Here is a 54,641-nt window from a genome sequence, read left to right as displayed (position 1 = left end):
GGGAACACCGCCGACCCGAAAGGCTCGAAGTTCTACGGCGACGTGCAGGAGAAGCTGACCAACATCTGGTCGCATCTGCTGTTCTTCACCCTGGAGCTGAACCGGCTCGACGACGCCGTGCTCGAGGCGGCGCTGGCCGATCCCGCGCTCGCCCGCTACCGGCCCTTCCTGGAAGACGTGCGAAAGGAGCGGCCGCATCAGCTCGAGGATCGCGTCGAGCAGCTGTTCCACGAAAAATCCACCACGAGTCGCGGGGCCTGGAACCGGCTGTTCGACGAGACGATGGCCGCCCTGCGATTCGAGGTCGACGGCGAGCAGCTCACCCTCGAGCCGACGCTGAACCTGCTCCAGGATTCCGACTGCGCGGTGCGCGAAAAGGCGTCGAAGGCCCTCGCCAAGACCTTCGCCGCCAATGTCCGGACCTTCACGCTGATCACCAACGTGCTCGCCAAGGACAAGGAGATCTCCGACCGCTGGCGGTCGTTCGAGGACGTCGCCGACTCCCGCCACCTCTCCAACCGCGTCGAGCGCGAGGTGGTCGACGCGCTGGTCTCGGCGGTGCGCGACGCCTATCCCCGCCTGTCGCACCGCTATTACAGGCTGAAGGCCAAGTGGTTCGGCGTCGAGCAGCTCAATTCGTGGGACCGCAACGCGCCGCTCCCCACCACGCCGTCGCGCGTCATCTCATGGGACGAGGCGCGCGAGACCGTGCTCGGCGCCTATAGCGGCTTCGCGCCGCGCATGGCGGACATCGCGAAGCGCTTCTTCGACGATCGCTGGATCGACGCGCCGAGCCGGCCGGGCAAGGCCCCCGGCGCCTTCGCCCATCCCACCGTTCCTTCCGCGCATCCTTACGTCCTGCTGAACTATCTCGGCCGTCCGCGGGACGTGATGACGCTCGCCCATGAACTCGGCCACGGCGTCCACCAGGTTCTGGCGGCGCCCCACGGCGCGCTCATGGCGCCGACGCCGCTGACGCTCGCCGAGACCGCCTCGGTGTTCGGCGAGATGCTCACCTTCCGCGCGCTGCTCAAGGCGACGACCAGCCAGGCCGAGCGCAAGGCGATGCTCGCGGCCAAGGTCGAGGACATGATCAACACGGTGGTGCGTCAGATCGCCTTTTACTCCTTCGAGCGGCGGATCCATCTGGCGCGCCGGGAGGGCGAGCTGACCTCCGACCAGATCAACGCGATCTGGATGGAGATCCAGGCCGAGAGCCTCGGGCCGGCGATCAAGCTCGCCGAAGGCTACGAGACGTTCTGGACCTACATCCCGCACTTCATCCACTCGCCGTTCTACGTCTACGCCTACGCCTTCGGCGACTGCCTCGTGAACTCGCTCTACGCCGTCTACGAGAACGCGGCGGACGGCTTCGCCGAGCGCTACTTCACGCTGCTGTCGGCCGGCGGGACCAAGCATCATTCCGAGGTCCTCGCGCCCTTCGGGCTCGACGCGCGGGATCCGGCGTTCTGGCAGACCGGCCTGTCGCTGATCGAGCGGATGATCGCCGAACTGGAGGCGATGGAGGACTGAACGGCCGCGGGTCCCGCGACGACGCGCCGGACGCGGCGGGGTTTTCGACTCTTGACTGAGTCTTTTTCTCCGCACTTCCGCCTGATTCGTTGCTAAACAGTTAGCAACGAGGGGAGTGTCGTCATTCTGAGGACTGAGGCGCCATGATTCAGTTTTCGCGCATGGCCGTCGCGGCCGGCGTCGCGACCACGATCGTGGGAGCCGCGGGCGCTTTTGCGGCGGAGCGCGTCGCCTCGGCCGACGCCAGCAGCCAGGTCGACCAGGCGGTGGCGCTGGTTTCGGCCGGCGTCGCCCCGAAAGCGGCTCGCGACCCCTCCTGCCCGACCGCCGTGGTCGACAGCCAGGCCGAGCAGTTCCCGCGCAGCGACGACGCCTTCGCCGCGCGAGTCGAAGGGCTCGCGCGCGACTGCGCCAATCTCGGCGCCGAGACGATCGTCAAGATCGCCGTGATCGGCGAGGGCGAGCGCGATCTTAAGAGAAAAGCGCCGGGCCAGTTCGACGCGCCGCTGCAATTGACGGTGAAGGACGCCCAAGGGGGCTCCGTCGAGACGCGCCGGATCGCGCTCAAGGTCGACATGCCCGACGGGATCCAGAAGGTCGCGTTCCGCCACCTCGAGGAGAATGTGTCGCTGCCGCCGGCCGAGGGCGGATACGCCGGCTGGACGATCGTGGTCGGCTTCGAGCAGGGCGGGCCCGTCGAACTCGCCAAATTCGAGGAGAAGGACGCGGAGCCCGTCGCTGCGCCGTCCCCCAAGACCAAGCGCTCCTCGACGTCCCGGAAGGCCTCGCGCGCTGGGCGCCGCGCGGTCGCGCGACGTCAGGCCCCGCCGCCGGCGGCGCCGATCGTGCAGTCCGTCCAGGTCGTGCAGCCGAAGGTTCCGGAAGCGTCGCCTTCGCCTTGGCAAAAGGTGGCCGACTCGTTCGACAAGCGCCGCGCCAACCGCCAGCGCGCTCAGCCCGCGCAGGGGCAGCGTCCCGCCGCCGCTCAGCCGCCGGCGACCCCGCAGCCGGCGCCGCGTCCTCAGGCCGCCGCCGCGCCGGCCGTCCCGCCGCTCCGCACCGCCGGCCGCTGACGCGTTCCGCGTCTGGAACGGCGAGGGGGCGATCTGCGTCCGCGCGGAGCGTCCTGACCGGGCAAGGGGCGATGAGCCGGCGCTGAAGGGCGGCGTCGTCCGGGGCGGTGCAGACTGCAACGCGGAAGGAGGCGTTTTGCGCGCTCCGACCGCCCACCGTCACGACGCGAGTCCGCGGACGCCTACGACGAAAAAAGGCCGCCGGGACGGCGGCCTCGATTCGAATCCGCAGAGGCGTCCGGCTCAGTTCAGCTTCGAACGGACCTCGGAAAGCCCCTTGTCGAACAGCTGCTCGCCGAGGCCGCTCTTGGTCTGGCCGACCAGCACCGTTTCGGCGGCGGCCACGGCGGCGTCGGCTGCGGCGGCGCGCACCTCGGCGATCGCCTGGGTCTCGGCGAGCGCGATCTTCTGCTCGGCCGCCCTGGTGCGGCGGGCCACGAACTCCTCGGCCTTCGCCTTGGCGTCGGCGGCGAAGCCTTCGGCGTCCGTCTTGGCGTTGGCGACGATCGCCTTCGCTTCCTCTTCGGCCTCTTCACGCTTGCGCCGGTAGTCGTCCAGCACGCGCGCCGCTTCCTCGCGGAGCGACCGCGCTTCGTCGAGTTCGGCTTTGATCTTCGCCGACCGGGCGTCGAGGGTCCGGGCGATCGCGGCCGGCACGCCGAAATAGACGAGCACGCCGAGGAAGATGACGAAGGCTACGGCGACCCAGAGCTCTGCGCTGCCCATGATTCGGTCCCTTCCGTCAGCGTGCGAGCGAGGCGTCGACCGCCTGCTCGATGGCGGCGCCGGCCGGCGGCTTGCCGGTCAGCCGCTCGACGATCGCGGTCCCGGCGTCGATCGCGATGCCGCGGACGTTCGAGAGCGCCGCGGCCTTCGATTCGGCGATCTGCCGATCCGAAGCTTCGAGCTTCGCGTTGAGCTCGGCCTCCACCTGATGACGCTTGGCTTCGGCGTCCTTGCTGACGCGCTCGTGCATCTCGGCCGCGATGCGGTGGCCCTCGGCGCGGGCCTCGGCGAGCGACGTCTCGTAGGCCGCGATCGCCGCGTCCGCCTCGCCCTTGAGGCGGTTCGCCTCGGCGAGGTCGGTCGCGATCTTCTCGGCGCGGCCGTCCAGGATGTTCTGGACGCGCGGCAGCGCGACCTTCGACATCAGCCAGTAGAGCAGGCCGAAGAAGATCGCGAGCCACAGCAGCTGGCCCGGGAAGGTCGAGGAGTCGAACGGCGGGAAGGCCGCATGGCCGCCGCCGTGCGCGCCGCCCGGCGCTTCCGTGCCGGCGTGCGTCTCCGGCGCGGGGCCGTGATCCGCCTGAGCCAGAGTTATGGAGCCGGCGCGGCCGACGCTCTCGGTCATTGAGCTCTCCATGCGCCTGCGCGGGCGAGGCCGCGCAGGTACGGGATCGTCGGGATCAGACGGCGAAGAGCAGCAGAAGCGCGACGAGCAGCGAGAAGATGCCGAGCGCTTCCGTGACCGCGAAGCCGAAGATCAGGCGCGCGAACTGGCCGTCGGCGGCCGAGGGGTTGCGCAACGCGCCGGCGAGGTAGGCCGCGAAGATCGAGCCCACGCCGATGCCGGCGCCGCCCATGCCGAGCGTCGCGAGGCCCGCGCCGATGTACTTGCCCATCTCTTCCATGGCTTGCTCCTTGAGTCGTCAGATCGTCGAAAGGGGTGAAAGGGTCCGTCCGGCCGGCAGGCGCGCCGCGCTCAATGGCCGGGGTGGAGGGCGTCGTTGAGGTAGATGCAGGTCAGGATCGTGAAGACATAGGCCTGCAGGAACGCGACCAGGAATTCGAGCGAGGTGATCGCGATCGTCATGAACAGCGGAAGCACGCCGATCGCAAGCCCGAGCGCGCCGAGGCTTCCCGACAGCATGGTCACGAAGCCCGCGAACACCTTCAGCGTGATGTGTCCGGCGAGCATGTTCGCGAACAGACGAACGCTGAGGCTGATCGGCCTCGACAGGAAGGAGATGACCTCGATCAGCACCACGAGCGGCAGGATGTAGCCCGGCACGCCATGCGGCACGAACAGCTTCAGAAAGCTCACGCCGTGGCGCATGAACCCATAGACGACCACGGTGCCCATCACGAGCATCGCCAGCGCGAAGGTGACGATGATGTGGCTGGTGACGGTGAAGGTGTAGGGCACGAGGCCGATCAGGTTCGCGACCAGCACGAAGATGAACAGCGAGAACACCAGCGGGAAGAACCGCATGCCTTCCTTGCCGGCGGTCTGGCCGATCGTGTCGGCCACGAAGCTGTAGGACATCTCCGCGAGCGACTGCCACCGGCCCGGCACCAGCGTGCGGCTCGAGGTGGCGAGCAGCAGGAAGCCGACGCTGATCGCGACGGTCAGCGCCATATAGGCTGCGGAATTGGTGAAGGCGAAAGTTCCGTCGCCGATCAGCGGGACGATGTTGAACTGATGGATCGGATCGGGTCTGTCGGCCATCGTCCCTATCAGTCGCCTGTTCGGGCGCCGCGCGATGGCGCGGCGTCGCTGCACAAAGCCGGGGACGTCATGTCCCCCGGCCGTCGCCGCCCGGTCCTTTCACAAGACCGGCCGACCTCATCACATTCAACGTTCCGGCCACGAAACCGAGCAGCAGGAACACGATCAGGCCCCACGGGGTCGTCCCGAGAACCCGGTCGAACAGCCAGCCCACGATCCCGCCGGCGACCACGCCGCCCACGAATTCCGAGCTCAGCCTGACCGCGCGCGCAAGGCCGGAGGCGTCCGCCCGCGAGAACCGCGAACCGCCGCCTTCGGCCGTCGTGGAGTCCGACCGTCGCTTCAGCGCCTCGTCGAGCCGGCTGAGCCGGCCGGCGAGATCGCCGTCGCTGGACGAGGATGGCTTTTCCGGTTTGTCGTCAGCGCCGTGCGTCATAGCCGCGTCAGCCCCGCCGAAACCGGAGCCGACCGCGCCCCTGAAACCGCGCGCACCCTAGTTTTGCGCCCGGACCGTGTCAAGGTTCCGCCGCAAAGCTGTAAACCCTTGCGAGCAAACGTAAAAAATCGTGCTTCGCGGGTCTGCGACACTTGCGCGTCCGACCGGCGCGCAAGGCGCCGCGATCACGGTCGCGTTCCCCGAACGCCGGCCCGGGGCCTAGACCGCCTCGGCCAGCCGCTCGGCGGTCTCGAGGTCCACCGAGACGAGCTGGCTGACGCCGCGCTCGACCATGGTGACCCCGAGCAGCCGGTCCATCTGCGCCATGGTGATCGGGTTGTGCGTGACGACCAGGAAGCGCGTCGTGGTGGCGCGCGCCATCTCGCGCAGCAGCGCGCAGAAGCGGTCGACATTGGCGTCGTCGAGCGGGGCGTCGACCTCGTCGAGCACGCAGACCGGGGCGGGGTTGGTGAGAAAGACGGCGAAGACCAGCGACAGCGCCGTCAGCGCCTGTTCGCCGCCGGAGAGCAGCGACAGCGTCTGCGGCTTCTTGCCCGGCGGGCGCGCGATGACTTCGAGCCCGGCTTCGAGCGGATCATCCGATTCGACCAGCTCCAGCCGCGCCTCGCCGCCGTCGAACAGCTTCTCGAACAGCTTGCGGAAGTTGGCGTCCACCCGTTCGAAGGCGGCGAGCAGGCGTCCGCGGCCCTCCTGGTTGAGCGAGCGCACCGCGGCGCGCAGCCGCGCGATCGCCTCGGTGAGATCGTCGCGCTCCGCCGCGAGCTCGGCGCGGCCCTGCTCGACCTCCGCGAGATCCTGCTCGGCGCGCAGATTGACGGGGCCGAGCCGTTCGCGGGCGGCGACCGCCCGAAGATGGCGCGCGTCCGCTTCCTCGACGCTGAGGCGGGGGACGCCTGCAAGCGACGCCGCGAGTTCCCGGGCGGTCGCGCCCCGCGCCTCCATGATCCGCGCGTCGGCGGCGGCGACGCGCTCGCGCGCGGCCTCGAGCCGGGCGCCGGCGCGGGCGGTCGCCTCGCGGATCTCGGAGAGCCGATCGAGCGCGGTCCGCGCGGCGCGGTCGGCGTCGCGATGCGCGGTTTCGGCGCGGGCGAGCGCGTCGGCGGCGGAACGGGCGGCGGCCTCCGCGCCCGACAGAACGCCGCGCAACGCCGTCCGTCGTTCCGCGATCGCGTCCGGCCGATCCTCGAGCGCGGCGCGTTCGGCTGCGGCTTCCGCCCGCCTGCCCGCGAGATCGGCGAGCCGCTCGGCGGCGCCGTCGCGCCGGCGTGTCCAGGAGGCGAGATCGGTCTCGAGTTCGCCGCGCCTCGTCCGACGACGCTTCCCCTCCGCCTCATGCGCCTCGACCTCGGCGCGCCGGGCCGCCGCAGTCCGCCGCCCATCAGCGACCGCCGACTGGAGAGCGCCGAGTTCGGCCGCTTCGTCGGGGGCGGGGAGGGCCGCGAGCGCCGTCTCGGCCTCGGCGAGGGCCGCGGCCAGCTCGGCGCGCTGCGCCTCGACGCGTGCGACCGCTTCCTCGACCGCCGAGCGCCGCGCCATGACCTTGGCGCCGGCCCGCTCGGCCGCGGCGTGCGCGTCGCGCGCCTGGTCGGCGGCGGCGCGGGCGGCTTTCACAGCGTCGCGCGCCCTGCGTTCGGCGTCGGCTGCGGCCGACGTCTTGGCGCGGGCCTCGTCGACCGCGGCGCGCAGCCGGTCGGCCTCGGCGCGGGCCTCCGCGGCCTCGCGCTCGACCGCGCCGAGCCGGTTCTTCTCCGCGAGCCGCCGGGCGGCGGGAGTCGGCGCTTCGGCCGCGAGCGTCAGCCCGTCCCAGCGCCAGAGGTCGCCCTCGCGGCTGACGAGCCGCTGCCCCGGCGCGAGCCCTGCTCGAAGCGCCTCCCCGGCGCTGCGATCGACCACCCCGATCTGCGCCAGCCGCCGGCCGAGCTCGGGCGGCGCGACCACGTGGGCCGCGAGCGGCTCGGCGCCGTCCGGCAAAGACGGATCGCCGGCCGCGTCCGTCGCGGTCCAGCGCGCAGGCGCGGACGGGTCGATCGCGGCGTCGAGATCGTCGCCGAGCGCGGCCCCGAGCGCGGTCTCGTAGCCGGGATCGACGACCAGCAGGTCGACGATCGGCGGATGCTTGCGCGAGGCGTCGCCGGCGAAGAGTTTTGACAGCGTCCGCGCTTCCGTGGAGGCGCGCTCGGCGCGGGCGTTGGCCTGCGCCGCCGGGCCGCGCGCCGCGCCTTCGGCGGCGCGGGCTCGCGCATGCGCGGCCTCCGCCGCCTCCGCCGCGCGTTCGGCGTCGGCGGCGCTCGCTCGCGCGGCGTCGACGCGAGCCGAAAGCGCCGGCGCGTCGCCCTCCCGCCCGGCCTCCGCGGCGAGACGGGCGCCTTCGGCCGCGAGCTCGCGGGCCTCGCGGTCCAGGCCGTCGCCGCGGCGACGCGCGTCGTCCCGGCTGCGCTCGAGTTCGCGCCGTCGGGCGGAACGCGCAGCCGCGTCGCGCGTCGCCGCGGCGAGGGCCGCTTCGACGTCGGTCAGCGCGGCCTCCGCCTCGGCGAGACGGTCGGCGAGATCGCGCTTCGCGCCGTCGTCGCCGTCTTCCGCCTCGGGCGGCCCCAGCGCGGCGATCGCCGCAGCGAGCGACCCGATCGACGCGTCGGCGTCGGCCGCCAGCGTCTGCTCGCGGGCGAGATCGCCGTCGATCTGGGACAAGCGCCGGTCGAGCTCCGCAAGCCGGGCGCGGGCGCGGGCTTCTTCGCCTTCGAGCTCGCCGGCCTCCTGCGCGATGCGGCGGAGCGCGGCGTCGGCCTGCGCGGCCGCGGCGCGCGCCGGACCGAGCGCATGCGCCGCCACGCCCTCGGCCCGCGCGGCCTCGCCCTGAACGCGCGTCGCCTCGGCCATCTCGGCGAGCGCTTGGGTCTCGGCGCGCTCGGCCTCGGCGACGCCCGCGGCCGCCTCGTCGTGGCGGGCGATCAGCGCGAGGGCTTCGGCCGTCCGCACCTCCTCGGTCAGCGCCCTGTAGCGTTCGGCGCCGCGCGCCTGCTTTTTCAGCGCTTCGGCGCGGTCGCCGAGCTGGCCCAGCACGTCCTCGACGCGGAGAAGGTTCTGCTCGGCCGCCTCGAGCCGGCTTTCGGCCTCGCGGCGGCGCTGGTGCAGGCCGGCGATGCCCGCGGCCTCCTCGAGGATGCGCCTTCGCTGATCGGGTCGGGCGTTGATGATCTCGCCGACCCGGCCCTGCCCGACCAGCGCCGGCGAGCGCGCGCCGGACGAGGCGTCGGCGAACAGCAGATGCACGTCGCGCGCGCGCGCCTCGCGGCCGTTGATCCGGTAGGTGGAGCCCAGCCCGCGCGAGATCTTGCGGCTGACCTCGATCTCCGACAGCGCGTTGAACGGCTCGGGCGCCGTGCGCGCGGAGTTGTCGAGGGTAAGGCAGACTTCGGCGTGATTGCGCGCCGGCCGGCCGCCGGAGCCCGCGAAGATCACGTCGTCCATGCCTGAGGCGCGCAGGGATTTGAACGAGCTTTCGCCCATCACCCAGCGCAGCGCCTCGACGAGGTTGGACTTGCCGCAGCCATTGGGGCCGACGACGCCGGTGAGGCCCGGCTCGATCGGCGCGTCGGTCGGCTCGACGAAGGTCTTGAAGCCGACGAGGCGGAGCCGGGCGAAGTTCACGACGCCGCCCCGCCGTGCGAGGCGCCGCGCGTCGGCGCTCCCGCTAGATCGCGCGCGGAGACAGGGTCAGGACGGCGCTCAGGCCTTCCCCACCAGAGGGTCAAGAATCTTCTTGAGATCCTCAAAGCTCATCGCCCCGCGCTGGATCTTGCCGTTGATGAAGAACGTGGGCGTGGAGTTCACCCCGAACTTCTCCGCCCCGCGCTGGCGGACCCAGTTCACTCCGTCGAGCAGCTCCTGATTCGTCAAGCACTCCTCGAAGCTCTGCTGTGTGAAACCGATCTGCTTCACCAGCGCCTGCAGGCCTTCGACCGGCTTGTCGGCATAGGCCCACTGGCGCTGTTCCTTGAACAGCAGCTCGACGACCGAGAAATATTTGTCCTCGCCGGCGCAGCGGGCGATCATGAAGCCTGCGGCCGAGAGCGGATCGAGCGGGAACTCCCGCAGGATGAAGCGCACCTTGCCGGCGTCGATGTATTCCGCCTTGAGCTTCGGGAAGGTGTCGACGGCGAACTTCGCGCAATGGCCGCAGGTGGTCGAGGCGTATTCGATGATCGTGACCGGCGCGTCTTCCTTGCCTTCGGCCTTTTCGCCGAGCGGCCCGGCGACGGCGAGCTCCTCGGCGCTGGGCGCCTGTGCCTGAGCCTCCGACACGAAGCCGAAACGCGGCGCAAGCGACAGGCAGGCGAAGCCGGCCGCGGTCAGCGCGGCGGTCTCCAGAAGGCGGCGGCGGGTCAACGTCACGGGGGCGGATCCTCGGGTCTCTGGCGCCTTGAGGCGTCGTCGTCTTGATCAGGCGGGCGCAAGGTCGCGGCTTAAGACTCTATTCGCAAGGGGAATGTGGCGTGATCATGCCGCTCGGCCCGTCGGCGCGTCACGGCGGCGTGACAAGGCCTATTGATCGGACCGTTTGGACCGGGCCTTGGCGAGCGCCGCATGGCCGAGCCTCTGAAGCGCCGCGTTCAGTCCCTCGTCCTCGACCGCGACGGTCGCCGCGCGGACGCGGTCGGCTTCGTCCTCGGTCGCCGGCGGGGGAGGCCGGCGGCGGCGTGCGCCGGACAGGTCCGACACAGGGCCCTGCCGCAGCTTGATCGCGCCGACGCAGGCCCAGCCGAGATGGGCGTTGACGCGCTCCATGATCTCCGGCGCGCGGTGCTGGATTTCCAGGGCGAAGGCGCCTTCGACGCGCAGCGTCAGCGTGGCCGGGGCAAGCGCCTTCGGATCGGCCGACGGGCCCCGCGGCGGGGCTGCGAGCTTCACCGGCCGCGCGAAGGCCGCGAGATCCGACCCGACGATCGTCTCCCACCGCGCCAGGATCTCCGCGCCCGCGAAGCCCTGCTTCGCCGCGGCTGGCCCGAGCGCAGTCGGCAGCAGGTCGGACAGGCGCTTGGCGTAGGACGGCTTGAGCATGGCGCGCCGGGGCTCGATAAGGGGCGTTGCTCCGCCCGCATTGACCGATGAGTCTACCGCTTGGTCGCCGCCGCTCCAATCCCGCCTCCCGCCCCCGACCCTGCGATGCTGCTCGCCTGGTACGACCGGCACCGCCGGCGGCTGCCGTGGCGGGCGGAGGCGGGGGCGCGGACGGAGCCTTATCGCGTCTGGCTGTCGGAGATCATGCTGCAGCAGACGACGGTGAAGGCGGCGGGGCCTTACTTCTTGCGCTTTCTCGCGCGCTTCCCCGACGTCCGCGCGCTCGCCGCTTCCCCGCTCGACGACGTGCTGAAGCTGTGGGCCGGGCTCGGCTATTACTCCCGGGCCCGCAACCTGCACGCCTGCGCGAAGGCGGTGGTCGAGCGGCATGGCGGCCGGTTCCCCTCGACCGAAGCGGAGCTCCTCGCGCTGCCGGGCGTCGGGCCCTACACGGCGGCCGCGATCGCCGCGATCGCCTTCGACCGCGAGGCGACCGTGGTCGACGGCAATGTCGAGCGCGTGGTCGCGCGGCTGTTCGCCGTCGACCAGCCGATGCCGGGCGCGAAACCGAGGCTGCGCGCGCTGGCCGCGACGCTGCGTCCGTCGGGCCGTCACGGCGACTTCGCGCAGGCCACCATGGATCTCGGCGCCACGATCTGCACGCCGAAGAGGCCGGCCTGCGCGCTCTGCCCGTGGTCGCCGCCCTGCGCCGCGCGCGCCGGCGGAGCGCCCGAGACCTATCCCCGCCGGGCCGCGAAGGCCGTTCGCCCGACGCGCCGCGGCGTGGCCTATTGGGTCGAACGGCCGGACGGCGCCGTTCTGGTGCGGGCGCGGCCGCTCAAAGGTCTGCTCGGCGGCATGACCGAGATTCCGACCGGCCGCTGGGAGGAAGAATTCGACATCGCGACCCCGGCGGAGTCGCTTGCCGCGGACGCGCCGCTCGCCGCGGAGTGGCGCCGGCTGCCGGGGACGGTCGCCCATGTCTTCAGCCATTTCGCGCTGGAGCTCGCCGTGCTGTCGGCGAGGGTGCCGGCGCGGACGCCGGCGCCCGCCGGCGCGCGCTGGGCGGCGCGCGCCGATCTTGCCGGCGAGGCGCTGCCCTCGGTGTTCCGCAAGGTGGCGGCGCACGCGCTGGCCGGCGAAGGCCTGTCTCCCCCGGCGCGGGCCGCGGCTGGATAGGCTCAGACCGCTTCGGCGCGCACCGTGTCGCGGAATGCGTCGATGACAGTAAGGCCGTGCGGCTCGTCGACATGCCAGAAGGTCCAGCCGTTGCAGGCCTCCGCGCCCTGCGCGATCGCGCCGATGCGGTGGATGGAGCCGATCGTGTTGCCGAGCGCGATCGTGCCGTCGGCGCGCACAGTCGCCTCATAGCGCCGCCGGGCGTCGACGAGGCGGGCGCCGGGCCGCACGAGGCCGCGCTCGACGACCGTCGCGAACGCGACGCGCGCGGCCTCGCGCTTCGCCGGCGCGGCGGCGATCGCCTCGCCCGCTTCCGGGATCACGGCGTCGATGCGGGCCTGGGCGTAAGCCGCGTAGTCGCGGTCGCGCTCCACGCCGACGAAATGGCGGCCGAGCCGCTTCGCCACCGCGCCGGTGGTGCCGGAGCCGAAGAACGGGTCGAGCACGACGTCGCCGGGCTTCGAGGCCGACAACAGGACGCGAGCGAGCAGCGCCTCGGGCTTCTGCGTCGGGTGGGCCTTGCGGCCGTCGTCGCCCTTCAGCCGTTCGCCGCCCGAGCAGATCGGGATCAGCCAGTCGGAGCGCGGCTGCAGATCCTCGTTGCCGGCCTTCAGCGCCTCGTAATTGAAGGTGTAGCCCTTGGCGTCCGCGCTGCGGGCGGCCCAGATCAACGTCTCGTGCGCGTTGGTGAAGCGGCGGCCGCGGAAGTTCGGCATCGGGTTGGTCTTGCGCCACACGACGTCGTTGAGCACCCAGAAGCCGAGGTCCTGCAACGCGGAGCCGACGCGGAAGATGTTGTGGTAGCTGCCGATCACCCACAGCGTGCCGGTCGGCTTCAGGACGCGTCGCACGGCGAGCAGCCAGGCGCGGGTGAAAGCGTCATAGGCCGAGAAGCTCTCGAACCGGTCCCAGGCGTCGTCGACGGCGTCGACAAGGCTCTGGTCGGGACGCCGCAGGTCGCCCTGAAGCTGCAGATTGTAGGGCGGGTCGGCGAAGACGAGGTCGACCGAGGCCGCCGGAAGCTTCTCGAGTTCGGCGACGCAATCGCCGATGAGAATCGTGTCGAGCGGCAGCGCGGGAGCTTCGATCCGGGCGGCGGGCGCCGCGCCGATACGCCGAAGGGCCATGGGTCTCGATCCGTCTTGTTACGCGAACTGAACGGACCGGAGTCTCGGTTCGGTAACGTAAAGGCGGGGTCAAGAAGCGTGGTGAACGGAAGGTTTACGCCGCGAGGAGGGCTGCGACCGGCGCGAAGAAACGGCGGTGGCAGACGCAGGGGCCGAGCGCGGTCAGCGCGGCGAGATGCTCGGGCGTGCCATAGCCCATATGCCGCTCGAACCCGTAGCCGGGAAAACGGGTCCCGAGCCGGCTCATGATCCGATCGCGCGCCACTTTCGCAACGATCGACGCTGCGGCGATCGACAGCACGCTGGCGTCGCCGCCGATGACGGGCTCGGCGGCGCAGGCGAGGCCGGGCGGCGCGTCGCGCCCGTCGACCAGCGCAAGCTCCGCCCGCACCCCGAGGCCGGCGACCGCCCGCGACATCGCCCACAGCGTCGCCCCGCGGATGTTGAGCCGCTCGATGCGCTCGGTCGATGCGGCGACGAAGGCCACCGTCGACGTCGCGACGATGGCGGCGAAAAGCTCCTCGCGCCGGGCCGCGGTCAGCGCCTTGGAATCGGCGAGGCCTTCCGGAATCCGCCTCGGATCGAGAACGACGGCGGCCGCGACCACCGGGCCGGCCAGCGGTCCGCGGCCGGCCTCGTCGACGCCCGCGACCACGCGCAGGCCGCGCGCGAAGGCTGCGGACTCGCGGTCGAAGGTGGCCGCCGGGGCAGGCGGGGCCGCCGCGCGGGCGGAGGGCGGGCAGGGCATCAGGCGACGACGATCTCAGTTTGCGTGAGCGGTCGCCATCATCGCTGATTCGAGGGCGCGGCGCGACGGGACGGCCCGCGCCGTCCCCGACATCCACCGCGCGTCGGAGCACTTAAAACAGCGAGAGCTGTTCGCTCCGGGCGTCGCCCGACCTGCGAACCGGCGGCACGAACAGGTCTGTCCTCAGCCGCAGATGTCGGCGATCGAGACCGAGCCGCCGCGCGGCCATCTCGAAGCGGCGGCCGATGGTCCAGGCCACGACGCCTTCGCCGGTCTGCCGCGTGCCCCAGCCGCTGTCGTAGAGCTTGCCGCCGCGCGTCTCGCGCACCAGCGACAGGATCCGCCGCATCTTGGCGGGGTGGCGCTCCAGCAGCCATTCCTGGACGAGGTCTTTGATCTCGTTCGGCAGCCGCAGCAGGACGTAGCCGGCCTCATCGGCGCCGGCGGCGTGGGCCGCCTCCAGCAAGCGGTCGACCTCATGGTCGTTCAGCGCCGGAATGATCGGGGCGGTCAGCACCGTGACGGGCACGCCCGCCTCGACCAGCGCTTTGATGGTCGCAAGCCGCCGGGCCGGCGTCGGCGCGCGCGGCTCCATGCCACGCGCGACCTCCGGGTCGAGCGTGGTCAGCGAGATCGCGACCTTCGCCAGCCCCTTCGCCGCCATGCGCGCGAGGATGTCGAGATCGCGCAGCACGAGCGCGGACTTCGTGACGATCCCGACCGGGTGGTTCGTCTCCTCGAGCACTTCGAGGATCTTGCGCGTCAACCGGTACGTCTTTTCGATCGGCTGGTAGGGATCGGTGTTCGTGCCGAGTGCGATCGTGCGCGGCTTATAGGAGGCGGCGGCGAGTTCGCGGCGCAGCAGGTCGGCGACGTTCGGCTTCGCCGTCAGCTTGGCCTCGAAGTCGAGGCCCGGCGACAGGCCGAGATAGGCGTGGGTCGGCCGCGCGAAGCAATAGACGCAGCCGTGCTCGCAGCCGCGATAGGGGTTGATCGAGCGGTCGAAGGCGATGTCGGGCGACTGGTTGCGGGTGATCGCCGTCCGCGCGGTCTCCAGCGCGACCTCGGTCCGGAACGGCGGGAGCTCGGACAGGCTGTCCCAGCCGTCGTCCTCCTCGACGCGCGTGAGCGGCTCGAACCTTCCGCTGGCGTTGCTGAGCGCGCCCCGGCCGCGGCGACGTTCGCCGGACAAGGCGACGGAGGGGGCTGAGACAAAGGCGCGAGCTGGCTCGGACATGACCGAGATCTAGCGCGCCGAAAGGAACATATCAAGAACATAACTGTGTTCCCGTCGCCATGGGGCGAAGATACGTGGGCGCACGGGCGGACAACCCGTTTTTCTCATGCTAGCGTCCGCACTTATGCTGAGCGTGATCATCCCGACCCGGAACGACGAGCGGACCTTGGTGCCGACGCTGGCCTCGCTGGTTCCCGGCGTCGCCGACGGCGTGGTGCGCGACGTCGTGATCGCGGACGGCGGGTCGACGGACGGCACGCTCGAGGTCGCGGACGTCGCGGGATGCAACGTGCTGGGCGGCGGCGCCTGCCGCGGCGCCCGGCTCGACGCGGCCGCGCGCCGCTCCAAGGGCCCCTGGCTGCTGTTCCTGGAGCCTGGCGTGACGCTCGGCGAGGGCTGGCGGCAGGAGGTGCGCTCGCTGATCGATACGCTGGAGCGCTCCGGCCGCGAACATCGGTGCGCGGCGGTGTTCCGGTTCGGGCTCGACGATTTTGGCGCCGGCGCGCGCGCCGCGGAACGGCTCGCGGCCCTTCGCGACGCCCTGACAGGGCTGCCGCAGCCGGAGCAGGGGCTCTTGATCCACAAGCGCTTCTACGAGAGCGTCGGGGGCTACCGCGCGCTTCCCGCGATGGCCGAGGCCGACCTCATCCGGCGCATCGGGCGCCGTCGCATTCTGCGGCTCCGGGCGCGCGCGCTTGCGTCCGCGAACCGGGCTCCCCGCCGCGAGGGCGAACGGACGGGGCTCCGCGCGGCCTTGGGCGAGGGCCTGTTGATGCTGCGCGTCCCGCCAAGCCTCGTCGCCCGGCTCCACGACTGAACGTCGGCTCCGGCTCCGGCCGGATCAATGGAGATCGCTCGTTTCGAGCAGGCGTTCGATGCGCCGCCTCTCCCATTCCGGAAACACCACTTCGAGCTTGTGCGGCTCGTCTTCGCGCCACCAGCGCACGGCGTCCCGCAGGATGCTGAGATAATGGCGCAGGTCGGAGTCGGGCAGCCGCGGCAGAGTTTCATGCACCAGGATGATCGTGCGGTCGCTCATCCAGCTGAAGTCGCAGAGCCCGTCGAACAGCGCGTCCCATTCGAAGGTGAAGACGTCGGGAAACCACAGGGCGCGGTGGAACGCGCGGAGAAGCTCGTCCTTGCGGGCTATGCCGGACGGCAGCCGCCAGTAGAACGACGCGCCGTTGACGCGGCCCTGGAAGTCCGCGACGAAGCGGAAGCCGGTGGCGTCGCGCGCCGGGGCGGCCGCGCCCATCAGGCGGCCGGGGCGCGCAGCTTGCCGCGCTTCAGATGTTCGTCGAGCCGGGGCAGGATTTCGACGAAGTTGCAGGGTTTGTGACGGTAGTCGAGCTGGGCCGCGAGCACGCCGTCCCAGGCGTCCTTGCAGGCGCCGGTCGATCCCGGAAGCACGAACACGAAGGTCTTGCCGGCGACGCCCGCGGTCGCGCGCGACTGAAGCGTCGACGTGCCGATCACGCCGTTGGAATAGGCGTGAAACAGGTTGGAGAAGCCGTCCATGCGCTTTTCGAACATGGGCTCCAGCGCGTCGGGGCTGACGTCGCGGCCGGTGAAGCCGGTTCCGCCGGTCGTGAGCACCACGTCGGTCGCAGGGTCCGCGACGAACCCTCCGACGGCGGAGCGCAGCGCCTCGCGGTCGTCCGGCACGATCGCACGGCCGGTGACGCGGTGCCCGGCGGCCTCGACGCGGCCCGCCAGGGTGTCGCCGGACCGGTCGTCGGACAGCCCGCGGGTGTCCGAAACGGTCACGATCGCGATGCCGAGCGGCACGAAGGGTCGGGTGTCGTCGAACGTCATGGGCGACTCAAATCGCCTCCCTATGAGGCAACATCATACCCGAAACGAGGCTTCGATTCGACCCAAAGCGGCCTGTGCTCGCGATCTCTTGAGCAGGGGCCGCGCCATGGCCTCCCGGCAAGGGCGGCTTGCGCCGACGCGACCTCAACGCCATCTTGGCACAAAAGCGTACGGAGCGACGCCCGCGTGACGCCTCAGGCCTTCGCCCAGCTGCCCTTCTTCGCGGCCTTCTCGCCTGGCACGCGGAATGGGCTGCTCGCCGGATCCGCCCTGCGCGAGCACGGCGCCGGCGAAACCATTCTCGCGCGCGACCGAACCACCGAAGATTTTTACTTCCTGCTCTCCGGCCGCTGGACGATGCGCCGCTTCGTGCGCGGCGTGCCGGAGGCTCTGGTCTGGCGCGACGACGCGCCGGGCGCGTGGGTCTCCGGCGTCGCGGCGCTGGAGGCGATCGCGCCGACCGACGTGTTCGCCGACCGTCCCTGCGAGGTCATGGCGTCGCCCCGCGAGCTCGTCCACGCGCTCTGCGCCGAAGACCCCGCTCTCGCGACCCGGCTCCTGCGCGACATCCACCGCTGGGCCGAGCGGCTCGAGGTCCACGCCGCGCTGATGCGCGCCAGGGGGCCGTGAGATGGGCGCGCGCGCCGTCAAGGCGGTCGACCGGCTGGCGCTTGGCTGCCGGCTCGTCCTCGCGGGCTCGCTCGCGGCGGCCGCGATCGGATACGCTTCGGGCTGGGGTCTCGAGGCGCCGCTCGAGGTCGCGATCGCGCGAACGCTGTCCGACGTGGCGCCGGCCGAGACGCTGAACGCCCGCGCGCTGGCAGCCATCGAGGTCGAAGACGTCGATCTCGCCCGCGGCTACGCCGATCTCGCCGCCGAGCTGAAGCGCCCGCTGCCTGCGGCGACGCTCGCCCGGCTGGACGCGGCGGAGGCCCCTGGAGCTACGGCGCTCCGCGCCGCCCGCGGCGTCGCGCGCGGCTTCGCGACCGGCGCGGCGGACAGCCCGGCTGCGCTCGGCGGCGCGCTCGCGGCCGATTTCACCGTTGTGGGCGACCTCCGCGATCTTGCGGGCGAGGGCATGAAGCTCGCCCGCGGCGAGGAGGCGAACGAGCTGATTCTCGGCCTCGCAGCCGTCGGCGTGGCGGCCACGGCGGCGACCCTCGCCACCGCGAGCCTTGCCGCTCCCGCCAAGGCGGGCGTCTCGATCCTCAAGGCGGCCCGCCGCACGGGCGCGCTCACGGCGGAGTTCGCCGCCGATCTCGGCCGCCGGATGACGAGGACGGGCGGGCGCGGCCTGGACGCCGCGCGCGCCGCGCCGGGCGCGGCCGCCGCGGATGTGGGGCGCGGCGCGACCGGGATCGCCGCGGTCGCGGGCGTGGCGACCGAGCTTCGCGCCGTCTCCGCGGCGGCCGGCGGTCCGGCCGAGACCGTCCGGCTGATGCGCTTCGTGCGCTCGGTCGACGACCTGCCCGAGCTACGGCGCTTTTCCGCCCGTTTCGGCAAGCAGACGCGCGCCGTCGCGGAAGTCACCGGCAAGGCGTCGCTGCGCGCCTTCCGCGTCACGATCCGCGTCGGCGAGCTTCTGATGAAGCATCTGCTCGGCGTGCTGATGTGGGTCGGCGGCCTCCTCGCCGGCGCCGTCTCAAATCTCGGCTGGCGCGGAGCCCGACTGGTCGCCGCGCGCGCCTGAGCGTTCCAGACGACCTTTCGAGGTCGCGCCGATCACAGGCGTCCGGCGAAGGTGTTGCACTGTTTCGGATCGCCGCCCTGGAGGCCGGTGCGGAACCACTTCACGCGCTGCGCGGAGGAGCCGTGGGTGAAGCTGTCCGGCACCACGTCGCCGCCGGACCGGCGCTGGAGCGTGTCGTCGCCGATCTGGGTCGCGGCCGTCAGCGCGCCCTCGACGTCGCCCTGCTCGAGGATGTTGAACTTCTTCTGGGCCCAATAGGCCCAGACGCCGGCGAAGCAGTCCGCCTGCAGCTCGATCCGGACCGAGATCGCGTTCGCCTCCTCCTCCGAGCGCGCGCGCTCCCTGAGGCCGTTCGCCTTGTCCATGATCCCGAGCTGGTTTTGGACGTGATGGCCGACCTCGTGGGCGATCACATAGGCCCGGGCGAACTCTCCGGGCGCCTTGAACTTGCGCGCGAGCTCCTCGAAGAACTCGGTGTCGAGATAGACCCGCTGGTCGCCGGGACAGTAGAACGGCCCCATCGCCGACACGCCGCGTCCGCAGGCGGAGCGCACCTGGCCGGAGAACAGCGTCAGGCGCGGGTCCTTGTACTGCTGGCCGGACTGCTTGAAGAGGTCGCGCCAGACGTCCTCCGTCTGCGCCAGCACCGCGCGCACGAACTCGCCCTCGCGCTGATCCCCCGGACTGAGCTCGCGCTTCTGACCCTGCGGCCGCTCCTGCTGCTCATAGCCGCTCCCGCCGCCTTGGATGGTCTCGAGCCCGGCGAGGATCAGCCGCGGATCGACGCCGAGCGCCCATGATATGAGCCCGACGACGATCAGTCCGCCGATCCCGACGCCGCCTCCGCCGCCGGGAAAGCGGAAGCCGCCGCCGCCGCCTTCGCCGCGCACGTCGTCGACATTGTCGCTCCGGCGGAAATCATCCCAGCGCATCGGCGCTATCCCCTGACATGCGGCCCCTTGAAGGCGACAGATAGCGCTCGGGCGCGCGCCGGGTACATGCCCCTTCGGCAACGGTCGATGGCGTGACTCCTTTGCCGCAGCAAGATGCGCGGGGAGTCCTCGCGCGAGAAATAGCGCGCGATCGAAGGATCCGACCCGCGGACGGCGCGCCTCATCCTTTCGGCGGATGGTTTCGAAAGCTTTGGTCGAGACGCGGGCCGAGGCGTAGCATCTCCGGCAAAACGACAAGGGAGGCCGTTCGGATGACCGCGCAACCCCGATGCGTCGCGCTCGTAGGGCCGTCCCAGAGCGGAAAGACCGCTCTGTTCGAGGCGATCCTGCGTCGCGTCGGCGCGGCCGACGGAGCCTCCCCGCGGAACGGCCATGCGGTCGGAGATCCAAGCCCGGAAGCCCGCGCCCATGGGCTGAGCGTCGAGGCCACGGTCGCGTCCGTCAGCTATCTCGGCGACGCCTTCGCCTTCATCGACTGTCCGGGATCGGTCGACTTCCGGCACGCGGCGAGCGTCGTCCTGCCGTTCTGCGACGCCGCCGTGGTGGTCTGCGAGCCCGACGAGCGCAAGGTCGCCGCGCTGCAGCTCACCCTGCGCGAACTCGAGACGCTCGGCGTTCCGCATCTGCTGTTTCTCAACAAGATCGACGCGGCGGCGGGCGGCGTCCATGACACGCTCGCCCAGTTGCAGGCGGCGTCCCGCGCGCCGCTCCTGCTGCGGCAGCTGCCGATGATCAGGGAGGGGCGCGCCGTCGGCTTCATCGACCTCGCGCTGGAGCGGGCCTTCGTCTACCGCGACGGCGAGCCGAGCGAGATCATCGATCTGCCCAAGGGCGAGCTGGAGTGGGAGCGCGAGGAGCGCTTCCACATGCTGGAGCGGCTCGCCGACCATGACGACCGGCTGATGGAGGACCTCATCCTGGAGGTCGAGCCGGAGCGGCGCCGCGTGTTCGCCGACCTCGCCAGCGAGTTCCGCGACAATCACGTCGTCTCGGTTCTGCTCGGCTCGGCCTGCCGCGGCAACGGCGTCACCCGGCTCCTCAAGGCGCTCCGCCACGAGGCGCCGGCGATCGGAGAGACCCGGGCGCGGCTCGGGATCGCCGACGACGGCCCGCCGCTGGCGGCGGCGCTGAAAACCGCGCATCCGGGCTTCGGCGGCAAGATGACGGTCGCGCGCGTGCTGCGCGGCGTCTTCCGCGAAGGGGACGCGGCGAGGGGCGCGGCCGGGGGCGAAGGGCGCGTCGCGGGCGTGGTCGCGCTGCTGGGCGAGCAGACCGCCCGCATCGGGCAGGCGGAGGAGGGCGCCGTCGCAGGCTTTCTGCGGCTCGACGCGATCGCGACCGGCGAAAGCTTCGGCGTCGGCGCCGCGCCTCCGCCGATCGGGACGACGGAGCGGCCGGAGCCCGTCCACGCCGTCGCCCTGAAGACCCGCGAGCGCAAGGACGACGTGCGTCTCTCCGCGGCGTTGACCAAGCTCGCGGAGGAGGATCCGTCCCTCGTCCTGGGGCAGTCCGCGGAGCTGCACGAGCTCAGGCTCGCAGGGCAGGGCGAGATGCATCTGCGCTGCGCCGTGGAGCGGCTCGCCTCGCGCTATCAGCTGTCGGTCGCGATCGAACGGCCGGGCGTCGGCTACCGCGAGACCTTCAAGGCCCCGGCCGCCGCGCATGGCCGCCACAAGAAGCAGAGCGGGGGCCACGGGCAGTTCGGCGACGTGCGGATCGAGGTGCGGCCCCTCGAGCGCGGCGCGGGCGTCCGCTTCGAGGACAAGGTGGTTGGCGGCGCCGTGCCGCGCCAATACGTCCCGTCCGTCGAGGCCGGCGTGCGGGCCTGGGCGGAGCGCGGGCCGCTCGGATTTCCGGTCGTGGACTTCGCGGCGGCGCTCGTCGACGGCGGCTTCCATACGGTGGATTCCTCCGACGCGGCGTTCCAGGCCGCGGCGCGGCTCGCGATGAACGAGGCCGCCGCCCAGGCCGGCATGACCTTGCTCGAGCCCGTTCTCGCCGTCACCGTCTTCGCGCCGGCGGCGGCGACAGCGGGCGTGACCCAGCTCGTCGCCGGCCGCCGAGGGCAGATCCTCGGCTACGACGCCCGGTCCGATTGGGACGATTGGATCGCGCTCGACGCGTTGATCCCGGAGTCCGAGATGGACGGGCTCGTGGTGCAGCTGCGATCGGCCACGGCGGGCGTCGGCTCGTTCTCCGCGCGCCTCGCGAAGATGGCCGAACTGAGCGGCTCGACGGCCGACCAGGCTCTTGGCCGGGACCGCAGGACGGGATGACCCTCGCGACGGGACAAGGCTCGCGCCGCGCCCCCGGCCGACGTCCCGTTCAGTCCCGCAGCAGTCCGCCGTCGGAGCCGCCGAGCGGAGCCGGGGCCGCCGCCGCTTCCGACGCCGGAGCGGACGCTCGCGCGGCGCCGGACGCGCCGGGATAGGCGGCGGCGTATAGCCTGTCGTAGAGATCGCCGACCGAGCCGGAGGCCGCCTGCGGCGCGTAGGTCGCGACGAAGCGCAGGTTCTGCCGCCACATCGCGAAGAAGGCGGCGAAGTCCGCCTTGCGCCCGGGCTCCGTCCAGCGCCAGTCGCCGACATGCAGAAGGTCGTACGACCCGCCGTTGCGGCGCATCTCGACGCCGATGCCGTAGCTCACGCCGTTGACATCCGTCTTCGGCCACGCCGCCGGCCCGGTCTTCATGAGCTTCGACGCGGGGCGGAAATGGTCGAGGAACCGCGCGTAATCGAGCGCGGAGATCCGCCAGCCGCCGAAGGACGACATCACCGCCCATTGCGGATTGAGCGTGGCCGCGCCCGCCCCGACCGGCGCAAGCACGGTCTTGCGGCACCATGTTTCGTAAGGTTGCTTGGTCTTCGCCTCGATGACGAGGCCGAGGGCCGCGTAATTGACGTTGTTGTAGCGGAACGTCTTGACGGCCAGGGGAACCCGCAGCGCCATGGCGAGGATCGGGCTCAGGTTCTTCTTCCGGAAGTCGAGCGCGGCGAATTCGGCCGAGCCTTGCGCCGGATCGTAGCCGAGGCCGCTCGTATGGGTCAGTAGCTCGCGGACGGTGATCTGGCGCGCCGCGGCGTCATAGGGCGGGTTGGCCTTGAAATAGGCCGGTATGAGCTGCGAGAGGCGGGCGTTGTAGCTGAGCCGTCCCGCCTCGACGAGCTTCGCCACGCACACGCCGGTGATCGCCTTGCTCAGGCTCGCCACAGGCACCGGCGTGTCGACCTTCCGCGCGCCCCGCGCGGCCTGACCGATGACGGTTTCACCCCGCATGGCGACGAAGCTTGCGTTCGGGACGTTCCAGGCCCTCGCCCAGGCCTGGAACGCCGCGGCCATGCGCTTGCCCTGAGGGTCGGCGGCCGCCGCGGCGACGAGCCCGTCCGCCGCCGTCTCCTGCGCACGGCTCCGGCCCGGCGGGAGCGCGAGGCAAATGACGCCCGCAAGGGCCCAGGCGATCGCCGTCCGCGCAGTCCTCATCGCCCCGCCCACCCATGGCCGTATGGTATGGTTTTGGATGCTACGCCGCTTGGATCGAACGCTCCAGGCGAAATCGTGGCGTGGCCCGCGTCAACCGATCGCGGGCCCGGCCGCCGTCGATGACGGGGCGCGCCGGACGGTCCATGCAGGGCCGGCGGCGTCGCAACGCAAAAGGGCCGCCCGGGGGCGGCCCTTTCGTAGTCGTTCAATGCGTCGCGGGGCTCAGAGGCCGAAAGGCTGCTCGGCGTTGGTGCGCACGTTGGCGGCGTGAGCTTCGTCGAAGAAAGCCTCGAGGAACGCGGCGACCTTCGAGAAGAAGTGGGAGATCGCGGAGCCGCCCTGGGCGGCGAGAGAGGCGGTGGTCATCGTCCTGCACCTTTTGCGGAAGGCGCCGAAGCGCCGTTGTTCGTTGACCGCAATCTGGCATGCCAGATGCCATGTCGGTAGCGCGGAACCCACATGCCAGTCATGCGATTGGTGCAGTGCAGCAGACGTCCTGCCGTAACCAAACTGACCCCTCCCAGCCATGTCGGGGAGGGGTCAGCCGCCTCAGCTGCCGGCTTGGCCGGGCGTGACGCGCCAGATCTTGTTGCCGACGTCGTCGGCGACGAGCAATGCGCCGGCCTTGTCCACGGCGACGCCGACCGGACGTCCCTGGGCTTGTCCGTCCTTATCGAGGAAGCCGGTCAGCACGTCCTCGGGCGGCCCGGCGGGCTTGCCGTCCTTGAACGGCACGAAGATCACCTTGTAGCCGCTCGGCGGCTTTCGGTTCCAGGAGCCGTGCTGGCCGATGAAGGCGCCGTGACGGTACTTCTCCGGGAACAGGCCGCCTTCATAGAAGGTCAGCCCGAGCGAGGCCGTGTGCGGCCCGAGCGCGTAGTCCGGAACGATGGCCTTGGCCACGAGGTCCGGCCGCGCCGGCTGCGCGCGCGCGTCGACATGGTTTCCGTAATAGCTGTACGGCCACCCGTAGAAGCCGCCCTCCTTCACCGAGGTCATGTAGTCCGGCACCAGATCGGAGCCGATCTCGTCACGCTCGTTGACGACGACCCAGAGCTCGCCAGTGTCCGGCTGCAAGGAGGGGCCGTTCGGGTTGCGCAGGCCGGAGGCGAACAGCCGCGTCGACTTCGTCGCGACGTCGATCGCCAGGACGGCCGCGCGGTTCTCTTCTTTCTCCATGCCGTTCTCGGCGACGTTCGAATTCGAGCCGACGGTGGCGTAGAGCGTCTTGCCGTCCTTCGACGCGGCCAGATCCTTCGTCCAGTGATGGTTCAGCGGGCCGCCCGGCAGATCGACCAGCTTTTCAGGCTTCGCCGAAATCTCGGTGTCGCCTTCCTTGTAGGGCACCGAAACGATCGCGTCGGTGTTCGCGATATACAGCCGGTCGCCGACCAGAGTGACGCCGAAGGGCGAATTCAGTCCCTTCACCAGCACGCTGCGCATCTCGGCCTTGCCGTCGCCGTCGGCGTCGCGCAGCAGCGAGATGCGGTTCGCGCTCTCGACCTTGGCCCCGGCGCGGGCCATGAACAGGCCCTGGATCCAGGCCTTCACGCCCTTGCCGTCCTCGGGCTTCGGCGGCTCCGCGGTCTCGACCACGAGCACGTCGCCGTTCGGCAGGGCGTAGGGCTTGCGCGGATGATCGAGGCCGCCGGCGAACTCGACGACGGTCAACCCAGCGCCCGCGGTCGGGCGCGCGCCGTCCGCCCAGCCCGTCGCCTTGGCGACGTTGACGGTCGGGAACATCGTCTTGTTGGGCGCCGGCAGGGTCGGCTTCGGGCCGTAACCTTCAGAGAGCGGAACGGTCGCTTCCTCGCCGCAGCCGGCGAGCGACGCGCCGAGCGCGCCGAGGACGATGAGCCGTAAGGCGAGTGAGGTCATGTGCAATGATCGCTTTGCCGGAGGAGTCGCATGTCGGAGTCGGAACGCGCCGGGGGCTCCAAGGGTTGCCGGGGCCGGGCCGTATCGACCGGCGAGATATGGGGCGGGCGCGCTGCGGAGCCGGGCGCCTCACGCGTCCTTGAAGACGCTGGATCTTCTGAAAAGGCGGGGAGCGGGCCTGCGAACGGTCGGCGTCCGGCATAGGGCCGCCGTCGAGGCGTCTCTCCGGCCGACGTAGACGTGCGCCGGCGGCGGCTCTGGACAGCAATTGAGTAGGCTCCTACTTAATAGCAATGAACCAGATTGGCGGTCTCTCCGCGGCTACGGAATTCGGCTACCAGCTCGCCTTCGTCGCGCGGCGCTGGCGGAAGGCGCTTGACGAGGCGTTGGCCGATTTCGGCCTGACGGACGCAAGCTGGCGCCCGCTCCTCCATCTCGGCCGCCTCGGCGACGGGGCGCGCCAGAACGACCTCGCGCGCTCGCTCGGGATCGAAGGTCCCTCGCTGGTCCGGCTGCTCGACCGTCTCGCGGCGGCGGGTCTTCTGGAACGGCGCGAGGATCCGACCGATCGGCGCGCGAAAACCCTTCATCTCACGGCGGAGGGCCGCGCGCTCGTCCGGCGCCTGCAGGACGTCGTGGTCAAAGCCTGCGGCGCGATGGTGGAGGGGGTGAGCGCGCAGGAGCTCGAGACCTGCCTGCGGGTGTTCGCGCGGGTCGTCGAGCGGACCGAGGCGGCGGACCGGTCATGAGCGCGGCGACCGCTGAGCGGCTGATCTTCGCGGGCCGCACCACGATCGCGGCGCTGCTTGCGTGCTTCGTCGCCTTCTACGTCCACCTGCCCCAGGCCTCGACGTCGATGATCACGGTGTTCATCGTGTCCCAGCCGCTCGCCGGAATGGTGCTGTCGAAGTCGATCTACCGCGTCGCCGGCACGGCCGTCGGGGCGACCGTCGCGGTCGCGCTGACGGCGCTGTTCTCCGACGCGCCGGAGCTTTTCGCGGTCGCGGTTTCGCTCTGGATCGGGGCTTGCGTCGCGGCCTCCATCTATCTGCGCGACGCGCCGGCCTCCTACGGCGCGATGCTGTCGGGCTACAGCGTCGCGATCATCGCGTTCCCCGCCGTGGACGCGCCCGACGCCGTGTTTCTGGCCGCGCTCGACCGCGCCTCCGAGATCTTCGTCGGCATAGTCTGCGCGACGGCCCTCAGCCAGACCGTCTTTCCGCAAAGCGCGGCGGCGACCCTGCGCCGGGCGACGGGCGCGGCGCTGGCGTCGGCGTCGTCCTGGGCGGCCGACACCTTGCGCGGCCGTCCGGACCCCGCGAAGACGCTGCGCGATCGGCGCGACCTGGTCGGCCGGGTCTCGAAGCTCGAAGGCCTGCGGGTTCAGGCCACCTTCGACAGCGCGGCGGTCCGGCGCTCCAACCGGCGCATCCGTCTGCTGCACGGGCGGCTGATCAGCTTTCTCGCGCTGCTCGTCTCGATCCACGACCGGCTGGAAGGCCTGCGCGCCGAACGGCCCGACCGCGCGGAGGCGCTGGGGCCGCTGCTGGCGTCGGCCGCGGCCGCCATGGCGCCGGACGCTTCGGAGGAGCGGCGCGCCGAGGCCGAAGCTCGCTTGCGGTCGGCCCTGCCCGACCTCGCCGCGATGCGCGCGGACCGCTCCAAGGTGTTCGAGCGCACCATCCTCCAGCGCGTCGCCGACCTCGTGGGCTTCCGGGGGGATCTCGACCGACTGGCGCGGCTCGACGGCGAGGCCGGGCTCGACGAGGCCGCGTCGGCGATCTTCTCCCGCTACCGCGACCACGCTCTGGCGCTGGTCTCCGGCGTCGCGGCCTTCGTCGCGCTGCTTGCGACCTGCGGCTTCTGGATCGCCTCCGGCTGGAACGGCGGGGCGGGCGCGGCGATCATGGTCGCGGTGATGATGAGCCTGTTCGCCCCTCAGGACGATCCGGCGCGGGCGACCGGCGTGTTCTTCAACATGACCGCGGTCGGCGCCGCCGTCGCTGCGGTCTACGCCTTCGCGATCCTGCCGGGCCTCGAAGGCTTCGAGATGCTGGCGCTGGCGTTTGCGCCGGCTCTGTTTGCGGCCGCCTACGCCATGACCTTTCCCCGCGCCGCCCTGCCGGCGCTCGCCGGCGCGCTCGGCGCGCTCAACCTGATCGGCCTCGCCGACGTCATGACGCCCGACTTCGCCGGCTTCGCGAACGCGGCGCTCGCGCAGCTTTTCGGCATCGGCGTCGCGGCGGCGCTGCTGCGCACGCTGCGGCCGATCGGCGCCGCCTGGCCGATCGCGCGGCTCACCCGCGGCGTCCGGACCGACCTCGCCGACGCGGTCTCGGGCCGCCGCGCGGCCGGCCGCCTCGCCTTCGAAAGCCAGATGTTCGACCGGATCGACGGGCTGATGACGCGGCTCGACCTGTCCGATCCCGACCAGCTCGCGGTCGAGCAGGGCGCGCTCGCGGGACTGCGCGTGGGGCTCAACGCCATGGCGCTCAGGGGGGTGGTGCGCGATCTGCCCGAACCCGTGTCGGGTCTGCTTGCGGACGCGCTCGCCGACGTCGCCCGCCATTTCCGGCGGCTCGCGCGCGGCGAGGAGCTGGCGCCGCCGCTTGCGCGTCTGGACGCGGCGCTCGAAGCCGCTCTCCGGTCCGAGCGCGACGACGCGCCGGACGTCGCCGTCTGGATCTCGGCGGTCCGCGCCAGCCTCGCCCAGCACCCGCGCATGTTCGGCGGGAGCGCGGACGAACCCGTCGAGGCCGAGCCGCTGAGGGCCGCGGCATGATCAAGGAGGTCGACGTCTTCGGGGTCTTCGTGCCGCCGCTGCTGCTCTACGCCGCGCTCGCCGCGCTGATCTGGCAGCCGGCGCGCATGCTGCTGGAACGGCTCGGCTTCTACCGTCTCGTCTGGCACCCCGCGCTGTTCAACCTCGCCGCCTATGTCGTCGCGCTGGCGGCCGTGGTCGCGGTCCTGAAATGAGGAGGTCTTCGACATGCCGTCGCTGAAGGGAGGTCTGCGCGTCGCCGTCACCCTGGCGACGGTCGCCGCGGCCGTCGTGGCGGGCGCCTATGTCTGGCGCTCCTATGTCGACGACCCGTGGACGCGGGACGGCCGCGTGCGCGCCGACATCGTGCGGCTCGGTCCGGACGTTTCCGGATCGGTGACGGACCTTCGGGTCGCCGACAACCAGATGGTGCATAAGGGCGATTTGCTGTTCGTGATCGACCAGGAGCGCTTCAAGCTGGCGCTGGAGCTCGCCCGGGCGACCGAGGCCGGCCGCGCGAGCGACCTCGAGCAGAAGAGGCGCGAGTCCGACCGCCGCGCCAGGCTCACGACCGCCGCCGTCTCGGAAGAGGCGCGCGAGCAGGCCCAAGCGGCGACCGACGCCGCCACGGCCGCGCTCGCCCAGGCCGTCGCCGAACGAAAGACCGCCGAGCTCGACCTCGCCCGCACGGAGGTGCGTTCGCCCGTCAACGGCCATGTCGCCAATCTGCTGCTGCGGCCCGGCGACTACGTCGCGCCCGGCAAGGCGGTGATCGCGATCGTCGACAGCGACAGCTTCTATGTCGCGGGCTATTTCGAGGAGACCAAGGTCCGCCTGATCCGTGAGGGCGACCCAGCGATCGTGCGGCTGATGGGCCACGCCGAGGACCTCGTCGGCCATGTCGAGAGCGTGGCGCGCGCGATCGTCGACCGCGACAACGTCGCCGGCGACGATCTCGTCGCGAACGTCAATCCGAGCTTCTCCTGGGTGCGGCTCGCCCAGCGCGTCCCCGTCCGAATCCGCCTCGACCGCGTGCCGGACGACGTGCGCCTGACCGCGGGCCTGACGGCGACGGTGGTGATCGAGCCGCGGCCGGGCGCGTCTGCGGCCGGCGCGGGCTCCTGAGGGCCCGCCGCCGTCGCACTGAGCCAGACCCACAAAATATGTTGGGGTCTCAATGGAAGTCGCGCGATTTCGGCATGACGCGGACGTTGCGCGGGTGGCCGGAGACGCCGCGCGGCTGCTGCGGATGGGCGAACTCGTCGGCACGGGCGAGCTCGATCGTAAGCGCGGAATCGTCCGACAGCCGCCCGAGTTCGCGTGTGCGGTCGAAGACGCGCTCCGCCATCAGATGCGTCACGCCTTCCGGGCTTCTCTGCACGCGGCCCTCGACGAGCAGCAGGCGGGCGGCCATCACGTCGCGGCGGAACCGCTCGAAGGTGCGAGCCCACAGGACGACGTTCGTGATCCCGGTCTCGTCCTCGATCGTGATGAAGACGGCGTTGCCGGCGCCGGGACGCTGGCGCACGAGCACCACGCCCGCCGTGCGGCAGAAGGCGGCGTCAGGCCAGGCCGAGGTCTCCGCGCAGGTCGCGATCCGCTCCCGCGCGAAGATCGGCCGCAGGATCTGCATCGGGTGGGCCTTGAGCGAGAGCCGCAGCGATTGATAGTCGGCCGCGACATGCGCGCCGAGCGGCATGGCGGGCAGGTCGACGGTCGGCTCCTCGCCGAGCTCGCGCGCGTCCGCCGCCGCGAACAGAGGCAGCGGCGCGTCGTCCGGCAGGCGGCGCACGGCCCAGAGAGCGGCGCGCCGGTCGAGGCCCAGGGAGCGAAACGCGTCGGCCTCGGCGAGACGGCGGAGAGCGGGGGCGGAAAGGCGGGCGCGCGCCGCCAGCTCCTCGACGCCGCCGAAGCCGTCGCGGCGCGCTTCGACGAGGCGACCGACCTCGGCCTCGCCGAGGCCTTTCACCTGCCGGAAGCCGAGACGCAGGGCGAGCGCGCCCCGTCCGTCACGCTCCAGACTGTTGTCGTAAAGGCTGTGGTTCACGTCGACGGCGCGGATGTCGACGCCGTGCTCCTGGACGTCGCGGACGATCTGCGCCGGCGCATAGAAGCCCATCGGCTGCGAATTGAGCAGCGCGCAGGCGAACACCGCCGGGTGGTGATGCTTGATCCAGGAGGAGATGTAGACGAGCTTGGCGAAGGAGGCGGCGTGGCTCTCCGGGAAGCCGTATGAGCCGAAGCCCCGGATCTGCTCGAAGCAGCGCTGCGCGAAGTCGCGGTCGTAGCCGCGCGCGACCATCCGCTCGACCATCAGGGTCTCGAAGTTCTGGATCGTGCCGACGTTCCGGAACGTCGCCATGGCGCGGCGCAACTGGTTCGCCTCGCCGTCCGTGAACCGGGCCGCGACCATGGCGAGCCGCATCGCCTGCTCCTGGAACAGCGGCACGCCGAGCGTCTTGGCGAGCACTTGCCGGAGCTCGTCCGCGGGGCCGTGCTCCGGCGCGGGGGAGGGATAGTCGACCGCCTCCTGCCCCGACCGGCGCCGCAGATAGGGATGCACCATGTCGCCCTGGATCGGCCCGGGGCGCACGATCGCGACCTGAATGACAAGGTCGTAGAACTCTTTCGGCTTCAGGCGCGGCAGCATGTTCATCTGCGCGCGGCTCTCGACCTGGAACACGCCGAGCGAATCCGCCCGCTGCAGCATCGCGTAGACGGCCTCGTCGCCGGGAGGGATGGCGGCGAGGTCGAGATCCGGGCCGCCATGCCCGCGGATGAGGTCGAAAGCCTTGCGGATGCAGGTCAGCATGCCGAGCGCGAGCACGTCGATCTTCATCAGGCGAAGCTCGTCTATGTCGTCCTTGTCCCACTCGATGAAGGTGCGGTCGGCCATGGCCGCGTTGCCGATCGGCACGGTCTCGTCGAGCCGGCCGCGCGTCAGCACGAAGCCGCCGACATGTTGGGAGAGGTGGCGGGGAAAGCCGAGCAGTCGCCGCGCGAGATCGAGCGCGCGCCGGATCGAGGGATTCGCCGGGTCCAGTCCCGCCTGGCGGATGTGCTCGTCCTTGATGTCCGTCCCCCAGCTGCCCCACTGGGTCGAAGCGAGGCGCGCCGTGACGTCCTCCGTCAGCCCGAGAGCCTTCCCGACCTCGCGCATGGCGCTGCGCGGCCGGTAGCTGATGACGGTCGAGGCGATCCCGGCGCGCTCGCGTCCATAGCGCGCGTAGATGTGCTGGATGATCTCCTCGCGCCGCTCATGCTCGAAATCGACGTCGATGTCGGGCGGCTCGCGCCGCTCCTCCGAGACGAAGCGGGCGAACAGGAGATCGTGCTCGGCGGGGTCCACCGCGGTGACGCCGAGCGCGTAGCAGACGGCGGAGTTGGCGGCCGATCCCCGCCCCTGGCAGAGGATGCCCTTGTCCTCGGCGACCCGCACGATGTCGAAGATGGTCAGGAAGTAGCGGGCGTAGTCGAGCTTCTCGATAAGGGCGAGCTCTTCCCGCAGCAGCCTTTCGACCTTCGAGGGAATGCCGTGGGGATAGCGGATCTCGGCGCGGCGCCAGGTCTGCTCCTCCAGCCAGCTTTGCGGCTCCCAGCCTGGCGGGACCGGCTCCTCCGGGTAGTCATAGGTCAGCTCGGCGAGCGAGAAATCGATCCGCGCCAGCAGGTTCTGCGTCTCGGCGATCGCTTCGGGCGCGTCGCGGAACAGGCGCGCCATTTCTTCCGGCGGCTTGAGATGCCGCTCGGCGTTGGCCTCCAGCCGGCGCCCCGCCGTCTCGACCGTGACGCCTTCCCGGATGCAGGTGAGAACGTCCTGCAGGTCGCGCGCGCCGGGCTCGTCATAGAGCGCGTCGTTGACGGCGAGGAGCGGGACGCCCGTCGCCCGGGAGATCGCCTTCAGACGGGCGAGACGTCTCAGGTCGTCGCCGCGCCGGTGGAGCGCCGCGCCGAGCCAGACGGAGCCGGGCGCGGCGTCCTCGATCCGCGACAGGGCCGCGGCCAGCCTGTCCGTCCGGCGCTCGGGCAGCACGATCAGGAGCAGTCCGGTCGGGTCCGCGAGCAAATCGTCGAGGCGCAGGATGCAGTCGCCTTTTTTGGCGCGGCGATTGCCGAGGGTGAGGAGACGGCACAGACGGCCCCAGGCCTCGCGGTTCGTCGGATAGGCGATCACGTCCGCGCCGCCGTCGGCGAAGACCAGCCGCGCGCCGACCGCAAGCTTGAACGCCTCGGCGCGCCGCTTGAGCTCCACGCGCGAGAACGGCGCGTCGGGCGCCCATGGACCGTCGATGAAGACGAATTCGCCGGGGCCCGATCCCTCGCGAACCTTTTCGGGCGGCGGCGCGCCCTCCATCCGCAGCTCGCGGAGCGCGCGGTGGGCGCGCACGACGCCCGCGACCGTGTTGCGGTCGGCGACGCCGATCCCGGTCTGACCGAGCAGAAGCGCCGTCAGCACCATGTGCTGGGGCGGCGCCGCGCCGCGCAGGAAGGAGAAATTCGTCGCGGCGGCGAGCTCGGCGTAAGGCTGGGCCACGGACGTCATGCGAACAGGCCGTGCAGATACCAGCGCGGCCGGTTCGTTTCGCGCTCGTAAAGCCCGGCGCGAAACACCCAGAAGCGGCGGCCTTCCAGATCCTCGACGCGGTAATAGTCGCGCGTCGGCGCTTCCCGGTCGCGCCACCATTCCGGCGCGATGCGCTCCGGCCCTTCGGCGCGGGCGATCATGTGCAGCACGCGCCGCCAGCGGAAACGGAGCGGCGGACCGTCGGGGGTCTCCGCGAGCGTCTCGATCGGCTGCGGCCGCTCGAACAGCTGCAAGGGGCGGACGGGCGGCTCGCCCGGTTCGGGGGAGGACCACCCCGGCTTGAGGGCGGCAGGCGACGAGGCGGGCACGAGCCGCGAGGCGCGCGCCGGATCATGCGTGTCGGCGGCCGAAAATCTGAGGACCCGTGACGCGCCGAAGCGCGCCACGAGCCGGTCGACGAGGTCGGAGACCGCGTCCTCGTCGCGCGTCTCGCCGTCGAAACGCGGCTGAAGCTGCGCCAGCGGCTGGGCGAGGGGCACGGCGAGCCGGATCAGGTCGAAGCCGAAGCCGGGGTCGAGCGGATCGGCGAGCGCGTCGAGCCGGGCCTGCAGAAGGCGGAGCACCGAGGAGGCGTCACGCGTCGGCCGGCCGGTCTCGACGCTGATGCGCCGCACCGCGCCGTCGGTCCGGAAAAAGCTCGCCTCGAAGACGCGTCCGCCCTGGCCGATGGCTTCGAGCAGCGCCGCCGCCTGACCGAGCAGCGCCCGGATCGTTCCCTCGATCGCGTCGGCATGGGCGATCGGCTCGGCGAAGCGCCGCTCCACGCGGCAGGCCGGCGGCGGCCTTAGCGGCGTGATGCGCCGGTCCTCTTCCCCGAGCGTCCGCCGCAGCCGCGTCGGCAGGTCTTCGCCGAAGCGGGCGGCGAGCGGCTGGCTCGGCAGGTCGGCGAGATCGCCGATGCGCTTCAGGCCCGCCAGCGAGAGCGCCCGGCGCACGTCCTCGCCGAGCCCCAGCGCCGCGACCGGCAGGGGCCGCACCGCCGCGGCCTCGCCGCCCGGCGGCGCGATCGTCACGCGGCCGAACCGGACGAGAGCGCGCGCGGCGTCGGGCGTTCCGGCGATCGCGGCGCGGGCGGCGAAGCCGTCCTGCCGGAAGCGCCCGACGACGAGCCGCCGCAAGGCCGCCTCGCCGCCGAAGAGATGGCCGCAGCCGGTCACGTCGAGGGTGAGGCCGTGCGGCGGGTCGAGCGCGACGAGCGGCGTCCAGCGGTCGCACGCCTCCGCCATCCGGCCGAGCAGGGCTGCGTCCGCCTCCGGATCGTGGTCGGCGGCGGCGAGGCCCGGAATGCGCGCGCGCGCGTCGGCGAGCGTCAGGCCCGGCGTCAGGCCGAGCGCCGACGCCTCCGGGCTCACGGCGGCCAGCCGCAGCGCTCCCTTCACCGGCTGCGCGACGACGAGCGGTTCAGCCGGCGCGTCGCCATGGCGCGCCGGCGTCCGCTGCAGCCGGTCCGTGGGCAGGAACGGAAACCACAGCGCGAGATAGCGGCGCGAATTCGAAGGATGCGCGGTCACGGTCCCACTCCACACGCCAGGTTCGAGGGCCAAGTCCGGCCCGATGACGCAGCAGGGCGGCGTCGAAGGCCGGGCGGCCCGGAGCGTTCGCCTCCAGCGGCGTCGAAGCCGAGGCGGAGACGCTCCACCGGCTGGTCGCCGCGCTCGGCGCAGGGCTCGCGCCGAGCCGGATCATCACGACCGTCACGCCCGAGACTCCGGCCGCGAGCGCCAGCCGCCGGCTCGCCTTCAGGTCGAGCGCCTTCGGCTCGCTCCAGATTTCGACCAGCGCGGCGCCCAAGGCGGCGCAGCGGGCGGCTTCCGCCGCCGCACGCAGGACGCCGGTCGGATCGCGGGCCCGCACGACGAGCAGACGCTTAGGATCGGCCCCGAACGCGGCGAGCCCGTCGCCGTAGAGCCCGCCCGCCTCGACGTCGACGAGATCCTGACGCGCCCAGAGAATCGAGCGTCCATGCGCGGCCCTCAAGGCGAGAGCGAGACCGAATCCGGAGGCGGCGGCTTCGTCCTGCGCGGCCCGTGCGTAGATCTCATGCAAGGCGCCGCACGCCAGCCCGCCGCCGAGCGCGGCGTCGAGGGCCGGCACGCCGAACTGGAACAGATCGGCGCCGCGGCCGGGGACGTCCGGGTCCAAACCCGAGATGGCCTTCCGCAACGCCGCCAAGGTGACCTCAGACGACGAAGGCATGTATGTTCCTATTTTGTTCTAGTACGACTCGCGGCGCCGAGAGAGTCAAGCGCCGGCGCGCGTCGCCGCTTTGAAAGCTTGAAGGGGCAGGGAGCAGGGGAGGCGTTCGGAGAGATCGTCCGCGCCTCGCCGCCGGGACTCCCGGCGAAACCCCAGCCGAAAACGACTTTGGCCGCTCGCGCGGCCAAATCGTAACGTCCTGCACTCTTTGAAGAGACTGGAGCGGGCGAAGGGATTCGAACCCTCGACCCCAACCTTGGCAAGGTTGTGCTCTACCCCTGAGCTACGCCCGCATGTCCAGTCGGTCCGCGAGGCTTGGGCCCCCGCGAGAGGCGCTTAATGCCGCAACGGCTTTCCGAATGCAAGGCGTTCGTCGCGGGGTTTGTCGCAGGGCGTCGCGCCGCGCTATGCGGGGTCGTGGGACGGCGCTCCGCGACCATCGCGGAGCGCGGGCGGGGAGGGATGACGCGACATGCCGGCGACGCGCGCGGAGCTGACGGCTTTCCTGGACGGGCTCGGGATCGCCTGGACGACGATCGAGCATCCGGCGGTGTTCACCGTCGCCGAGTCCCAGTTCCTCCGGGCGCGCATCGCCGGCGGCAAGTCCAAGAACCTGTTTCTGAAGGACAGGAAGGGCCGGCTGTTCCTGTTCGTCGCCGAAGACGAGGCCGAGATCGACCTCAAGACGCTGCACCTGAAGCTCGGAGCGCAGGGGCGGTTCTCCTTCGCCTCGGCGGAGCTGCTGCGCGAGGTGTGGGGCGTGGAGCCGGGCTCGGTGACGCCGTTCGGCGCGATCAACGACGCGCAAGGTCGGGTGACCGTCGCGCTCGACGCCGGGCTGCTGGCGCATGGGACGGTCAATTTCCACCCCCTCCAGAACACGGCCACGACGGCGCTCGCAGCCGACGATCTCGTCCGCTTCCTGCGGGCCACCGGGCACGAGCCGCTGATCGTTCCGCGCGAAGGCGCTCCCGCCGGTTCGGGCGCCATTCCGGATTGACCCCCATCCCCCTTTCGCAGTAGAAGGCGCGGCATCGGCGCGGCGGCTCGTTTCCACCGCGCCTTTCCGTTTGGGACAAATCCCAGACCGCCAAAAAGACGGGCCACGGGCGACGCCGCCCCGGAGCCGCGTTCGAACACGGGACTTCACGACAATGTTCGCAGTCATCAAGACCGGCGGGAAGCAACATCGCGTTTCAGCCGACGACGTCATCACCGTCGGCAAGCTCGAGGGCGACGCCGGCGCCAAGATCACCTTCGGCGAGATCCTCGCGATCGGCTCGGGCGACGACATCTCGATCGGCGCGCCCTTCGTGTCGGGGGCGTCCGTCGCCGCCGAGATCGTCGAGCATGCGCGCGGCGAGAAGGTCATCGCCTTCAAGAAGCGCCGCCGCCAGAATTCCAAGCGCAAGCGCGGCCACCGCCAGGACTACACGATCGTCAAGATCGTCGGCCTGTCCGGCGGCGCCAGCTCCGACGCGAAGAACTGAACGGCTAAGGCAGGAGAAGACCCATGGCTCACAAAAAAGCAGGCGGCTCCTCGCGCAACGGCCGCGACTCCGCTGGCCGTCGCCTCGGCGTCAAGAAGTTCGGCGGCGAGAACGTCATCCCCGGCAACATCCTCGTGCGTCAGCGCGGCACCAAGTGGCATCCCGGCGCCAATGTCGGCATGGGCAAGGACCACACGCTGTTCGCCGTCGCCGAAGGCAAGGTGGCCTTCGTGCACAAGGCCAACGGCCGCACTTACGTGAACGTAGCCCCGGCCGCCCAGGCCGAAGCCGCGGAATGACGGCGGGTTGATGCGACGCATCCCGCCGGGCGCTTAACGCTCCCCGGCGGTTTTGGACCGCAAGATCCGGATGGACGGGGGAGACGGGGCGCCGGACTCCCCCGTCGCCGTTTCCAAGGGTCCGGTCCCATGCCTGCGCCGATCACGTTCGACGACAGACTGCTCGATGAAGACTGTCTCACGGCGGAGGCGCATATGCGTCTTCGCCGCCTCCGCCCGACCGACGTCGAGGCCCTCGCAAAAGGGCTGAACGATCTCGACGTCGCCAAGAATCTCGTCGCCGTGCCCCACCCCTACGGCGTCGCCGACGCCGAGGAGTTTCTGACCGGGACGGCCGCAGCGCCGCATTCGCTCTGCGCCGCGATCGAGGTCGACGGCGCCTTCGCCGGCTGCGTGGCGCTCGACGGCTCCTCCGGCATGGCCGATCTCGGCTACTGGGTCGCCAGGCCGTTCTGGGGCCGGGGAATCGCGACGACGGCCGCGCGGGCGCTGCTCGACCTCGCCTTCGCGACGCAGGCGATCGACATCGTCAGCTCCGGCCATTTCCTCGACAACGACGCCTCGGCCGCGGTGCTCGCAAAGCTCGGCTTCCGGCGCTACGGGATCGTCGAGACGCATTCGCGGGCGCGGGCGGAGACCGTGCGCCTGGTCGCGATGCGCCTGACGCGGGAGGGCTGGGCGGAGACCCAGCCGGCGATCGAGACGCCTCGGCTCGTCATGCGCCCGCCGGTCGCGGCCGACGCCGACGCCATCGCGCTGCTTGCGGCGACGCCCGGCTCCGCGCTGATGACGGCCTCGGTGCCGCTGCCGACGAGCCGCGGCGACGCCCGCGCCTTCATCCTTGCGACCGCCCGGCAGCGCCGCCCCTCGAGCCTGAGCTTCGCCATGCGGCTGAAGGAGTCCGGCGCGCTGGTCGGCGGCGTCGGCTGGAAGATGGCCGAGCCCGACGTCGTCGATCTCGGCTACTGGCTGTCGGCGGATCACCGCGGGCTCGGGCTCGCGACCGAGGCGGCCCGCGCCGTGCTCGAGGCCGCCTTCGCGATGACGGGGGCGAAGGCCGCGAAGGCGCATTGCCGGGTCACCAACGCCTCCTCGCGCGGCGTGCTGGAGCGCTGTGCCTTCCAGTGGGAAGGCACGGGGCTCATCCGCCTCGCGCCGGTCGGCGGCGCGGTCGCGGTGGATCGCTTCCGGCTGGAGCGCGACGTCTTTCAGTCGCTGCGCGCCTGGGCGCCGGCCGCGTTCCGCAACGCCTGCGCCTGAGGGACCCGACGCCAGCGCCGGAGCGACCGATCCGCTCCGGCCGGCGCACGCGCCTCTCCCGCCCGCGCGGGGGCGCGCAATCCGTCGAACTGTGGTACAGCCTCGCGGGCCATCATATCGTTGAGCGCGCGCGTCGCCCTCCGGCCATCCGGAGAGGCCGCGTCAGGCGTGGCGCTCGACGGTCCGGCCTTCCGCCCACGCTGACCGACTGTCTGACCGATGAAATTCCTCGACCAAGCCAAAGTCTATGTCCGCTCCGGAGACGGAGGCGCCGGCTGCGTCTCGTTCCGGCGCGAAAAATTCATCGAGTTCGGCGGTCCGGACGGCGGCGACGGCGGGCGCGGCGGCGACGTGATCGTCGAATGCGTCGGCGGCCTCAACACGCTCATCGACTACCGCTTCAAGCAGCATTTCAAGGCCAAGACCGGCGTCCACGGCATGGGCAAGAACCGCACCGGCGCCAACGGCGCCGACGTCGTGCTGAAGGTGCCGGTCGGCACCCAGGTGCTCGACGACGACGAGGAGACGCTGCTCGCCGACCTCACCGAGATCGGGCAGCGCATCGTGCTCGCCAAGGGCGGCAATGGCGGCTTCGGGAACGCCTATTTCAAGACCTCGTCGAACCAGGCGCCGCGCCGCGCCAATCCCGGCCTCGAAGGCCAGGAGCGCTGGATCTGGCTGCGGCTGAAGCTGATCGCGGACGCCGGGCTGGTCGGGCTGCCGAACGCCGGCAAGTCGACCTTCCTTGCGGCGGTCTCGGCCGCCAAGCCCAAGATCGCCGACTACCCCTTCACCACGCTGCACCCCAATCTCGGCGTGGTCGGCGTGGACGAGCGCGAATTCGTGATGGCCGACATCCCCGGCCTGATCGAGGGCGCGCATGAGGGGATCGGCCTCGGCGACCGCTTCCTCGGCCATGTCGAGCGCTGCCGCGTTCTGCTTCATCTTGTGGACGGCACGCAGGGCCACGCCGGCGAAGCCTACAAGGTCGTGCGCGGCGAGCTCGAGGCCTATGGCGGCGGCCTCACCGACAAGACCGAGATCGTCGCGCTGTCGAAGGCCGACGCGCTGTCGCCGGAGCTCCGCAAGGAGCAGCTCGCGCGGCTGAAGCGCGCCGCCAAGCGCGCGCCGATCGCGCTGTCGTCGCTGTCGCGCGAGGCGGTCGAGACCACGCTCCGCAAGCTGCTCGCGGTGATCGACGAGGCGAAGGCGGTCGAAGTCGCCGAAGCCATGCCGAAGATCGTGGAGGAAGCCTGGCGGCCGTAAGAGGCAGTCGCGGCCGCCGGCGCTGAAATAGCGGCTGGACCGCAGGGCGCGAGAAGCTACAAGACACGCGCGCCGCGGTTTCCGTGGCGAAGACGCGGCTATGGCTTCGCGGGACCGGAATCTGGGCCGATGGAAGGTGCGATAGTCCGGACGACGCTCGCGCTGATCGGCCCCGCGATCCTGAGCGTCTTCGGGATCGCGTTCCTCTGTTCGTGGATGATCGAGCGCAAGCGCGGCTACCTGCTGCTGCTGGCCGCCGCCTGCGCGCTGTTTGCGTTCGGCGCGGGCTGCCAGATCCTGTATCTGCCGCGCGACGCCGGCCTCAACGCCATGATCTCCGGGCTGTTCTACACCGCGGCCGTTCTACTTGCGGTTGAGGGGATCCTGCTCCGGTCGGGACGCGCGCTGGGTTGGGCCGTGAACGCCATGATCCTCGTCGGTTTCATGACGTTGCTCTGGTACTTCTTCTATGTCGACCGCAATCTGCTGGCCCGGGTCTACGTCCAGAACTTCGGCTACGGCCTCCTGCTGCTGGTCGCGGCGATCCGCCTGAGAGCGCTGGCGCGCGGGCGCTACGTCGACCGGGCGCTGTTCTGGGTGCTGCTCGCCTTCGCCGTGCAGTTCTTCCCCCGCACCCTCCTGACCATCGGATTGTCTCCCCCGGCCACCGCCGCGGCCTTCGGCAATTCGACGTTCTGGCAGCTCCTGCAGCTGTCGCTTGCGGTGTTCGGCTCAGCGCTGTGCCTCGCCATTCTTTCGGCCGCGACGGCCGACGTCATCGCCGACCTCAGGCTGGAGCGCGACGTCGATCCGCTGACGGGCGTGCTGAATCGCCGTGGAATCGAGGAACGGATCGCGAGCCATTTCAGACCGAGCGGCGCCGGGTCGGGTTCGCTGATCCTGTGCGACATCGATCACTTCAAGCAGATAAACGACGCGCATGGCCATGATGGCGGCGACGCCGTGCTGAGGAAGATCGGAGACCTGCTGCAGGGCGAGGCGCGAAAGGGCGATCTTGTCGGCCGGATGGGCGGCGAGGAGTTCGCGATCTTCCTTCCCGAAGCGGACCTCCGGGAGGCTCACGAGTGCTCCGAGCGCCTGAGAAAGGCGATCGCAACGACCATGTTCGCCGTTTCGGGCGCCGGGGAGCGCCGCGTCACGGCGAGCTTCGGCGTCTCCACGATCGAGCCGGGCGACGGCTGGGCCCGGCTCTACAAGCGGGCCGACATGAGGCTGTACGAGGCCAAGGCGGCGGGCCGAAACCGCACCGTCGCCAGCTCGGAGGGGCCGCTCGCGGCGGGAGCCGATCGAAGGGCTCGGATGGAGGCGGGGCCGGCGCCTCTCTGAGAAAACGCCAGGATCAAGCCTCGCCGGCGACCGTCATCCCCGGCTTGTCCCGATCCATGACCGCCGCCGGCGCCATGTTTTTGGAGACGCGGCGGACATGGGTTCCGGGACGAGCCCGGAACGACGGCGGAGGCTGTGCGTCGGCCGATGTCCTGCGACGTGACCCCGCTCCAGGCTTCAGTTCGCAGTGCGGGCGGCGCTGCCCGGAGGCCCCCCTTCGCGATCGCGCGCTTACGCCGCCGCGAGCGCCTCACCGGTCTCGGCGGCCTCGAGCGCGATCGCCGCGGAGGCGATGATCGAGGCGTAGCGCACCGCGGTCTGGATCGTCTCGCTGGTCACGCCGCCCTTGCGCAGCGTCTCCTCATGGGCGTCGATGCACATCCCGCAGCCGTTCATCGCCGACACCGCGAGCGACCAGAGCTCGAAATCGATCTTGTCGACGCCGGGGTTGCCGATGACGTTCATGCGCAGCTTCGCTGGCATGGTCTGGTAGTCCTTGTTCGCCGCGAGATGCACGAAGCGGTAGTAGACATTGTTCATGCCCATGATCGCGGCGGCGGATTTCGCGGCGGACAGCGCGGCCGGCGAAAGCTTCGCGGCCGCCTCCGCGACCAGCTCGTCCCGCACCCGCGGATTGCGCGAGGCGATCCCGCAGGCGGCGAGAAGGCCGTATTTCTGCTGATCGCTCAGGGATTCGTCGCCCGCCATCGTGGACAGGTTGAGGCGGACGTCCTTGGCGAAGTCGGGGATGGCCTGCTTCAGGGTTTCGAGCGACATGGCGGTTCCTTGGATGGCGGGGGCCTTCGTGGCCGAACGCCCCGCGGCGGGTCCGCGGGGCGTTCGCAATCCCGGGCGGTCGAGCCGCTCAGGCGGCCTTCAGGGTTTCGCCGCCGACCTGCCGGTTGCAGGGGCAGAGCTCGTCGGTCTGCAGCGCGTCGAGCACGCGCAGCGTGTCCTTCGGCGCGCGGCCGACATTGAGGTTGGTCGCATAGACGTGCTGGATCACGTTGTCCGGGTCGACCACGAAGGTGTAGCGGTAGGGCACGCCGTCGGCCGAGCGGATGCCGAGCCCGTCGATCAGATCGCCCTTGGTGTCGGCGAACGACCAGATCGGCAGCCGGTCGAGATCGGGATGGGCGCGCCGCCAGGCGAGCTTGACGAATTCGTTGTCGGCGGAGCCGCCGAGGACGACCGCGTCGCGGTCCTCGAACTCGCCCGCGAGCCGCGCGAACTCCGCGATCTCCGTCGGGCAGACGAAGGTGAAATCCTTCGGGTAGAAGAAGATGACCTTCCACTTGTCCGGGAAGCTCTGCTCCGTCAGCGGCTCGAAGGCGGAGACGCCGTTCTCTTCGTGAGCATTGAATTTGGGCTTTACGCCCGTGATCGTGAAGGCAGGCAGCTTGTCGCCGATGCCGAGCATGGGGCCACTCCGTGTCGTTCTGGGTCGCCGACGGCCGGAAGACGCTTGGGGGGCCGTCCGCCGGTCGCCATGGATGTTGCATTGCATCAAACAGCGCGGCCGGGCAAACCGATTTGTCCGCGCCATGGAATCGATTTTTTCGATAGGCTGCGGCTATCGGTTGAGACGCGGGACGGGCGATGCTGAACGTATCGATCAGGCAGCTGCGCTATTTCGTGGCGCTGGCGGAGACGGCGTCGTTCTCCCGGGCGGCCCGTCGCGCCGGCGTGACGCAGTCGACGCTGAGCGGCGCGATCCGCGAAATGGAGCTCGCGCTCGGGGTCCGGCTCGCCGAGCGCGCCGACCGGACCTTTGAACTGACCGCGGCCGGCGTGCTGCTCGCCGAACGCGCGCCGGAGATCATCGCCGCCATCGACGACCTGCCGGGCCTGCTCGCGAATGTCGCGCGTCCGCTTTCGACGCGGCTCAGGCTCGGCGTCATCCCTTCGGTCGCGCCGTTCCTCCTTCCGCGCGCCCTGCCCAGCATGCGCGCGGCGTTCCCGGAGCTCAGGATCCGGGTGCGCGAGGCGCTGAGCCGCTCGCTCGTCGCCGATCTGAAGGGCGGCGAGCTCGACGCGGCGATCGTCGCGCTGCCCTTCGCCGTGACGGGGGTCGAGGTCGAGCCGTTCTGGACCGACCGCTTCTTTCTCGGCGTGAGCTGCCGACATGCGCTGGCGGATCGTCCCACGATCGGTCCGGCCGACGTCGAGGGCGAGCGGCTGCTGCTGCTCGACGCGGGCCATTGCCTGCGCGAGCAGGTGCTGTCGCTCACCGGGTTCACGCCGGCGGAGGATTCCGGAGACCTGAAGGCGATGAGCCTCGCGACGCTGGTGCAGATGGCGGACAACGATCTCGGCGTCACCTTCCTGCCCGAAATCGCGGTCGCCGCGGGCGTCGCGCAGGGCACGAGCCTGCGGCTCATCCCCTATGACGGCGACCGCTCGTCGCGCCGCCTCGCGCTGGTCTGGCGCGAGCGCGCCAGCCGCCGCCCGGAATATCTCATCCTCGCCCGCCACCTCGAGACGCTGTGCGAGCGCCATTTCGGCCGCGACGCGGCGGCCGATTTCCCCGGTGCGTCATGAGGTCGAGCGGGACGCTCCCTTGCCGTGCGGCGGGCGGATGACCTATGCGATCGACGCAGGCGCCGCTATGCCGACGCCTGCTTCCCTTCTCGCCGGCGTCCGCCCCATGACCGTCCCCTCGCTCGACTCCTTCAATCGGATCGTCGTCAAGATCGGCTCCGCGCTGCTTGTCGACCAGACAGCCGGCCGGCTGAAAAGCGCGTGGCTGACGAGCCTCGTCGACGATCTTGCGCGCCACGCCGCGCGCGGCGCGGAGATCGTCGTCGTCTCGTCCGGCTCGATCGCGCTCGGCCGCACCATGCTGAAGCTCCCGCGCGGCGCGCTTCGACTGGAGGACAGCCAGGCGGCCGCCGCCGTCGGCCAGATCGCGCTCGCCCGCGCCTGGAGCGAGGCGCTCGGCGCGCACGGGCTCAGCGCCGGCCAGATCCTGCTCACCCTCGGCGACACCGAGGAGCGGCGCCGCTACCTCAACGCGCGCGCGACGGTCGCCCGGCTGCTGGCGCTGAAGGCCGTGCCCGTCGTGAACGAGAACGACACGGTCGCGACCCAGGAGATCCGTTACGGCGACAATGACCGGCTCGCCGCGCGCGTGGCCTCGATGGCGAGCGCCGACTGCCTCGTACTGCTGTCCGACATCGACGGTCTCTACACCGCGCCGCCGGCCCTCGATCCCGCCGCGACCCTGATCCCTCTGGTCGAACGGGTGACGCCGGCGATCGAGGCGATCGCGGGCGGCGCGGCCTCGGAGTTCTCGCGGGGCGGCATGAGGACCAAGATCGAGGCGGCGCGCATCGCGACCGGCGCCGGAGCGCACATGCTGATCGCCTCGGGCAAGGTCATGAGCCCGCTGTCGGTCGTCGAAGGCGGCGGCCGCTGCACCTGGTTCCTCCCGCACGACAGCCCCGGCCAGGCCCGCAAGCGCTGGATCGCGGGCGTGCTGTCGCCGCGCGGCGCGATCTTCGTCGATTCCGGCGCGGCCTCGGCGCTGAACCGCGGCCGCAGCCTGCTGCCGGCGGGCGTCGTGCGGGTCGAGGGCCACTTTTCGCGCGGCGACGCGGTGGTGGTGCGCGCGCCGGACGGCGTCGAGGTCGCGCGTGGGCTGGTCTCTTACGATTCCGCCGACGCTGTCCGGTTGCTCGGCCAGCCCTCGGCCGCGATCGAGGGCATTTTGGGCTTCAAGGGCCGCCCGGCGATCATCCATCGCGACGACCTCGTGCTGACGGGGGCGTGACCGCTGGCCTTCGTGCGCGGCGGCGCTTCGGGCGATCGTAGAGCGCGTCGTCGTCCTCCGGCTTGACCGGAGGACCCATCTTCAGCGCCGAGCGCCACGTTCGAGATGGATGGTCCGGTCAGGCCGGACCATGACGAGGTTCCGCTTGAGGCCGGATGCTTTGCGCTCCGACCTCGCGCGCCCCATCTGATGACGCGCGCAGCGAAACGCGCTACCACGCCCCGCTCCGAGGACGAGCCCCATGACTTTCGCCGCCGAGCGCCTGACCGACGACGTGACCGCGACGATGCGCGACATCGGCCGCCGCGCCCGCGCGGCTGCGCGCGTGCTTGCGCTCAGCCCGCGTGAGGCGAAGGACGCGGCGCTGATCGCCGCCGCCCGCCGCCTGCGGGAGACGCAAGCGCAGGTTCTGGCGGCCAACGCGGCCGACGTCGCGACCGCGAAGGCCGCGGGCGTCGCCGGCTCCTTCATCGACCGGCTGACGCTGACGCCGGCCCGCATCGAAGGCGTCGCGCAGGGCCTCGAGACGGTGGCGACGCTGGCCGATCCGGTCGGCGAGACGATCGCCGCCTGGACGCGTCCCAACGGCCTCGCCATCGAGCGCGTGCGCACGCCGCTCGGCGTCATCGGCGTGATCTATGAAAGCCGCCCGAACGTCACCGCCGACGCCGGCGCGCTGTGCCTCAAGGCCGGCAACGCCGCGATCCTGCGCGGCGGGACCGACAGCTTCCGCTCGTCCTCCGCGATCCACGCCGCGCTCGCGGCCGGCCTCGCCGAGGCCGGGCTGCCGGAGGCCGCGATCCAGCTCGTGCCGACGCGCGATCGCGCCGCGGTGGGCGAGATGCTGCGCGGCCTCGACGGCAATCTCGACGTCATCGTGCCGCGCGGCGGCAAGAGCCTGGTGGCGCGCGTGCAGGCCGAGGCGCGGGTGCCGACCTTCTCGCATCTCGACGGCAACTGCCACGTCTATGTCGCGGCCGGCGCGGACCTCGCGATGGCGCGCGAGCTTGTGCTCAACGCCAAGATGCGGCGCACCGGCGTCTGCGGGGCGGCCGAGACGCTGCTGGTCGACCGCGCGGTCGCGGCGACCCATCTCGCCCCCCTCGTCCAGGATCTGCTCGCCGCCGGCTGCGCCGTGCGCGGCGACGCCGAGACCCGCGCCGTCGACCAGCGCGTGACGGCGGCCACCGAGGAGGACTGGGCGACCGAGTTCCTCGACGCGATCATCGCGGTGAAGGTGGTCGACGGACTGGACGCCGCGCTCGATCACATCGCAACCTACGGCTCGCACCACACCGACGCGATCGTCACCGGCGACGAGGCGCTGGCGGCGCGGTTCCTGGCCGAGGTCGACAGCGCGATCGTGCTGCACAACGCCTCGACCCAGTTCGCGGACGGCGGCGAGTTCGGCTTCGGCGCCGAGATCGGCATCGCGACGGGGCGCCTGCACGCCCGCGGGCCGGTGGGGGTCGAGCAGCTCACGACCTTCAACTACCGCGTCCGGGGAACCGGCCAGATCCGGCCGGGATGACGGTTTCGTTTCGCTGATGGCGCGGATCGGCGAGCGCCCGCCCGGTTCCGGCCGCGTGCTCACGCCGAAGCTGCCGCCGCATGCGCCGGGCATGGCGATCGGGCTCTATGGCGGCTCGTTCAATCCGCCGCACGCCGCGCACCGTCTCGTCAGCCGCCTTGCGCTCAAACGGCTGGAGCTCGACCGGCTCTGGCAGTTGGTCACCCCCGGAAATCCTCTCAAGGACAACGCCGCGCTGCCGGCGCTCGGCGAGCGCATGGCGGCCGCGGCGCGGCTGTCGGCCCACCCCCGCGTCGAGGTCGCCGGAATCGAGGCCGCGATCGGCGTGCGCCGCAGCCACGATCTCGTCGCCCATCTCGTCGAGCGCTGCCCCGGCGTCGGTTTCGTCTGGATCATGGGCGCCGACAATCTCGCGACGCTGCACCGCTGGGGCCGCTGGCGCGAGCTCGCCGAACTCGTGCCGATCGCGGTGATCGACCGGCCGGGCGCGACCTTCGCCGCGACCAACGCCCCGGCCGCGCAGACGCTCGCCCGCTTCCGGATCGACGAGGCCGACGCCGGCCGGCTGGCCTGGGCCGCGCCGCCCGCCTGGTGTTTTTTGCACGGCCTGCGCTCGCCTTTGTCGTCGACGGCGCTGAGGGGCGCCGGCCGCGCGGATTGACGCTTTCGAAAGCGTTACGCGCGGCGGAGGTTGAAATGTCGCACCCTTCAGTCCATTCTTAACGGGCTGGACATTTGAGTCCGGCGTGAGGACGGCAGACGGAAGGTAAGACCCCTGTCCACCATACCGCTGAAGGAGACGCCCCTCGCGGCGGCTCACATCGGCGCCGGAGCCGCGGCTGCGGCGAACCCGGCGTTGCTTCACCTCATCCTCGACGTGCTCGACGACAACCAGGCCGAAGAGACCGTGGTCATCGACCTCCGCGGAAAATCCGCGTTGGCCGACGAGATGGTCATCACCTCCGGCCGGGCGACACGGCATGTCGGCGCGATCGCCGACAAGCTCGTCGAAGAGCTCAAAAACGCAGGCCACGGCAAAGTGAAGGTCGAGGGCCTGCCGCATTGCGACTGGGTGCTGATCGACGCCGGCGACGTCATCGTGCACCTGTTCCGGCCGGAAGTGCGCGCCTTCTACAATCTTGAGAAGATGTGGTCGGCCGGACGCCCGACGGAGACGCCGCTGTCCTGACGGACTGACGGCCGATGCGCCTCGTCATCGCCGCGGTCGGCCGCCTCAAGGCCGGCCCGGAGCGGGAGCTCGTCCAGCGCTACGTGGAGCGCGCGGGACAGGTCGGCCGCGGCCTCGGGCTGGGTCCGCCCGAGATCGTCGAGCTCGACGAGTCGCGCGCCCGCCGCCCGGACGATCGCAAGCGCGACGAAGCCGCGGCGCTGCGCGCCGCGCTCGACCCCAAGCTCGCGCTGTGCGCGCTCGACGAGCGCGCCAAATCCCTGACGAGCGAAGCCTTCGCCGCCGATCTCGCCCGCCGCCGCGACGACGGCGCGGCGGGCCTCGCCTTCGTCATCGGCGGCGCCGACGGCCTCAGCCCCGATTTCGTCGCGGCCTGCGCGCTGAAGCTTTCCTTCGGCGCCCTCACGCTGCCCCACCAACTGGTCCGCGTGCTGCTCGCCGAACAGCTCTATCGAGCGGCGACGATCCTCGCGGGGCACCCATATCATCGGGGGTGAGGGGGCTCGGGACCGGGCGCAAGAGCGGCCCGTCCGGCCTGATTCAAGCTCCGCTACTCGCTAGCCGCGTCGCCCAAGAGACGTTACGCTGCCGGAAAACAACCTGAGGAAGCGCTCGCCATGGCTTTAGTTCTCGGAACCGACGGTCGCGACTTCATCCATGGCCCCGCGGACGGAAGGACGCCTCCCGCCGGAGCGAACGACGTTCCGGAAACCACGTCGGGCCATGACACGATCGAAGGGGGCGAAGGCGACGACACCATCTTCGGCGGCGCCGGCCCGGACGAAGCCGTTCACAACATCGGCTCAGGCGGCGCCGACCGCATCGATCTCGAAAGCGGCGACGACGTCGTCCGGGTGACGGCCGCGACGCCGACTGAGGTTCGACTGACCCTCACGCTGTCGGAAATCGGCGACGGCGCTGTCAATGACAGCAACACCCGACGGTTCCAGGACGGCGGCCTTGCGGTCCGCATGCAGGCCGAAAACGGTTCGGACGCCCTGGTCGGGCCGATAACTCGGGTCGAGGACGAGGGAATCACCTTCGTCGCCGGCGGCGGCGTGACCTTCGACCTGCGCGACCTGCCGAGCGGTCTCGAGATGACGCAGTACGCGTTCAGGGAAGGCCCTATCACGACGGTCCGCCTCGGAACCAACGCGGCGGATACCCTCGGCTCTGACGCCGGCTGGTACGTTAACGGCGGCGCCGGCGACGACTGGCTCGGCGGACGGGGTTTTCTCGATGGCGGAATCGGCGCGGACACGATGGTCGGCGGTTCGGGCCCCAGTGTCTTCGTCGTCGACAATGTCGGCGACGTAATCGAGGAATACGACGACATCGAATATCGCAGCATCTACGATAAAGTTCTAAGTTATATTGATTTCGATCTTGCCGTCAGCGATCTGGAACAGCTCGTGCTGTTAGGGGACGGCGACCTCAATGGATATGGCAACTACTATAGGAACGAACTCACCGGAAACTCCGGCGACAATCTGCTCGACGGGCGCCAAGGCGTCGACACGATGGCGGGAGGCGCCGGCGACGACACCTACATCGTCGACGGCGACATCGTTCGTGAGAACGCGGGCGAAGGAACGGATCTGGTCATCAGCTCCGTCAACTTCTCGGCTGCGGGCCAGGCGATCGAGAACATAACTCTCACCGGGACGGCGAACGCCTTCGCCACCGGGAACGAGCTCGCCAACCACATCATCGGGAACGACGGCGCGAACGCGATCGACGGCGGCGCGGGGGCCGACACGATGGAGGGCGGCCGGGGCGACGACAGCTACGTCGTCGACGACGCCGGCGACCGGATCGTGGAGGTCGGCTCCGGCGGCCTCGACTCCGTCACGAGCGCGGTCAGTTTCTCCCTGCAGGGCAGCGGCCTCGAAAACCTGACGCTGACCGGGTCGGCTGACCTGAACGCCATCGGCAACTCCGCGGCCAACGCGCTCACCGGCAATTCCGGCGACAATCTGCTCGATGGCCTCACCGGCGTCGACACCATGACGGGCGGGGCCGGAAACGACATCTATGTCGTGCGCGACGCCGGCGACCGCGTCATCGAGATCGCCGGCGGCGGAACCGACCTCGTGCGCAGCGCCGCCACCTTCTCGATGGCCGGCGCCAATCTCGAAAACCTGACCCTCACCGGCGCGGGCGACGTCGACGGCGTCGGCAACACGCTCGGCAACGTCATCACCGGCAATGGCGGCGACAACGCGCTGAACGGCATGGGCGGGGCGGACACGCTCACCGGCGGGGCGGGGGTGGACGTGTTCATGTTCACCACCAAGCTCGGCGCAGCCAATGTCGACGTAATCGAGGACTTCTCCGTCCCCTACGACACGATCCGGCTGGAGAACGCGGCCTTCGCCGGCCTCAGGGTCGGCACGCCCTCGGCCGACGGCTTCGTCATCGGACCCGCGGCCCAGGACGCGCAGGACCGCATCATCTACGACCAGACCAGCGGCGCCCTGTTCTTCGACCGCGACGGAACGGGCGCCCGCTTCGACGCGGTCCAGTTCGCGACGCTCGACGCCGGGCTGAAGCTGACGAACGCTGATTTTCTGGTGACGTGAGCGGCGGAAGCGCGCCCGCTGCCCGGAGCGAGAAGAGCAGATCGTCGTGCGCTTGCTCGCGCGTGGTTGACGGAAGCTTAACGATGGCGTCTTCCAATTCTCCGGATGATCCGTCTTAAGGCCAGCCTCCTCGCGCTTGGCGTCGCGCTCGCCGCGGCGGCCCCGGCGCGCGCGCAGACGCCGGCGGAGGCGCCCGCCGCCGCGGACGCCGCCGCGGACGCCGCCGCCGAGCAGCGCCGAGCGCTCGACGAAGCCCGCGAAGCCCTGAAGCAGACCGAGGAGCGGCGCGAGCGGATCGCGGCCGAGGTCGAGGCGCTGAAGGGCGAGCGCGGCAAGCTGCAGGCGACGCTGGTCGCAACGGTCGCCTCGATCCGCGAGAAGGAGCCGGGCGTCGCCCAGCGCGAGACCCGGATCGGCCAGCTCGACGAATCGGAGCGCCAGCTCAAGGCCTCGCTCGTCGCGCGGCGCGCGGTGCTCGCGGAAGTGATCGCGGCGCTGCAGCGCATGGGCCGCCAGCCGCCGCCCGCGCTGCTGGTTCGGCCCAACGACGCGCTGGAGGCGCTGCGCTCGGCGATCCTGCTCGGCGCCGTGGTGCCGGACATGCGCGCCGAGGCCGAGGCGCTCGGCTCCGATCTGCGCGAGATGGTCCGGCTCAAGGATCTGCAGGTGAAGGAGCGCGACGCGCTCGCCCATGAGATCGCCGATCTCGGCGCCGAGCGGGAGCGTCTCGCGGCCCTGGTGGAGGAGCGCAAGCGCCAGCTCGGCCAGCGCGAGACGGATCTGTCGGCGGAGGGCGAACGGGTGGTCGCCGCGTCGCGCGACGTCGGCGACCTCGAGGCGCTGATTCGCCGCATGGAGGCGGAACAGGCCAAACGCGCCGCGGAGGAGGCCGCCAAACCCGGCCCCGAGGGCGCGGGGGCCGGCGGCGGCGCCGAGGTCTCGGCGCTTCGGGAGGCCGGCCGGCTGGCGCCGGCGGTGGCCTTCGACAAGGCGAAAGGGCTGCTGCCGCTGCCGGTGTCCGGCAAGAGGCTCATGGCCTATGGCGCGACCGACGGCTCAAGCGGCGGGGCCAAGGGCGTGTCGTTCGCGGCGCAGCCGGGCGCTCCGGTGACCGCGCCCTGCGACGGCTGGGTGGTGTATGTCGGGCCGTTCCGCTCCTACGGGCAACTCTTGATCCTGAACGCCGGCGGCGGCTATCATGTCGTCCTTGCGGGCATGGAGCGCATCACGGTCGGGCTGAACCAATTCGTTCTTGCAGGCGAGCCGGTGGCGACGATGCGGGGCGACGCGAATTCCGCCTCAATGGCGGCGCGATCCGCAGCTACGAATCCCGTGCTGTATGTCGAGTTTCGCAACGAACGCGGCTCGATCGACCCGACCCCCTGGTGGGCGGGAACCTCCGGCGAAAAGGCAGGCGGATGATGAAGAAGGTTTCCCTGATCCTGGTCGGAGCCGTGCTCGGCGCCGCCGCCGGCGGAATGGCGACGAAGCCGCAGGCCTTTTTCGGGACGGCGGAGGCCGCCGGGTCCGCCGACACATACCGCCAGCTCAATCTGTTCGGCGACGTCTTCGAGCGCGTCCGCTCCGACTATGTCGAGAGCCCGGACGACGCCAAGCTGGTCGAGAGCGCCATCAACGGCATGCTGTCGGGCCTCGATCCGCACTCCAGCTACATGGACGCGAAGGCGTTCAAGGAGATGCGCACCAACACCGACGGCGAGTTCGGCGGTCTCGGCATCCGGGTCCAGATGTTCGAGAACAACATCCGCGTCGAAGGCGCGATCGACGACACGCCGGCCGCGAAGGCCGGCATCCGCGCCAAGGACGTCATCACCCATCTCGACGGACAGCCGGTCGAAGGCCTCAGCCTCGAGCAGGCCGTCGACAAGATGCGCGGGCCGGTCAACACGCCGATTACGCTGACGATCGTGCGCGAGAACGTCGAGAAGCCGGTCGAGGTGAAGCTGATCCGCGACAAGATCCGGCTCGACTCAGTGAAGTGGGAGATCCAGAGCGACGACATCGGCTACATCCGCCTCAGCCAGTTCAACGCCCAGACCTTCGAGATGATGTCGAAGGCCATCGACCAGATCGAGGCCAAGGTGCCGAAGGACAAGCTCAAGGGCTTCGTCCTCGACCTCCGCAACAATCCGGGCGGCCTGCTCGACCAGGCGATCGCGGTGTCGGACGCCTTCCTGGAGCGCGGCGAGGTGGTCTCCACCCGCGGCCGCAACGCCGAGGAGTCGCAGCGCTTCAACGCCCGGCCAGGCGATCTCACGAACGGCAAGCCGGTGATCGTGCTGACGAACGGCGGATCGGCCTCGGCCTCGGAGATCGTCGCCGGCGCCCTTCAGGACCACAAGCGGGCCACCGTCCTCGGCACGCGATCCTTCGGCAAGGGTTCGGTCCAGACGATCATCCCGCTCGGCAGCAACGGCGCCATCCGGCTCACCACCGCGCGCTATTACACGCCGTCCGGCAAATCGATCCAGGCGAAGGGCATCTCGCCCGACATCGAGGTCAAGCAGGAGATCCCCGAGGAGCTCAAGGGCAAGGACGACAGCAAGGGCGAAGCCGGCCTGAAGGGGCATCTCAAGAACGGCGACGACGAGCAGTCGGGCTCCTCGGCCTACGTGCCGCCGGACCGCAAGGACGACAAGCAGCTGAACTACGCCTTCGACCTGATGCACGGCATCCAGTCCAACGCGAACTTCCCGCCGCAGGGCAAGACCAGCGCGAACTGACGCCTTCGGCGTCCTGTCCCCACGAATTCGGCCGCCGGGAGCGCAAGTTCCTCGGCGGCCGTTTCGCGAATCCCGTATGGTTTCGCTTCGCCGTCCTCGCCGGCGGCCGTCCCTCGGCCGCGCGTCAGGCGGCGAAGGTTGAACGATGGCCGACGACCTCGAAAAGAAGCTGACCGTTCCTCCGCGCCGCGCGGGCGCGCCGCGCAAGGGGCCGCGGTTCGATGCGGTGACGCTGCTCGCCTGCGGCGTCGGCGCGGTCATCGCGGGGGCGGTTCTCTGGGCGGTTCTGGCGCCGGATCCGCTCGGCGGGGAGCCGACCGCGACGGCCGCGATCGAGCGGCGCGCGCCCGCGGCGCTCGAGCACGCCGCCGCATCCCGACCGACTGAGTCGCACGCCCCGTCGAAGCCGGCGGCGGTCGCGCGCGACGGCGTGCCGATCGTGCGCCCGGGCGACCCCATGCCGAAGTCCGGGCCGGTGATCATCCGCGTTCCCGGCGCCGACGACCATGACGGCGCCGGGCGCGCGGCCTCGCAAGACGAAGCTCCCGGCGGCGAGGTCCAGACCGCGCTTCTGGAGGAGACCCGCTACGGCGCCCTGCCGCGCATCGCCGCGAACGGCAAGCGACCGCTCGACGTCTACGCCCGCCAGCAGCCGCTCGCGGCCGGCGCCCGCGTCGCGCTGGTGGTCGCGGGACTGGGCGTCGGCCGTGAGGCGACCCTGCAGGCGATCGGCCAGCTGCCGGGCGAGGTGTCGTTCGCCTTCTCGCCCTACGGCAAGGACGTCGCCGAGCTGATCGACAAAGCGCGGCAGGACGGCCACGAGATTCTGATCCAGGCGCCGATGGAGCCCTTCGACTACCCCGCGAACGATCCCGGCCCGCAGACGCTGCTGACGAGCCTGCCGGCCTCCGCCAATCTCGAGCGGCTGCGCTGGTCGCTCGGCCGCGCGACGGGCTATGTCGGCGTCGCGCCGCTCGGCGGGGGACGGTTTCTGCAGGCGGGCGACGCGCTGTCGCCGGTGTTCGTGGAGCTCGCGCGCCGCGGCCTGATGTTCCTCGGGCCGTCATCGGCGAACGAAGACGGGGTCGCGGCTGCGGCGGAGCAGGCCGGATTGCCGCTCGCGCGCGCGAACGCCCAGATCGACGCCGTCGCCGAGGCGGGCGCGATCGACGCGGCGCTCGGCGATCTCGAACGCGAGGCCAAGGCGCATGGCGTCGCGGTCGGCTGGGCGAGCGCCTCGCCGCTCACCCTGAAGCGCATCGAGGCCTGGCGCGCGGGCCTTTCGGCGCGCGGGGTGGCGCTGGCCCCGGTCAGCGCCGCGGCCGGACGGCAGGGGCCCTCGTGACCGTCGCGCCGGCGCCCGAGCGTCTGCCCTACCGACGCTGCGTCGGCGTCATGCTGCTGAACGGGCGAGGCGGCGTCTTCGTCGGCAAGCGACGAGGGGGCGGCGACGGCGATCCCGACCGCATGGAGTATCGCTGGCAGATGCCGCAGGGCGGCATCGACGCCGGCGAGACGCCGCTCGAGGCCGCGCGCCGGGAGCTTATCGAGGAGACCGGCGTGCGCTCCGCCGAGCTCATCGCCGAGGCGCCGGACTGGTACGATTATGAGTTTCCTCCCGACGTGCTGGCGCGCGCCCGCAACGGGCGCTACGGCGGCCAGACCCAGCGCTGGTTCGCCTTCCGCTTCACCGGGGACGAGTCCGAGATCGACCTGTCGCCGCCCGGCCACAAGCCGGAATTCTCAGGCTGGCGCTGGGCCGAAATGGCCGAGCTTCCCGGCCTGATCGTGCCCTTCAAGCGCGGCGTCTACGAACGCGTGGTCGAAGCCTTCGGCCACTTGGCGGGCTGACGCCCGTTCGACGTCGTCCTGATAGCGCCGTCGCAGGGTGGGATTTGAAGAGGCGCGAGATCCTCGACCGTCATCCCGGGCTCGTCCCGGGATCCATTTTCCGCCGACGCCGCCAGGCTGCTCGAAGGCCGAGGAAATGGGTTCCGGGACGAGCCCGGAACGACGGCCGGAAGCGCGGCGTCGAATTCCTGCGGTCGCCTGCTTATGAGTTGACGGCCTAGGAGAGGCCCGCCGCCCGCTCCACCCGCGGCTCGATGCGTTCGCGGCCATTGACGACGACGCGGCGGGAGACGATCCGGTCGCCCTCGCCGACGCGCCCGAGCGGAACGTCGCGGTCGGGAAGGATGACGGTCGCTTCGTCCCCGACCATGACGATGAGATGGGTGCGGTCCGCGTTGGCCTCGGCCGACCAGCGCTTGAAATTCTCGTAGAAGGGTTTACGCCGCCAGGCGTCCGGCGCGGTCGGATCGACGTTGACGACCATGGCCGCCTTGTCCGCGCTGCCGTACATCACGAACTTCGCCCGGTCCGGCCGCCACTCCGGCCCGAAGGTCTCGCGCAGGAGCCACAGGCAATGGAACGTTCGGCACTCGCCCGGCCGCGTCTCATAGATCGTGCAGCCGCGGCCGACGGCGCAATGCGGGCACCAGCGGCCGCCGGGCTTTTCGAGCTCGACGATGCCGAGCACCTTGCAACACATCGTGCACTGGCCGCAGCTGCGCTCCGCCATCGCTCCGTCCCATGAGGCGTCGCCCCAACCTAGACTGGCGGGACGGGACTTGGCGAGCCTCGACGGCTCCGCGCGCGTCGCGTGGCTGAGGCCGCCTCGATGGCTGCCGATCACGATTCCGACGCCTTCGCCAGGCTGAGCCGGTCGTTCCGCTGGGAGATCCCGGAGCGCTTCAACATCGCGCAGGCGATCTGCGACCGCTGGGCGATCGCGGAGCCGGACCGCGTCGCGGTCCTGCTCAAACGGCCCGGCGAGACGCTGGCCCGAACCACCTATGGCGAACTGCGCGCCGCGTCGCACGCTTTGGCGGCGGCGCTCGCCGACCGCGGCGTCCGGCGCGGCGACCGCGTCGCGGTGTTCC

The 54,641-nt window shown here is 71.1% G+C and carries 52 protein-coding genes and 1 tRNA gene (2 of these 53 cut by a window edge); 29 read left to right on the top strand and 24 right to left on the bottom strand.

Annotated elements, in window-relative coordinates; genetic code table 11:
• Together ACO2RJ_RS10265 and ACO2RJ_RS10260 are read left to right on the top strand one after the other, a co-directional pair.
• Window positions 1–1,533, top strand: the 3' portion of a protein-coding gene (locus ACO2RJ_RS10265) for a M3 family oligoendopeptidase (protein ID WP_423267905.1). The gene continues 252 nt to the left of window position 1, outside the view; the window shows 1,533 of its 1,785 coding nt (coding positions 253–1,785); the start codon falls outside the window, past its left edge; its stop codon occupies window positions 1,531–1,533.
• A 143-nt stretch (window positions 1,534–1,676) separates the two neighbouring features.
• A complete protein-coding gene (locus ACO2RJ_RS10260) occupies window positions 1,677–2,606 on the top strand; it encodes a hypothetical protein (protein WP_423267904.1) in 930 nt (309 codons plus the stop codon).
• Between the two features lie 243 nt (window positions 2,607–2,849).
• On the opposite strand, the gene ACO2RJ_RS10255 is transcribed toward ACO2RJ_RS10260, so the two are convergent.
• From ACO2RJ_RS10255 to ACO2RJ_RS10220, 8 genes are all read right to left on the bottom strand, one after another.
• Window positions 2,850–3,332, bottom strand: coding sequence for an ATP F0F1 synthase subunit B (locus ACO2RJ_RS10255; protein WP_423267903.1), 483 nt, complete (start codon window positions 3,330–3,332; stop codon window positions 2,850–2,852).
• A 16-nt stretch (window positions 3,333–3,348) separates the two neighbouring features.
• A complete protein-coding gene (locus tag ACO2RJ_RS10250; protein WP_423267902.1) occupies window positions 3,349–3,957 on the bottom strand; it encodes a F0F1 ATP synthase subunit B in 609 nt (202 codons plus the stop codon).
• A 55-nt stretch (window positions 3,958–4,012) separates the two neighbouring features.
• Window positions 4,013–4,237, bottom strand: coding sequence for a F0F1 ATP synthase subunit C (locus ACO2RJ_RS10245; protein WP_423267901.1), 225 nt, complete (start codon window positions 4,235–4,237; stop codon window positions 4,013–4,015).
• Between the two features lie 71 nt (window positions 4,238–4,308).
• Window positions 4,309–5,055, bottom strand: a complete 747-nt coding sequence (locus tag ACO2RJ_RS10240; protein ID WP_423267900.1) for a F0F1 ATP synthase subunit A — start codon at window positions 5,053–5,055, stop codon at window positions 4,309–4,311.
• A gap of 67 nt (window positions 5,056–5,122) precedes the next feature.
• Window positions 5,123–5,491, bottom strand: a complete 369-nt coding sequence (locus ACO2RJ_RS10235; RefSeq protein WP_423267899.1) for an AtpZ/AtpI family protein — start codon at window positions 5,489–5,491, stop codon at window positions 5,123–5,125.
• 219 nt (window positions 5,492–5,710) lie between these two features.
• Window positions 5,711–9,160, bottom strand: a complete 3,450-nt coding sequence (gene smc / locus ACO2RJ_RS10230; protein WP_423267898.1) for a chromosome segregation protein SMC — start codon at window positions 9,158–9,160, stop codon at window positions 5,711–5,713.
• Window positions 9,161–9,238: 78 nt separating this feature from the next.
• Window positions 9,239–9,904 carry a DsbA family protein gene (locus ACO2RJ_RS10225; protein WP_423267897.1) on the bottom strand — a complete coding sequence of 222 codons (666 nt, stop codon included), beginning with the start codon at window positions 9,902–9,904 and terminating at the stop codon, window positions 9,239–9,241.
• Between the two features lie 150 nt (window positions 9,905–10,054).
• Window positions 10,055–10,570: a DUF721 domain-containing protein gene (locus ACO2RJ_RS10220; RefSeq protein ID WP_423267896.1), complete on the bottom strand. Its 516-nt coding sequence runs from the start codon at window positions 10,568–10,570 to the stop codon at window positions 10,055–10,057.
• A 105-nt stretch (window positions 10,571–10,675) separates the two neighbouring features.
• On the opposite strand from ACO2RJ_RS10220, the gene mutY reads away from it, so the two are divergent.
• The gene (gene mutY, locus ACO2RJ_RS10215; RefSeq protein ID WP_423268953.1) at window positions 10,676–11,749 is read left to right on the top strand and encodes an A/G-specific adenine glycosylase; all 1,074 of its coding nucleotides are present in this window, start codon (window positions 10,676–10,678) and stop codon (window positions 11,747–11,749) included.
• Between the two features lie 2 nt (window positions 11,750–11,751).
• Here mutY and ACO2RJ_RS10210 read toward each other — a convergent pair whose 3' ends face one another.
• From ACO2RJ_RS10210 to ACO2RJ_RS10200, 3 genes are all read right to left on the bottom strand, one after another.
• Window positions 11,752–12,876 (bottom strand): site-specific DNA-methyltransferase, encoded by a 1,125-nt coding sequence (locus ACO2RJ_RS10210; protein WP_423267895.1) that lies wholly within the window; start codon window positions 12,874–12,876, stop codon window positions 11,752–11,754.
• A gap of 94 nt (window positions 12,877–12,970) precedes the next feature.
• Entirely contained in the window at window positions 12,971–13,624 is a 654-nt protein-coding gene (locus ACO2RJ_RS10205) for a ribonuclease HII (protein ID WP_423267894.1), read from the bottom strand.
• A gap of 112 nt (window positions 13,625–13,736) precedes the next feature.
• The gene (locus tag ACO2RJ_RS10200; protein ID WP_423267893.1) at window positions 13,737–14,861 is read right to left on the bottom strand and encodes a PA0069 family radical SAM protein; all 1,125 of its coding nucleotides are present in this window, start codon (window positions 14,859–14,861) and stop codon (window positions 13,737–13,739) included.
• A gap of 124 nt (window positions 14,862–14,985) precedes the next feature.
• On the opposite strand from ACO2RJ_RS10200, the gene ACO2RJ_RS10195 reads away from it, so the two are divergent.
• Window positions 14,986–15,678, top strand: a complete 693-nt coding sequence (locus ACO2RJ_RS10195; RefSeq protein WP_423267892.1) for a glycosyltransferase — start codon at window positions 14,986–14,988, stop codon at window positions 15,676–15,678.
• A 24-nt stretch (window positions 15,679–15,702) separates the two neighbouring features.
• Here the strand turns inward: ACO2RJ_RS10195 and ACO2RJ_RS10190 are convergent, their stop codons facing one another.
• Together ACO2RJ_RS10190 and moaB are read right to left on the bottom strand one after the other, a co-directional pair.
• Entirely contained in the window at window positions 15,703–16,116 is a 414-nt protein-coding gene (locus ACO2RJ_RS10190; RefSeq protein WP_423267891.1) for a barstar family protein, read from the bottom strand.
• On the bottom strand, window positions 16,116–16,676 hold the full coding sequence (moaB, locus tag ACO2RJ_RS10185) for a molybdenum cofactor biosynthesis protein B (protein WP_423267890.1): 561 nt from the start codon (window positions 16,674–16,676) through the stop codon (window positions 16,116–16,118). The genes ACO2RJ_RS10190 and moaB overlap by 1 nt, the downstream gene beginning before the upstream one ends.
• A gap of 186 nt (window positions 16,677–16,862) precedes the next feature.
• Between moaB and ACO2RJ_RS10180 the strand changes: the two genes are divergently transcribed.
• Together ACO2RJ_RS10180 and ACO2RJ_RS10175 are read left to right on the top strand one after the other, a co-directional pair.
• Complete coding sequence (locus ACO2RJ_RS10180; protein WP_423267889.1) at window positions 16,863–17,306, top strand: Crp/Fnr family transcriptional regulator; 444 nt, start codon at window positions 16,863–16,865, stop codon at window positions 17,304–17,306.
• A 1-nt stretch (window position 17,307) separates the two neighbouring features.
• Window positions 17,308–18,366, top strand: coding sequence for a hypothetical protein (locus tag ACO2RJ_RS10175; RefSeq protein WP_423267888.1), 1,059 nt, complete (start codon window positions 17,308–17,310; stop codon window positions 18,364–18,366).
• A 32-nt stretch (window positions 18,367–18,398) separates the two neighbouring features.
• On the opposite strand, the gene ypfJ is transcribed toward ACO2RJ_RS10175, so the two are convergent.
• A complete protein-coding gene (gene ypfJ, locus ACO2RJ_RS10170; RefSeq protein ID WP_423267887.1) occupies window positions 18,399–19,298 on the bottom strand; it encodes a KPN_02809 family neutral zinc metallopeptidase in 900 nt (299 codons plus the stop codon).
• A 272-nt stretch (window positions 19,299–19,570) separates the two neighbouring features.
• Here ypfJ and ACO2RJ_RS10165 point away from each other — a divergent pair, with 272 nt between their 5' ends.
• Window positions 19,571–21,595 carry an elongation factor G gene (locus ACO2RJ_RS10165; protein ID WP_423267886.1) on the top strand — a complete coding sequence of 675 codons (2,025 nt, stop codon included), beginning with the start codon at window positions 19,571–19,573 and terminating at the stop codon, window positions 21,593–21,595.
• 49 nt (window positions 21,596–21,644) lie between these two features.
• On the opposite strand, the gene ACO2RJ_RS10160 is transcribed toward ACO2RJ_RS10165, so the two are convergent.
• The 3 genes from ACO2RJ_RS10160 to ACO2RJ_RS10150 all read right to left on the bottom strand — a co-directional run bounded on the left by ACO2RJ_RS10160 (window position 21,645) and on the right by ACO2RJ_RS10150 (window position 24,677).
• Window positions 21,645–22,799, bottom strand: coding sequence for a serine hydrolase domain-containing protein (locus tag ACO2RJ_RS10160; RefSeq protein WP_423267885.1), 1,155 nt, complete (start codon window positions 22,797–22,799; stop codon window positions 21,645–21,647).
• 222 nt (window positions 22,800–23,021) lie between these two features.
• On the bottom strand, window positions 23,022–23,165 hold the full coding sequence (locus ACO2RJ_RS10155; protein WP_423267884.1) for a hypothetical protein: 144 nt from the start codon (window positions 23,163–23,165) through the stop codon (window positions 23,022–23,024).
• Window positions 23,166–23,348: 183 nt separating this feature from the next.
• On the bottom strand, window positions 23,349–24,677 hold the full coding sequence (locus tag ACO2RJ_RS10150) for a PQQ-dependent sugar dehydrogenase (RefSeq protein WP_423267883.1): 1,329 nt from the start codon (window positions 24,675–24,677) through the stop codon (window positions 23,349–23,351).
• 293 nt (window positions 24,678–24,970) lie between these two features.
• On the opposite strand from ACO2RJ_RS10150, the gene ACO2RJ_RS10145 reads away from it, so the two are divergent.
• From ACO2RJ_RS10145 to ACO2RJ_RS10130, 4 genes are read left to right on the top strand one after another with little or no spacing between them, the layout of a single operon-like run.
• Window positions 24,971–25,426, top strand: coding sequence for a MarR family winged helix-turn-helix transcriptional regulator (locus tag ACO2RJ_RS10145; RefSeq protein WP_423267882.1), 456 nt, complete (start codon window positions 24,971–24,973; stop codon window positions 25,424–25,426).
• Window positions 25,423–27,459 carry an FUSC family protein gene (locus ACO2RJ_RS10140; RefSeq protein WP_423267881.1) on the top strand — a complete coding sequence of 679 codons (2,037 nt, stop codon included), beginning with the start codon at window positions 25,423–25,425 and terminating at the stop codon, window positions 27,457–27,459. The genes ACO2RJ_RS10145 and ACO2RJ_RS10140 overlap by 4 nt, the downstream gene beginning before the upstream one ends.
• A complete protein-coding gene (locus ACO2RJ_RS10135; protein WP_423267880.1) occupies window positions 27,456–27,653 on the top strand; it encodes a DUF1656 domain-containing protein in 198 nt (65 codons plus the stop codon). The genes ACO2RJ_RS10140 and ACO2RJ_RS10135 overlap by 4 nt, the downstream gene beginning before the upstream one ends.
• 13 nt (window positions 27,654–27,666) lie before the next feature.
• Window positions 27,667–28,563 carry an efflux RND transporter periplasmic adaptor subunit gene (locus tag ACO2RJ_RS10130; protein WP_423267879.1) on the top strand — a complete coding sequence of 299 codons (897 nt, stop codon included), beginning with the start codon at window positions 27,667–27,669 and terminating at the stop codon, window positions 28,561–28,563.
• Window positions 28,564–28,612: 49 nt separating this feature from the next.
• Here ACO2RJ_RS10130 and ACO2RJ_RS10125 read toward each other — a convergent pair whose 3' ends face one another.
• The 4 genes from ACO2RJ_RS10125 to ACO2RJ_RS10110 form a co-directional block, all read right to left on the bottom strand.
• A complete protein-coding gene (locus ACO2RJ_RS10125; protein WP_423267878.1) occupies window positions 28,613–31,981 on the bottom strand; it encodes an error-prone DNA polymerase in 3,369 nt (1,122 codons plus the stop codon).
• On the bottom strand, window positions 31,978–33,534 hold the full coding sequence (locus ACO2RJ_RS10120; protein WP_423267877.1) for a Y-family DNA polymerase: 1,557 nt from the start codon (window positions 33,532–33,534) through the stop codon (window positions 31,978–31,980). Before ACO2RJ_RS10120 ends, ACO2RJ_RS10125 begins: the two co-directional genes overlap by 4 nt.
• Complete coding sequence (locus ACO2RJ_RS10115; protein WP_423267876.1) at window positions 33,425–34,219, bottom strand: ImuA family protein; 795 nt, start codon at window positions 34,217–34,219, stop codon at window positions 33,425–33,427. Before ACO2RJ_RS10115 ends, ACO2RJ_RS10120 begins: the two co-directional genes overlap by 110 nt.
• A 218-nt stretch (window positions 34,220–34,437) precedes the next feature.
• A tRNA-Gly gene (locus ACO2RJ_RS10110) sits at window positions 34,438–34,512 on the bottom strand.
• Between the two features lie 179 nt (window positions 34,513–34,691).
• Between ACO2RJ_RS10110 and ACO2RJ_RS10105 the strand changes: the two genes are divergently transcribed.
• The 6 genes from ACO2RJ_RS10105 (at window position 34,692) to ACO2RJ_RS10080 (ending at window position 39,881) form a co-directional block, all read left to right on the top strand.
• Complete coding sequence (locus ACO2RJ_RS10105) at window positions 34,692–35,219, top strand: prolyl-tRNA synthetase associated domain-containing protein (RefSeq protein ID WP_423267875.1); 528 nt, start codon at window positions 34,692–34,694, stop codon at window positions 35,217–35,219.
• A gap of 154 nt (window positions 35,220–35,373) precedes the next feature.
• Window positions 35,374–35,709 carry a 50S ribosomal protein L21 gene (rplU, locus tag ACO2RJ_RS10100; protein WP_423267874.1) on the top strand — a complete coding sequence of 112 codons (336 nt, stop codon included), beginning with the start codon at window positions 35,374–35,376 and terminating at the stop codon, window positions 35,707–35,709.
• A 23-nt stretch (window positions 35,710–35,732) separates the two neighbouring features.
• The gene (rpmA, locus tag ACO2RJ_RS10095) at window positions 35,733–36,008 is read left to right on the top strand and encodes a 50S ribosomal protein L27 (protein WP_423267873.1); all 276 of its coding nucleotides are present in this window, start codon (window positions 35,733–35,735) and stop codon (window positions 36,006–36,008) included.
• 195 nt (window positions 36,009–36,203) lie between these two features.
• A complete protein-coding gene (locus ACO2RJ_RS10090; protein WP_423267872.1) occupies window positions 36,204–37,268 on the top strand; it encodes a GNAT family N-acetyltransferase in 1,065 nt (354 codons plus the stop codon).
• Window positions 37,269–37,487: 219 nt separating this feature from the next.
• Window positions 37,488–38,534: a GTPase ObgE gene (gene obgE / locus ACO2RJ_RS10085; RefSeq protein ID WP_423267871.1), complete on the top strand. Its 1,047-nt coding sequence runs from the start codon at window positions 37,488–37,490 to the stop codon at window positions 38,532–38,534.
• A 129-nt stretch (window positions 38,535–38,663) separates the two neighbouring features.
• Window positions 38,664–39,881 carry a diguanylate cyclase gene (locus ACO2RJ_RS10080; RefSeq protein WP_423267870.1) on the top strand — a complete coding sequence of 406 codons (1,218 nt, stop codon included), beginning with the start codon at window positions 38,664–38,666 and terminating at the stop codon, window positions 39,879–39,881.
• A 231-nt stretch (window positions 39,882–40,112) separates the two neighbouring features.
• Here the strand turns inward: ACO2RJ_RS10080 and ACO2RJ_RS10075 are convergent, their stop codons facing one another.
• On the bottom strand, window positions 40,113–40,658 hold the full coding sequence (locus ACO2RJ_RS10075; RefSeq protein WP_423267869.1) for a carboxymuconolactone decarboxylase family protein: 546 nt from the start codon (window positions 40,656–40,658) through the stop codon (window positions 40,113–40,115).
• A gap of 88 nt (window positions 40,659–40,746) precedes the next feature.
• Window positions 40,747–41,301 (bottom strand): peroxiredoxin, encoded by a 555-nt coding sequence (locus ACO2RJ_RS10070; protein WP_423267868.1) that lies wholly within the window; start codon window positions 41,299–41,301, stop codon window positions 40,747–40,749.
• Between the two features lie 179 nt (window positions 41,302–41,480).
• Here ACO2RJ_RS10070 and ACO2RJ_RS10065 point away from each other — a divergent pair, with 179 nt between their 5' ends.
• The 11 genes from ACO2RJ_RS10065 to ACO2RJ_RS10015 all read left to right on the top strand — a co-directional run bounded on the left by ACO2RJ_RS10065 (window position 41,481) and on the right by ACO2RJ_RS10015 (window position 53,550).
• A complete protein-coding gene (locus ACO2RJ_RS10065) occupies window positions 41,481–42,422 on the top strand; it encodes a hydrogen peroxide-inducible genes activator (protein WP_423267867.1) in 942 nt (313 codons plus the stop codon).
• A 106-nt stretch (window positions 42,423–42,528) separates the two neighbouring features.
• Window positions 42,529–43,653, top strand: coding sequence for a glutamate 5-kinase (gene proB / locus ACO2RJ_RS10060; protein WP_423268952.1), 1,125 nt, complete (start codon window positions 42,529–42,531; stop codon window positions 43,651–43,653).
• Window positions 43,654–43,894: 241 nt separating this feature from the next.
• Complete coding sequence (locus tag ACO2RJ_RS10055) at window positions 43,895–45,184, top strand: glutamate-5-semialdehyde dehydrogenase (protein WP_423267866.1); 1,290 nt, start codon at window positions 43,895–43,897, stop codon at window positions 45,182–45,184.
• 16 nt (window positions 45,185–45,200) lie between these two features.
• On the top strand, window positions 45,201–45,845 hold the full coding sequence (locus ACO2RJ_RS10050; RefSeq protein WP_423267865.1) for a nicotinate-nucleotide adenylyltransferase: 645 nt from the start codon (window positions 45,201–45,203) through the stop codon (window positions 45,843–45,845).
• A 195-nt stretch (window positions 45,846–46,040) separates the two neighbouring features.
• On the top strand, window positions 46,041–46,373 hold the full coding sequence (gene rsfS / locus ACO2RJ_RS10045) for a ribosome silencing factor (RefSeq protein ID WP_423267864.1): 333 nt from the start codon (window positions 46,041–46,043) through the stop codon (window positions 46,371–46,373).
• Window positions 46,374–46,387: 14 nt separating this feature from the next.
• Entirely contained in the window at window positions 46,388–46,870 is a 483-nt protein-coding gene (gene rlmH, locus ACO2RJ_RS10040) for a 23S rRNA (pseudouridine(1915)-N(3))-methyltransferase RlmH (protein WP_423267863.1), read from the top strand.
• A 120-nt stretch (window positions 46,871–46,990) separates the two neighbouring features.
• On the top strand, window positions 46,991–48,955 hold the full coding sequence (locus ACO2RJ_RS10035) for a calcium-binding protein (RefSeq protein ID WP_423267862.1): 1,965 nt from the start codon (window positions 46,991–46,993) through the stop codon (window positions 48,953–48,955).
• 105 nt (window positions 48,956–49,060) lie between these two features.
• A complete protein-coding gene (locus ACO2RJ_RS10030) occupies window positions 49,061–50,377 on the top strand; it encodes a murein hydrolase activator EnvC family protein (protein WP_423267861.1) in 1,317 nt (438 codons plus the stop codon).
• On the top strand, window positions 50,374–51,699 hold the full coding sequence (locus ACO2RJ_RS10025; RefSeq protein ID WP_423267860.1) for a S41 family peptidase: 1,326 nt from the start codon (window positions 50,374–50,376) through the stop codon (window positions 51,697–51,699). The genes ACO2RJ_RS10030 and ACO2RJ_RS10025 overlap by 4 nt, the downstream gene beginning before the upstream one ends.
• Window positions 51,700–51,844: 145 nt before the next feature.
• Entirely contained in the window at window positions 51,845–53,044 is a 1,200-nt protein-coding gene (locus ACO2RJ_RS10020) for a divergent polysaccharide deacetylase family protein (protein ID WP_423267859.1), read from the top strand.
• Window positions 53,041–53,550 carry an RNA pyrophosphohydrolase gene (locus ACO2RJ_RS10015; RefSeq protein WP_423267858.1) on the top strand — a complete coding sequence of 170 codons (510 nt, stop codon included), beginning with the start codon at window positions 53,041–53,043 and terminating at the stop codon, window positions 53,548–53,550. The genes ACO2RJ_RS10020 and ACO2RJ_RS10015 overlap by 4 nt, the downstream gene beginning before the upstream one ends.
• Window positions 53,551–53,767: 217 nt before the next feature.
• Here the strand turns inward: ACO2RJ_RS10015 and ACO2RJ_RS10010 are convergent, their stop codons facing one another.
• Entirely contained in the window at window positions 53,768–54,280 is a 513-nt protein-coding gene (locus ACO2RJ_RS10010; RefSeq protein WP_423267857.1) for a hypothetical protein, read from the bottom strand.
• A 99-nt stretch (window positions 54,281–54,379) separates the two neighbouring features.
• On the opposite strand from ACO2RJ_RS10010, the gene ACO2RJ_RS10005 reads away from it, so the two are divergent.
• A protein-coding gene (locus ACO2RJ_RS10005) for an AMP-binding protein (protein WP_423267856.1) crosses the window boundary here: on the top strand, window positions 54,380–54,641 show its beginning. It continues 1,352 nt past the right edge of the window; 262 of the gene's 1,614 nt are visible here — the first part of the coding sequence; it begins with the start codon at window positions 54,380–54,382; the stop codon falls past the right edge of the window.

It is taken from the genome of Hansschlegelia sp. KR7-227, assembly GCF_049446035.1.
GTDB lineage: Bacteria > Pseudomonadota > Alphaproteobacteria > Rhizobiales > Methylopilaceae > Methylopila.
This window is presented reverse-complemented; position numbering and strand designations above follow the sequence as displayed.

What these genes read in the sequence shown, in the direction of transcription:
- ACO2RJ_RS10260 (WP_423267904.1), top strand. Translation starts at nt 1,677, where the DNA reads ATGATTCAGTTTTCGCGCATGGCCGTCGCGGCCGGCGTCGCGACCACG.
- ACO2RJ_RS10255 (WP_423267903.1), bottom strand. Translation starts at nt 3,332, where the DNA reads ATGGGCAGCGCAGAGCTCTGGGTCGCCGTAGCCTTCGTCATCTTCCTC.
- ACO2RJ_RS10250 (WP_423267902.1), bottom strand. Translation starts at nt 3,957, where the DNA reads ATGACCGAGAGCGTCGGCCGCGCCGGCTCCATAACTCTGGCTCAGGCG.
- ACO2RJ_RS10245 (WP_423267901.1), bottom strand. Translation starts at nt 4,237, where the DNA reads ATGGAAGAGATGGGCAAGTACATCGGCGCGGGCCTCGCGACGCTCGGC.
- ACO2RJ_RS10240 (WP_423267900.1), bottom strand. Translation starts at nt 5,055, where the DNA reads ATGGCCGACAGACCCGATCCGATCCATCAGTTCAACATCGTCCCGCTG.
- ACO2RJ_RS10235 (WP_423267899.1), bottom strand. Translation starts at nt 5,491, where the DNA reads ATGACGCACGGCGCTGACGACAAACCGGAAAAGCCATCCTCGTCCAGC.
- ACO2RJ_RS10220 (WP_423267896.1), bottom strand. Translation starts at nt 10,570, where the DNA reads ATGCTCAAGCCGTCCTACGCCAAGCGCCTGTCCGACCTGCTGCCGACT.
- mutY (WP_423268953.1), top strand. Translation starts at nt 10,676, where the DNA reads ATGCTGCTCGCCTGGTACGACCGGCACCGCCGGCGGCTGCCGTGGCGG.
- ACO2RJ_RS10210 (WP_423267895.1), bottom strand. Translation starts at nt 12,876, where the DNA reads ATGGCCCTTCGGCGTATCGGCGCGGCGCCCGCCGCCCGGATCGAAGCT.
- ACO2RJ_RS10205 (WP_423267894.1), bottom strand. Translation starts at nt 13,624, where the DNA reads ATGCCCTGCCCGCCCTCCGCCCGCGCGGCGGCCCCGCCTGCCCCGGCG.
- ACO2RJ_RS10200 (WP_423267893.1), bottom strand. Translation starts at nt 14,861, where the DNA reads ATGTCCGAGCCAGCTCGCGCCTTTGTCTCAGCCCCCTCCGTCGCCTTG.
- ACO2RJ_RS10195 (WP_423267892.1), top strand. Translation starts at nt 14,986, where the DNA reads ATGCTGAGCGTGATCATCCCGACCCGGAACGACGAGCGGACCTTGGTG.
- ACO2RJ_RS10190 (WP_423267891.1), bottom strand. Translation starts at nt 16,116, where the DNA reads ATGGGCGCGGCCGCCCCGGCGCGCGACGCCACCGGCTTCCGCTTCGTC.
- moaB (WP_423267890.1), bottom strand. Translation starts at nt 16,676, where the DNA reads ATGACGTTCGACGACACCCGACCCTTCGTGCCGCTCGGCATCGCGATC.
- ACO2RJ_RS10175 (WP_423267888.1), top strand. Translation starts at nt 17,308, where the DNA reads ATGGGCGCGCGCGCCGTCAAGGCGGTCGACCGGCTGGCGCTTGGCTGC.
- ypfJ (WP_423267887.1), bottom strand. Translation starts at nt 19,298, where the DNA reads ATGCGCTGGGATGATTTCCGCCGGAGCGACAATGTCGACGACGTGCGC.
- ACO2RJ_RS10165 (WP_423267886.1), top strand. Translation starts at nt 19,571, where the DNA reads ATGACCGCGCAACCCCGATGCGTCGCGCTCGTAGGGCCGTCCCAGAGC.
- ACO2RJ_RS10160 (WP_423267885.1), bottom strand. Translation starts at nt 22,799, where the DNA reads ATGAGGACTGCGCGGACGGCGATCGCCTGGGCCCTTGCGGGCGTCATT.
- ACO2RJ_RS10155 (WP_423267884.1), bottom strand. Translation starts at nt 23,165, where the DNA reads ATGACCACCGCCTCTCTCGCCGCCCAGGGCGGCTCCGCGATCTCCCAC.
- ACO2RJ_RS10150 (WP_423267883.1), bottom strand. Translation starts at nt 24,677, where the DNA reads ATGACCTCACTCGCCTTACGGCTCATCGTCCTCGGCGCGCTCGGCGCG.
- ACO2RJ_RS10145 (WP_423267882.1), top strand. Translation starts at nt 24,971, where the DNA reads ATGAACCAGATTGGCGGTCTCTCCGCGGCTACGGAATTCGGCTACCAG.
- ACO2RJ_RS10140 (WP_423267881.1), top strand. Translation starts at nt 25,423, where the DNA reads ATGAGCGCGGCGACCGCTGAGCGGCTGATCTTCGCGGGCCGCACCACG.
- ACO2RJ_RS10135 (WP_423267880.1), top strand. Translation starts at nt 27,456, where the DNA reads ATGATCAAGGAGGTCGACGTCTTCGGGGTCTTCGTGCCGCCGCTGCTG.
- ACO2RJ_RS10130 (WP_423267879.1), top strand. Translation starts at nt 27,667, where the DNA reads ATGCCGTCGCTGAAGGGAGGTCTGCGCGTCGCCGTCACCCTGGCGACG.
- ACO2RJ_RS10125 (WP_423267878.1), bottom strand. Translation starts at nt 31,981, where the DNA reads ATGACGTCCGTGGCCCAGCCTTACGCCGAGCTCGCCGCCGCGACGAAT.
- ACO2RJ_RS10115 (WP_423267876.1), bottom strand. Translation starts at nt 34,219, where the DNA reads ATGCCTTCGTCGTCTGAGGTCACCTTGGCGGCGTTGCGGAAGGCCATC.
- ACO2RJ_RS10105 (WP_423267875.1), top strand. Translation starts at nt 34,692, where the DNA reads ATGCCGGCGACGCGCGCGGAGCTGACGGCTTTCCTGGACGGGCTCGGG.
- rplU (WP_423267874.1), top strand. Translation starts at nt 35,374, where the DNA reads ATGTTCGCAGTCATCAAGACCGGCGGGAAGCAACATCGCGTTTCAGCC.
- rpmA (WP_423267873.1), top strand. Translation starts at nt 35,733, where the DNA reads ATGGCTCACAAAAAAGCAGGCGGCTCCTCGCGCAACGGCCGCGACTCC.
- ACO2RJ_RS10090 (WP_423267872.1), top strand. Translation starts at nt 36,204, where the DNA reads ATGCGTCTTCGCCGCCTCCGCCCGACCGACGTCGAGGCCCTCGCAAAA.
- obgE (WP_423267871.1), top strand. Translation starts at nt 37,488, where the DNA reads ATGAAATTCCTCGACCAAGCCAAAGTCTATGTCCGCTCCGGAGACGGA.
- ACO2RJ_RS10080 (WP_423267870.1), top strand. Translation starts at nt 38,664, where the DNA reads ATGGAAGGTGCGATAGTCCGGACGACGCTCGCGCTGATCGGCCCCGCG.
- ACO2RJ_RS10075 (WP_423267869.1), bottom strand. Translation starts at nt 40,658, where the DNA reads ATGTCGCTCGAAACCCTGAAGCAGGCCATCCCCGACTTCGCCAAGGAC.
- ACO2RJ_RS10070 (WP_423267868.1), bottom strand. Translation starts at nt 41,301, where the DNA reads ATGCTCGGCATCGGCGACAAGCTGCCTGCCTTCACGATCACGGGCGTA.
- ACO2RJ_RS10065 (WP_423267867.1), top strand. Translation starts at nt 41,481, where the DNA reads ATGCTGAACGTATCGATCAGGCAGCTGCGCTATTTCGTGGCGCTGGCG.
- proB (WP_423268952.1), top strand. Translation starts at nt 42,529, where the DNA reads ATGACCGTCCCCTCGCTCGACTCCTTCAATCGGATCGTCGTCAAGATC.
- ACO2RJ_RS10055 (WP_423267866.1), top strand. Translation starts at nt 43,895, where the DNA reads ATGACTTTCGCCGCCGAGCGCCTGACCGACGACGTGACCGCGACGATG.
- ACO2RJ_RS10050 (WP_423267865.1), top strand. Translation starts at nt 45,201, where the DNA reads ATGGCGCGGATCGGCGAGCGCCCGCCCGGTTCCGGCCGCGTGCTCACG.
- rlmH (WP_423267863.1), top strand. Translation starts at nt 46,388, where the DNA reads ATGCGCCTCGTCATCGCCGCGGTCGGCCGCCTCAAGGCCGGCCCGGAG.
- ACO2RJ_RS10035 (WP_423267862.1), top strand. Translation starts at nt 46,991, where the DNA reads ATGGCTTTAGTTCTCGGAACCGACGGTCGCGACTTCATCCATGGCCCC.
- ACO2RJ_RS10030 (WP_423267861.1), top strand. Translation starts at nt 49,061, where the DNA reads ATGATCCGTCTTAAGGCCAGCCTCCTCGCGCTTGGCGTCGCGCTCGCC.
- ACO2RJ_RS10025 (WP_423267860.1), top strand. Translation starts at nt 50,374, where the DNA reads ATGATGAAGAAGGTTTCCCTGATCCTGGTCGGAGCCGTGCTCGGCGCC.
- ACO2RJ_RS10020 (WP_423267859.1), top strand. Translation starts at nt 51,845, where the DNA reads ATGGCCGACGACCTCGAAAAGAAGCTGACCGTTCCTCCGCGCCGCGCG.
- ACO2RJ_RS10010 (WP_423267857.1), bottom strand. Translation starts at nt 54,280, where the DNA reads ATGGCGGAGCGCAGCTGCGGCCAGTGCACGATGTGTTGCAAGGTGCTC.